Raw genomic sequence first — 57,671 nt, forward strand, 5'->3', positions numbered from 1 at the left:
GGCCACAAGCTATTGCTGGGAATGTTCTCACTGACCCATTTTCTGTTCTACCCTTTACTTTTTGCAAGTCTCTTCTATGAGCCACTGCGTATGTATACGCTGGGCATCCTGGGAGGTAAGCTGTTGCTGCAATCCATCATCTCCTTTATGGCCATGCGCAAGCTGGATGAGGCAGACCTTTTCAAGTTCAGCCTGTTCATGGATTTCTTCATGCTTTTCTATTATATCATCCTGACTCCTGCCCTGCTGTTCAAGTCGAAAAACAGGTGGTAGTTCAAGATTAAAGATATACCAGCGGCTGTCTCAAAAGGGGCAGCCGTTTTTTATTGGCGCATTCCTCTTTACATTTGCACCAATTTACAGACCATCACTACATCATGGATATCGTACTCAAATACTTCTCAGACTTTACGGATACACAATTGGAGCAATTGAAAGCGTTGGCAGGTTTATATCAGGAATGGAATGAAAAGATCAATGTGATCTCCCGTAAAGACATCGATGCGTTGTACGAAAAACATGTGCTGCACTCCCTCAGTATTGCCGCCGTTGCCGACTTTCCCGCAGGAATGCAAATACTCGACCTGGGTACGGGCGGCGGTTTCCCTGGTATTCCCCTGGCTATCTTCTTTCCCGAAGTGAAGTTCCACCTGGTGGATTCCATCGGTAAAAAGATCAAGGTTGTGCAGGGCGTATCGGAAGCGCTGGGTCTGAAAAATGTCACCTCAGCCCATACCCGTGTGGAAGATATTAAAGACCGGAAGTTCGACATTGTGGTTTCCCGTGCGGTAGCTCCCTTAAAGGACCTATGGCGCTGGAGTAAGCCGGTTTTGAAGAAAGCCCCTGCACATGAGCAGCAACCGGGCCTGATCTGCCTGAAAGGAGGCGATCTTACCGAGGAAATAGCGGAAAGCGGTGTACGCCCCCGACTGACAAATATCTATAAACTGTTCCCGGAAGAATTTTTCCAGGAAAAACACATCGTTGTAGTAAATAAATAACTGGAAATCAACCTCTCTCTTAAAATAAACCCGGAAATATTATAAAAACTTCGTAAACTGTAAAATATCCATTCTGTTTTTTCGTCTCCCTTAGTAAGATGAAAGAATTGCTCCTTAAAAAAACGCCTCTGGCTATGGCTGCAGAACAAAATGAGCGCATCCAGGAAACGGTGCGACAGGAGCGCAAACGCTTACTCCATTTTATCCGGAAACGGGTGAATAATGTAGCTGACGCGGAAGATATATTACAGGACGTTTTTTTCCAGTTTACAGAATATTCCCGCCTGGGTAGTCAGATTGACTCTATTACTGCCTGGCTGTTCACTGTAACCCGTAATAAGATCACCGACTGGTTCCGCAAAAAACGTGAATCCACCTTCAGCGAACATACCCGTGAGCAGGATGGAGAAGAGACCCTGTTCCTTTCAGAAATGATAGCTGACCCGGGTGCGCTTAGTGATGCGCCCATGACCCGTAAAGTAATAGCCGAGTCTATTATGGAAGCTATTGATGAATTGCCCGAGGACCAGCGCATGGTGTTTCTGCAACATGAAATAGAAGGCAAGTCCTTTAAGGAGATGGCTGCTGAAACAGGTATATCCGTCAATACCTTATTGTCCAGAAAAAGATATGCAGTGCTGTACCTGCGTGAACGGCTGGCGGAACTGTACAAAGAACTTTTAAAAGATTAAAAAGATTATATATGAAACGTCGTACTCCGAAGATTGTGCATGTGTTCAAGTTCATCGTACTTGGTGCCCTCTTCTTTTGTTTCATTGGCTTCGCCGTACAATTTCTCTGGAACTGGCTGATACCGGAGCTTTTCCACGGTCCGCTCATCACCTTCTGGCAGGCCATTGGTCTTTGCCTGCTCGGTAAACTGATATTCGGATGGCATGGTAACGGCGGCGGTGCCTGGGGTATGCGCGCCAAACAACAATGGCGCAGGAAAATGATGGAGAAAATGGAGAATATGTCAGAAGAAGAAAGAGATAAACTGCGCGAGAAATTACGCCGCTGTGGCATGCCTAACCGCTGGGGAAACGAAGGCTTTTACAATGAACCAAAAGATCAACAGAAAACAGAAACGAATCTATAATGCAAAGCTTAGCTGTAAACTACTTAACACCATTTGCCATGATAGGTATATTCAAAACCAATATAGCTACAAAAGAAGACAGGCAAAATATACTGCAGGCTATCCGTAACAGATTTGAAGTAGGTCATTGCCATGTTGACCTGGAAGACTGCGATAAAGTATTACGCATTACGGAAATGAAAGTGCAGGAAGATGATGTGATCGCATTTGTGAAGAAGCAGGGGTTTGACTGTGATGTGCTCGAATAACACGCTTGTTTTTTAGATAGATAGACTATTGTCATAGAAAGGCTGTTCTGAAAGGAACGGCCTTTTTTATGGGAGAACAGATAAGGAAGGCATAAACGCTCTTTTCTTCAGATGATCTATCTCATGGAGCATTGCATCCACGTGATCTAACCCATACAATAAGGCCCCCGCGTCGATGGCCATCCAGTTAAATAAGTCGAGAATAAGCCGGTAATGTTGCCTCGCGTAGGTTGTATCGCATACGGGTAAGCCGTTGGAAAAACAAATTGGCTCGTGATGAGCGATTCTGTTTCTAATGCCGTTTATCTTTTCCAGTTCTCCGAAAACAAAAGTATTATCGTAATGATATCCATGAATACTTTTAGGCTTGTTAGGAATGATCTTTAATAATGTGCGGCCAAATGCTGTATACTGGTGCCGGGCAAACAGATACCGCCAAAAACCAAACTTCATCCTGGCTATTAATGCAGGATGACTATAACCTGCCCCCAGCTCGGCAACAGCATCATTAATCATAAGGGGAGTTTTACCGCATTTTGGATTGTTCAATACCCCTCCAATTGTTGCGGCATCCCGCAGCCAGTCATTTCCCCAACTAACTTTGTAATGTTTATCAACAGCATTTCGTAACGCAACTTCAAAACAAGAAATAATTGTAAACACTTCCTGTGAAACCTGGAGATTCAGGCGATATAATTTCATTGCCTTGCGGGTATCTGCTCCCATTGCAGTAACATACCTTGTTAACCGGTCATTAGACATTATTGCCTCAAAACCTTTGTATCTCATCGGTATAACCTTTAAATTTTATTTTGTCAGCTAATAAACTATTGTTAACTTAGATGCATGGTTCCCAGTTGCTCCCTGGCTTTTAGCTAAACTTCTGGGTTTTTTTTTGCCCCTACCTGATCGACCACCTTTTACAAAGACAATCTGCTTATCATCTTTCTCTTTAAAACTCCATCCAGTATTAACACCAGACATTCCTGAGCAATCAAGTTTTGTTTCTGCATCCAATACTCTTAGGGATACCAGCAACTCTTTTCTTTCCATAATTATCGCTTATTGCTTACAGACGGGCTATCCATTTTCATGCAGCAGCTAAAAAGGTTAACTACATATAGGATAGGAAAAATGCACGCTCTTATTCTCTCACAATGGACTCAGTTTTTCAGCTTGCAACAATACGTAAATCTCTCTAACGGCTTAGTTAATACGAGGTTAAAAAAAAACAGGCTGCCTTCTTTCAAAAGCAACCTGTTCTCAGCTGAAATTATTTATCTGTTATCTCTTCATTACATTATTACGCCTGTCCTGATCCGCCATTCTTTCGCTCGGATCGATTTCGATCTCTGCAATCTCACTCAGCGGTATATTCACTTCGACATCATACGTCCTGTTAGTCCATGGCCAGTAGTCATGCACTACACGAGGTACAGTACTGTTTTCATCAGGTTTGGCGCCAAACATCAGCGACATCGGTATGTAATGCATTACCTTCTTACCATCTTTGGCTGTGATCAGCAGATCGATGGGCATAGGCATATTATCGATGCGCTGCAGCCTTACGATTGTCTTACCACTGTTCTCAAATGCACTGTCAATACCATAATCAATATGCTTGGTAGTATATACAAAGTATTGTTTGTACCAATCCAGTTGCAAACCACTTTCTTTCTCCATCACGCGGATGAAATCATTCACATTAGGATGTTTGAAACGCCATTCCCAATAGTACCTTAAAAGACCTCTGTCACGCGTGGAAGCACCGATGATATAACCCAGCTGTTCCAGGAATACAGCGCCTTTTGAATAGGCGGACTGGCTGTAACCGAAGTTGCTGTTATAGTGATCGGAGTGTGTGCTCAAAGGTTCTTCATAACCACTTCTCACCAGTGAAAAATAACCATTGTATGCACTTGTCTGCGGAGAAGGCGTTTTCAGAGAATCCAGTGTGTGATACACAACATTGTTTTCTGCGAAAGTAGTGAACCCTTCATCCATCCATGGATAGAGGCTTTCGTTAGTGCCCAGCATGCCCTGGTACCAGGTATGCATCCATTCGTGTGCAGCCAGACCGTATAAGCCTTCTAACTTTCCATTACCCATGATCAGCGTTGCCATCGGATACTCCATACCGCCGTCTCCTCCCTGGATGAAGGAATAGCTTTTGTAAGGATAAGGACCATAATGCGCTTTGATGTACTTGTATGCATCAGGTATCATTTTGGCTAACTGCGGCCAGGTATTTCTGGTGATATCATTCTCGATGTAGAAGAAGTGCGCCGTAAAGCCATCTACCTGCTGCGTAATGTGTTTATAGTCAGGATCAGCCGCCCACACGAAGTCGTGCACATTAGGCGCTACAAAATGCCAGGTGAGTTTATTACCTGCCGGACGTAATACTTTGCTGCCGGCCATTTCATATCCATATCCGATCTGGTTGGGATTCTGCAGATATCCGGTAGCTGCTACAACAAACTTTTTATCGATCGCGATCTTCACATCAAAGTCACCCCATACGCCATAGAATTCGCGTGCGATATAAGGCGTAGGATGCCATCCTTCATAGTCATATTCGCACATCTTAGGATACCACTGCGCCATGGAGTAATCCACACCTTCAGCGTTGTTACGGCCGCTGCGACGGATCTGAACAGGTACCTGCGCTTCAAACTCCATATCGAATGTAGTAGTGGTATGCGGCAGGATCGGCTTGGCTAAAGGCACTTCGAGGATAGTACCGATAACATTATATTGCTGACTAACGCCATCTCTTTTCAGGGAGAGTATCTTCTGATAACCGATCTGGTCAGGTTGTAGTTTGGAAATGCGGTCTGTCACGCGGCCATCCCAGTCACGTCTTTCGTTACCATTCTTGTCCCTGTATAACACAGTTTGTCCCAGTTCGCGGCTGCGAACGTCCATCATACTATTAGGCTGAAATGCGTTCCAGTAAAGATGATAGAATACTTTAAAAAGTGTGTCCGGCGAGTTGTTGGTGTATTGCAGTTTCTGTTTGCCGCTAAAGCGGTGAGCAGCAACATCCATATCGATGTCCATCACATACTTTACCCTTTGCTGCCAGCGGTCAGGCTGAGCCTGTACGCTTTGCCAACCGGCAATGAGCAGGCATGCCAGCAGGCATTTCATTACTCTCGTTTGCGTCATCCTTAAGTTCTTATTTGCGTTAAATTGAGTTACGTTGGTCTGAGATTACGTTAATCTAAGTTTATTATCGATAGGAATTCACATGAAATTGACAAGCGGGTCTTATGATTTACCTTCGACAACCAGGACTATTTCTCCCTTCACCCCTTTTTCATTAAAATAATCATGTACCTCCTGTAAGGTCCCTCTTTTATTTTCTTCAAACATTTTAGTGAGTTCCCTGCTAACGCAGCACTGACGGTCTGGTCCGAAATATTCAATCAGGTCGGCCAGCGTTCTGACCAGCCGCTGAGGAGACTCGTAAAACACCAGTGTACGCTCATCCGTAGCCAGCTGGGTAAACAATGTATGACGTCCCTTTTTTAAGGGTGGAAATCCTTCGAAAGAAAAACGGTTCATCGGGATACCGCTGTTGACCAGCGCCGGCACGAAGGCCGTAGCGCCTGGCAGGCATTCTACGGGCACGCCTGCGCGGGTACATTCACGTACGAGGAGAAAGCCCGGATCGGAAACGCCCGGTGTACCTGCATCTGTGATGAGGGCCATGGTCTTGCCGGCCTGGAGCTGCTGTACCAGGTGTTGCAGTACTTTATGTTCGTTATGCTGATGGTAGGGGGTGATGGGCTTATTGATGTTGTAATGCTTCAATAATATCCCTGAGGTGCGGGTATCTTCCGCCAGCACCAGGTCCGCTTCTTCCAGTACTTTGACTGCGCGGTAGGTGATATCGGCCAGATTGCCTATAGGAGAAGGAACAAGATATAACTTCATACAATTGCGGATTACAAATTACGAATTACGAACGACATGCAGCGACGATCATAGATGCTATAGGCTCATTCGTAATTCGACATTCGTAATCCGTAATTGCTGATTTTTTACTGGATGCTTACTTCAAAAGATTCCATTACCTGGTTAGCCAGCAGTTTCTGACAGGCCACTTCAGCCAGTTGTTTAGCTTCTTCTTTGGTAGCAGCATCTATCTGCAAGGTGATATGTTTGCCAATCCTTACGTCGTGTACATTGTTGATGCCCAGGTTCTTTAAACCACTCATTACCGCCTTACCCTGAGGGTCCAGTAATTCTTTCAGCGGCATCACATTAATATGTGCAGTAAACGTCATTTTTAAAAATTTTGACGCAAACCTAAGATTTAAATCGCAAAAAACAACTACTTAACGGCATTACCGGTAGAAGGTTTTGACACAATAGACAGCAGAACATAGCACACAAACACAAAAGGCACTGTAGCAAATTTCAGCACAGGAATACCTGCTACCGACAGTGCCACCAGCACTAAACGGGCCCAGTTAGGCTTGAGCTGCAGGCTTTTAAACTTCAGGCTAAGCATCGGTATTTCCGCTACCATCAGGTAACATAAGAGAGCTATGATAGTATACAGCACCCATATATTCTGCAGCCAGTGGGCCAGGTTGAACGGGTTGTACAATATGATCAGCGGAAAGGATGCTACCAGCAATCCTACGGCCGGTGTGGGTATACCGATAAAATTCTCTGACTGCCTGGTATCCAGGTTGAACTTGGCCAGCCTGTAGGCGGCAAAGCAGGGCACCAGCAGTGCAGGCGCCAGGTTTATATAAGAGACGTCAAATACATCGGGCATACGCATATAAGCACTGCGCAAGAGGCGGAACAACATCAGGCCCGGTACCAGGCCAAAGCTGATCACGTCTGCCAGGGAATCGAGCTCACGGCCGAAAGGCGATTGCAATTTGAGCCACCTGGCCGCCAGTCCGTCAGTAAAATCAAATAAAGCGGCCAGCACTACCATGGCAGATGCCCAGTACACCGGCTCCGGGTTGGTGATAGTATACTCTACGCCGTTGAATTCCGCAATATACTGCGGCGCATGCAGGATATAAATAACGGCCAGGGCGCCGCAAAAAAGGTTGCTGAGCGTAAGGATGTTAGGTAGTTGCTTCATTTGTATTCAAGCCGATCGCCTATGGAAATTGTATCCATAGACGATCGCACATTTTTAGCATTAAATATTTAGTAAATATATACACTATTTCTTCATCAACGACTCTATCTCCTCAGCAGTGATCGGAATATTCTTCATGAGATCCACATTGCCGCCCGCTGTCAGCCATACATTGTTCTCGATGCGGATACCCATTTTTTCTTCCTCAATATAAATACCGGGTTCTATTGTCATCACGGAATTTTCAGGAATAGGCTGGAAGAAGGATGGTCCCAAGTCATGCACTCCTATTCCAAGGTGGTGCGAAATACCGTGATACAGGTACTTGCGGTATGCCGGCGATTCAGGATCCTGGTTCTTAATGTCTCCCTCTTTCAGCAGACCGAGCTTCACAAACTCTTTTCCTGCCTCCACACCTACCATGTCATGGTATTTTGCGATGGTCAGTCCCGGCCTAAGGATAGATTTCGCATAGTTATGCAGATGCAGGCAGGCATCGTATACCTCCCGCTGACGGGCAGTGAACTTACCATTTACCGGCACGGTGCGGGTAAGGTCAGCATTGTAGCCGCCATAGGCAGCTCCGAAGTCCATGAGGATCAGTTCCCCGTCTTTACATTCCTGGTTGTTGAATATATAATGGAGGATCCGTGCACGGTCGCCGCTGGCGATAATAGAGCCATATGCCTCCCCGTCTGCCCTGTTACGCAGAAATTCATGCAGGATCTCGGCATGGATCTCATGTTCCCATACACCGGGACGGATGAACTGTAACAAACGGCGGAAGGTCTTTTCGGTAATATCTATAGCCTGTTGGATCACCTTCACCTCTTCTGCGGACTTGATGGCACGCAGTTTCTTGAATATTACAGCAGCGCGCAGGTAATTGTGCAAGGGATAGCGGCTGCGCAATTCGTCCGCGTAGCGGTAATCCCTTACCGGTACCAGGCTGGACTTACGGTTATTTTCGTTTGTATTCAGATATATATTGGTGGCATCATGGATCCAGGGCTGGAGTAAGCCATCCAGGGCGTCCAGCCATACTACCGTAGAGATACCGGAAACGGCGAAGGCCTCATCTTTCCTTAACCGGTGGCCGTCCCACTTTTCCTTTAACTCGTTAGGACGTACCAGTACCAGCACTTCCCTGTATTTCGGGTCCGGATTGTCGGGGTACAATATAACCATCGTATCCTCCTGCTCTATACCGGTCAGCCAATACAGATCCGCATTCTGCTGGAACTTATGAAGTGCGTCCCCGTTGGTGGGCAACTCATCGTTGGAATTGATGATAGCGATAGACTGGGGCTGCATTTCTGCAATAAAGCGCTGGCGATTCTTTATGAAGATCTGAGAGTCTAATGGTAAATTTTTCATATTCTTTTTTTACGGTGGTGTATGTAAATGCGCGTCAAACCTACTGAAATTTCACAATAAGCACTACCCTCTCCGGTAGTCTCCCTTCCAATATTATTATGAGGACGCCTGTTTTATGCTATGCAGGAACATAAAGCGTACTTCTTGGTCAGGATAAAATTAAAGCTGTGGAATTCAGGCGGAGACAGAAATAAATATCGGATAACATTTACCTGACTGTAATATAATGAAATATACCCTTATACGATGTAAGATTAAGCGTATAGCAACCCCTTAATTCTTTACCATTTCCTATAAAACAGCCAGATCCATTTTAGATATTTATCAAACAAATATCCATTTAGCAGTTACAATTTCTAAATTTATGCAAATCTGCAGCCTTTAATTTGACAATATCAAAAAAAGCATAGATTTGCTTACTACACCAAAACAATCTTACTATGCAAGTCAGCAGTGTAAGGAATCCTGTTGCCGACCTATTAGAGCTAGGTATACGGCAAACGAACCATATTTATTATCAACTGGAGCCAGCAGAACTGATTGCACAAACAGTAGCTTCAGGACAAGGGACAATCACCAGCAGCGGCGCACTTGCCGTTAATACCGGTCAATTTACCGGCCGGTCTCCCAAGGACAAATTTATTGTGAAGGATGAGCTTACAGCTACTACCGTTAACTGGAATGACTTCAACATTCCGGTTAGCCCGGGTAGTTTTGATAAGCTGTACGACAAGATCACCCGTTACTTTACAGGTAAGGATGTATGGGTAAGGGATGGTTATGCCTGCGCCGATCCGGCTTATCGTGTGAACATTAAAGTGATCACCGAAACGCCATGGGCGAACCTGTTTGCCTATAACATGTTCCTGCGCCCTGCCGAAGAGGAACTGGATTATATGCAGCCGGAATGGACCGTGATCCAGGCGCCGGGCTTCCTGGCAGATCCTGCTACAGACGGCACCCGCCAGGGAAACTTCGCCATGGTCAATTTCACAAGGAAAATGATCATCATCGGCGGAACAGCTTACACGGGCGAGATCAAAAAAGGCATTTTCACCATCCTCAATTACATCCTCCCACACGATCATGGTGTATTGAGCATGCACTGTTCTGCCAACCAGGGAGAAAGAGGCGATACCGCTATTTTCTTCGGATTGAGTGGTACCGGTAAAACCACGCTCAGTGCAGATCCGGACCGTAAGCTGATCGGTGACGATGAACATGGATGGGCTGCAGACAACATCTTCAACTTTGAAGGCGGCTGTTATGCCAAGTGTATAGACCTGAGTGAAGAAAAGGAACCCCAGATCTACCACGCCATCCGCGAAGGTGCACTGCTGGAGAATACCATCTGCCATCCGGGTACCACACACGTGAACTATGCGGATAAATGCATCACGGAAAACACCCGTGTGTCCTATCCATTACATTATATCGATAATGCCCTGATACCATCTATCGGCGGCATTCCGGAAAATATCTTCTTCCTGACCTGCGATGCATACGGCATATTACCACCTATCTCGCGGCTAACGCCGGAGCAGGCCATGTACCAGTTCCTATCTGGTTATACCGCCAGGGTGGCCGGTACAGAAACCGGTATTACCGAACCTACAACTACTTTCAGCACCTGTTTTGGTGCTCCTTTCCTACCCCTGCATCCTGTTAAGTATGCCTCCATGCTCGGTGAGAAACTGCGCCGTCATAAAGCAAAAGTATGGCTGGTCAATACCGGCTGGACGGGAGGCGCATATGGCACCGGTCAACGTATCAAATTGTCCTACACCCGTGCTATGGTCGCTGCAGCCCTGAAAGGACAACTGGATAAGCTGGCCTACAAGGATCATCCTGTCTTCGGCTTCTCCATTCCTGAATCATGCCCGGGCGTACCTGCAGAATTGCTGGACCCAAGTAATACCTGGGCCGACAAGGAAGCATACGATAAGCAGGCTAATGCGCTGGGACATAAGTTCGTACACAACTTTGAAAAATATGCCGATGAGGCAACCCCGGAAATTTTGTCTGCATCTCCAAGAATTTAGCTATATTGGCAATTCTTACCCTGCCTTTAAAATTTCCACTACTATTACAAGTTCACTGATGTACAGGCTGTGTCTGTCGCAAAACAAGTGACCTATTCATTATATTCATAATTGATGACAGGGAACTTGTTTTGCGGAACTTGAAAGGAAAACCTACCTTTGCGCATGCAAATTTTAGACGGTAAACTTGTTTCAGCGGCTGTTAAAGCCCAATTGGCAGATAAGGTAACTGAATTGAAAGCGTTGGGCGAAAAAGTCCCCCACCTGGCAGCCATCCTGGTTGGCAATAATCCAGCCAGCGAAACTTATGTGGCATCTAAGGTGAAGTCCTGCGCCGAAATCGGTTTTCACTCTACTCTTTTACGCTTCGATGCGAAGATCTCTGAAAAGCATTTACTGGACAATATCACACTGCTGAATGAAAACGCAGATATTGACGGTATACTTGTACAACTTCCTCTTCCAAAACATATCAACGAAGAACTGGTGATCAACACCATTGATCCCAGCAAGGATGTGGATGGCTTCCATCCCATGAACGTCGGTAAAATGGTGGCAGGACTGCCTACTTATATTCCCGCAACTCCTTACGGCATTATGCTGATGCTGGAACACTACAATATCCCTACAAAAGGGAAACATGCGGTAGTGATCGGACGCAGCCACATCGTAGGTACGCCGATGAGCATCCTGCTGAGCCGTAACGCCAATCCGGGCAACTGCACCGTGACACTCACCCACTCACAGACAGCAAACCTGAAAGAGATCTGTCTCCAGGCAGATATCATCGTGGCAGCCATCGGTCGCCCGAACTTCGTTACTGCTGACATGGTGAAGGAAGGTGCTGTCGTGATCGACGTAGGTATCAACCGTATTGAAGATGCCAGCAAAAAGAGCGGTTTCAGACTGGTAGGCGATGTGGATTACAACGCTGTAGCACCTAAAACCAGCTTCATCACGCCGGTACCGGGCGGTGTAGGTCCTATGACCATCGCAGCATTGCTGAAAAACACCTACCACGCTTCTCTGGGTCAGAAAGTAAACATGAACTAAGAATATCCTGTAAAACGCTTAACACTTTGTACGCCCCGCGGCGTGTAAAGCGTTAAGCGTTCTGCATTTCCGGGGACTGATCCGTCAGTGATTCTCCCCATTTACGTACCTTTGCAAAATGTCAACAACTACAGCCGATATCGCAACATCTCTTCAGCTCCCTGTAATGGAACGTTTCTACACCCTCCAGGGTGAAGGTAACTACCAGGGGCAGGCCGCGTATTTTATACGCCTGGGCGGATGTGACGTAGGCTGCCACTGGTGTGACGTAAAAGACAGCTGGGACGCTTCCCGCCACCCGCTGATCGCTATCAGCGAACTTGTACAGGACGCAGCTGTACATCCCGGCCGTATTGCCGTGATTACAGGTGGAGAACCCCTCATGCATAACCTGGATGCACTGACAGACGCCCTGCACCAGGAAGGCTTCCGTACCCATATGGAAACTTCCGGCTCCTCTCCTTTAAGTGGACACTGGGACTGGATCACACTATCCCCAAAGAAATTCAAGGCGCCTCTCCCGGAGATCTGTGGCGTAGCCCATGAACTCAAAGTGGTGATATTCAACAAAACTGATTTTGCCTGGGCAGAAAAATATGCTGCACTGGCAGGCCCTCACTGCAAGCTCTACCTGCAGCCGGAATGGGACCGTGCAGCCCAGATCACTCCCCTGATCATCGACTACATCAAAGAAAATCCCAAATGGCAGCTCTCGCTGCAGGTGCATAAGTACATCAATGTACCTTAAAACCTTTACCCTACATCACTTTAACGCCTTACATTTGTGCTTTTTTTCATATATTGGCGGCCTAGCCAATCTAAAAAGTTATGAAGAGAGTCTTTCTATTGATGAGCAGTTGCTTCCTGTTATGTCTGGAACTGAGCGCCCAGGTCATAACCTATGAGAACGCGAAGAAAAAAGCACAGAAAACTTTTGACGATGCTCAGATGGCAGTAAGGGAATACCGTATGACGGATGCTATTGACCTGCTGAAAGATGCTGTAAGACAGGAACCCGGATTTACAGACGCCTACGGGCAGATGGTCATCACGTACGCGGAAATGAAACAATATAAGGAAGCCATCATCAATTACGAAACGCTGAAAAGGCTTGACAGTCCATCCACCAGACCCGCAATGCTGTCTTACGCGAAAGCACTGGCAGGTGAAGGACGCTTCAGCGAAGCACTGGCCAATGTTAATCTGTACATTCAGACCAACAAAACCAGAAGCGCCAGAGCGGAAGCACTTCAGAAAGCTTACACATTCGCATCAAAAGCCGCGGCCAAACCGGTGCCTTTCAAACCACGCAACATGGGCGACAGCATCAATACCAAGGATCCGGAATATTTCCCGTCCCTGACTATCGATGGCCATACCCTGGTTTTCACCCGTCGCGTGAACAGCAAGAATGAAGACTTTTACGTGTCTGAAAAGGACGATAGCCTCGGCTGGATGCCGGCCTATGGCTTCGGTTCGCCGGTAAACACTGCTAACAACGAAGGTGCACAGAATATCTCCCAGGATGGGAATATGCTGGTGTTCACCGGTTGCGACTTCCCCGGAGGAAGAGGTAGTTGCGATATCTATTACACTATCAGAACGGAAGAAGGCCTGTGGGTAGAACCGATGAACATGGGCTCTCCTATCAACACACGCGACTGGGACTCACAACCCAGCCTTTCGGCAGACAGGCAGACATTGTACTTTGCCCGTGAGACTGCGGATGCAGGTTCAGAGATCTTCATGAGTAAATTACAGCCCAACGGTAAATGGGGCTTTCCGGAGCGACTGGATTCGAACATCAACACCCCCGGACGCGAAACCACTCCTTTCATACATCCCGATAACCAGACCTTATATTTCGCATCCAACGGACATCCGGGTTTTGGTGATATGGATATCTTCTTCTCCCGCCGTCAGCCTGACGGTAGCTGGGGACCAGCAGTTAACCTCGGCTATCCGATCAACACTGTTGACGAAGACGCCAGCCTGATAGTTGCTGCAGATGGTAAAACTGCTTATTTCGCATCAGACAGATCTGACAGCCGCGGACAACTGGATATCTATAGCTTTGAGCTGTACCCGGAAGCACGTCCGCAGCGAACACTCTTTGTGAGAGGTTATGTGTATGACGCCAAAACCAAACGTCGCCTTGTAGGTAATGTGGAACTCACGGACCTGGAAACAGGAAGGACAGCCGCTGTTGTACGCACGGATAAAATAGGCAATTACCTGATACCATTGCCAACAGGTAAAGACTATGCCTTTAACGTGAACCGTAAAGGTTACCTGTTCTATTCTGATAATTTCTCTCTGAAGAATAAGACAGACGATTCCATGTTCGTCAGGGATATTCCTCTCGTGCCGCTGGATACAAGTGCCGTAATGGTGTTGTACAACATCTTCTTCGATACCAGACAATTCAACCTTAAACCCGGTTCTGAAATTGAGTTGAACAGGCTTGTAGGATTGATGCAGGAGAACTCAACTCTGATCGTAGAGATCAGCGGACACACAGACAATATCGGTAACGACAAAGACAATATGATCCTGTCTGAACGCCGTGCGCAGGCGGTAGTGAAATACCTTGTGGATAAAGGCATTCCGGCTGAAAGATTGCAGGCGAAAGGTTACGGAGAAACGCTACCTGTAGCGGATAATAGTACTCCGGGCGGAAGGGCCGCAAACAGAAGAACGGAATTCAAGATATTGAAGCTGTAGTTGCAGGGCTATACGTAAAATAAAAACAGGAATAACGCTGTTCATTCAATGCGTTATTCCTGTTTTTTTTGTGGATGATATGCGGCGGGCCGTGTATTTGTAGCCCGGGGGCACAATTAAACGTCACCTCATTTATAATCTTTCATCTGCGCTCTCAGCAACGAATCCATTTCCGCCGGCCGACGCTTGTAATCATACTGAAACATTGCCGGCAGCCAATCTCCGTACATTGGATTGGGCAATACAATAAACCGCTTTCCAAAATCAGCTGCGGATTGTTGTGTAACCTGTTCACGCTTTTCGACAGGTTGTTTGTCGAAGATCGCTGCAAAATCGCTCAGGTTATCGCCCATCAGCAAGATGATGTGATGTGTCTGTGCTACTTGCTGGCGGCGGCTTTCCTTGCCTGAAGTAGTTGTCTTCAGGAACAGATGTTCATTGTCAGCATCAGGGAAATGCCAGCGTTGCAGGTTCTCTAACGTTGACGCACGTTCTGCTTCCGAGCGGTTGGTAATGTAAAAAACACGTACACCTTTCGATGCCGCATATTGCAGAAAGGACAATGCACCAGGCACTGTATCTGCAGCGGCTTTTGCGGTCCATTCCATCCATGTTTTCTCTGCATAACCTTCACCTCTCAAAGCGGTATGCACTGTATAGGGACTGTTATCCAGCACAGTTTCATCGATGTCTGTGACAATTGCTGGCGGTAGTGTGGATGACTGTGCGAGGCTTTCATCCAATCTTACTCTCGCAATGTTATAAGCCTGGAAACACAGGGCTTTGTATTCTGCTGCTTTCTGCTGCCAGAGGGCGGCCCAGGCCGGACCATAAGGTTGCAGAATAGTGGATGATGGCGCCTGTGAAACAGGCGGCTGCGTGGTCTTACAGGCACTCATTCCTGCAAGCAATGCACATGTGAGTAAAATATTTTTGTATTGCATGGGAGTAAACAGAAGAAGTTTTAACTTAGATATGTTAACCGCAAAAATACGCAATTATGCAGGAGGAATTACGCCACCAGATTGCTCTTACACAAATTCCACAAATAGGAGATGTTGTCGCCAAAAAGTTACTTGCACATTTCCGTTCAGCCAGTGCAGTTTTTGAAGCCAGTAAATATGAACTGGAGCACATTCCCGATATCGGCGCTGTAAGGGCCGCTGCCATCCTGGAATTTTGCGATTACGACCAGGTAGACCGGGAGATGGAATACATCGCGCAAAACGATATACAGCCTGTCTTTTATACCAGCGCTCAGTATCCACAACGGCTGAAGCATTGTGCAGACAGTCCTGTGATGTTGTATTATAAGGGCAATGCAGATCTCAATGCCGGCAGGATAGTCAGTATTGTAGGCACACGTGCACCAGGCGATTATGGCAAAGCAATATGTGCGAAGCTGGTGGAAGACCTGGCTGCACATAACGTCATAGTGGTGAGTGGCATGGCCTACGGCATAGACATTATAGCCCATAGACAGGCGCTGCTACATGGTATTCCCACCGTTGGCGTACTGGCACATGGATTGGACCGCATCTATCCGCCACAGCATAAAGGCACTGCTACGGCAATGCTCGGAAACGGCGGACTGCTCACTGAATTCCTCAGTAATACCCAGCCCGACAAACAGCATTTCCCAATGCGCAACCGTATCGTGGCCGGTATTGCCGACGCTACTATCGTAGTGGAAAGCGGTCTGAAAGGAGGCTCTCTCATCACTGCAGATATAGCCAACAGCTACAACAAAGATGTCTTTGCTGTTCCCGGCCGCATCGGTGATCCACATGCCGCCGGCTGTAACGAATTGATCAGAACGAACCGGGCCATGCTGATCACCAGTGCAGCTGATCTGTTGCAGGCGATGGGATGGGACCAGCATCAGGCGCCTAAAGTGCAACCAGATCCTCAGCTGGGATTGTTTGTAACGCTGGACGAAGAAGAGCGACATATCCTGACGCTTTTCACCGGAAATGATGAGAAACACATCGACCAGCTCCGCCGGGAAAGTTATTTACCTGGTAGCCAGGTTGCCTCTCTGGTGTTGAAACTGGAGATGCAGCATGTATTGAAAGGGTTGCCGGGGCAGAAATATCAGGTGATAAATTAGGGGGAGATGTGTATGGTCGGACGCCTGTATTTCGGGTTGCGCCTGTTCCTCCCCCGGGGGCGTTTGGATGACGCCGCATTTCCGGGTTACGCTTGTTCCTCCCCCGGGTTGAAACCCGGCGCTACAAACACAGCACTCCTAAAGGAGTGCTATTTCATGACGGACGCCTGTGTTCCCGGTTGCTGGCATTTCCAGGAGCTGCGTTTGTTCTTGCCCTGTTTCTGTTGCTCGTTCTCTCCGTCTTCTCTGCTTATTCTCTCCTTGGTCTCTCCTTGTTTCTCTCAAGGTAGTTTTTGATATTACAGGGTAGCAATTGTTGGGGGAAGTGATTTCTGACGGCATTTATCGGTTAATCAACCGATTCTCTCAAGATTATCGGCTATTGGACCGATATTCTGAATTATCGGCTAATCAACCGATATTTTAAAATATCGTCTAAATAACCGATATTCATAGTATGACGAGCATTATTACAGGCGACATTATCAACTCACGGGGTCAAAACGACCCGGGTATCTGGCTGCATCCTCTAAAAGAACTGCTGGGAGAATGGGGGAAATCCCCAAAAACCTGGGAGATATTCAGAGGAGATAGCTTCCAGCTGGAGGTCAGCAAACCGTGGAAGGCATTGCTGGCAGCTATCCGTATAAAAGCCTGCATTAAGTCAATAGAAAAGCTGGATGTCAGGATAGGCATCGGTATTGGCGAAAAAAATTATAGTGCGCCCCATATTACCGAATCAAACGGACCGGTTTTTGTTTATTCGGGAGAAACGTTTGAAGAATTAAAGAAGCAAAAACAGCGTTTAAGTATTAAAACTCCCTGGCCGGAACTGGATACGCAGCTGAACCTGATGTTCCGGCTGGCAGCTGTTGCGCTGGACAAATGGACGCCGGCAACAGCACAACTTGTGGCCATATCTATTGCGAACCGTGAACTTTCACAGAAAGAACTGGGGGATCAGATCGGACGTACACAATCTACTATCAGTGAGGGGCAAAAAAGGGCCCATTATGAGGAAGTGATGGCATTAGAGCACTACTACCGAAAATGTATTAAAGAATGTATTTCAAAAACACATACATGATATGATACTCTTTCTGCAACTATTTTTAGCACATATCCTGGGTGATTTCTTTCTGCAGAACAACAAATGGGTTACCAACAAAGAATCGCTGAAATGGCGTTCGCCATACCTTTATATACACGCGCTCATTCATTTCTGGCTCATATTACTGGTGACATGGAATTTTGATAACTGGAAGATCGCTTTCGTGATCATGCTCACCCACCTGCTCATAGATGGCGTAAAACTGGAATATCAACAGCCTGCATATCAGCGGGCATGGTTTTTCGGAGATCAGCTGGCACACCTCATAGTAATAGGTTTCGTCTGGGCATTTCACGAAAAAATAACCTGGCAGTATACAGACATCATCACTGTTAAAGGCCTTATTATATGTATTGCTATCCTGTTTGTGCTGAAACCCGCATCTATTATTACAAAAAACACAATATCCCGCTGGACGCCCAACGGCAATCCGAGTCAGCATATATCAGCAATAGAATCATTGAAGGACGCCGGTGAATGGATCGGATTCCTGGAACGCCTGATGATATTGACTTTTATATTGATGGGCAAATGGGAAGGTGTAGGTTTCCTGCTGGCCGCTAAATCCGTCTTCAGATTCGGAGATCTGAAAGAACCGAAAGAGACCAAACTGACTGAATATGTGGTGATAGGCACATTCCTGAGCTTCTTTATTGCGATCATGACAGGGCTGCTGAGCAGCCATTTACTAACAGTGTTAAAGTAAACTTCACATCAGCCGTTTCATCAACATTTTTCTATTTGCCTAAATAGGCGTACATTTGCGTGCAATTATTTAATAACTGACAAATAGTTGCAACATGCCTGCCGGAAAATCAAAACCGAAATTTGTAGAGGACGGACTTACTTTTGACGACGTACTTCTGGTTCCCGCCTACTCTGAGGTACTACCCAGAGACGTAAACATCTCAACGCAACTTACCAAAAACATACGCCTTAACATACCAATGGTGTCTGCTGCCATGGATACTGTTACTGAAGCTAACCTGGCCATTTCACTGGCTCGTCAGGGAGGCATTGGTATTCTGCATAAAAATATGAGCATTGAAAAACAGGCAGAACTGGTTAGAAAAGTAAAGCGCAGTGAAAACGGCCTGATACTCGACCCGGTTACCCTGCATGCCAATGCTACTATCGGAGAAGCACTCCGCCTGATGAAAGAAAACAGCATCGGTGGTATTCCAATCGTAGATGATGCCAGTAAACTGGTAGGTATCCTTACCAATCGTGACCTGCGTTTCGAAAGAAACCACAAACGCCTGGTAAGTGAAGTAATGACCTCTCAGAACCTGATCACTGCACCTGAAGGAACTGATCTGAAAAAAGCAGAAAAGATCCTCCAGCAGAATAAGATAGAGAAACTGCCTGTAGTTGCTAAAAATGGTAAACTGGTAGGCCTCATCACTTACAGAGACATCCTGCAGGTATCCAGCTATCCAAACGCTGTAAAAGACGCTTATGGCCGTCTGCTGGTAGGTGCTGCTCTTGGTATCACTCCTGATGTACTGGATAGAGCACAGGCACTGATCAATGTAGGTGTGGATGTAGTTTGTCTTGATAGTTCACACGGTCACTCCATCGCTGTTATAAACAGTCTCAAGAAACTCAAGAAAGCATTCCCTAAACTCGAAGTGATAGCTGGTAACGTAGCTACCGGCGAAGGTGCACTGGCACTGGCTAATGCAGGTGCTGACGCTGTAAAAGTTGGTGTAGGACCTGGTTCTATCTGTACTACCCGTGTAGTAACAGGCGCTGGTTTCCCTCAGCTCTCTGCTGTCATGCTGGCCGCCGAAGCACTGAAGAAAACAGGTGTACCGGTGATCGCTGACGGTGGTATCCGTTACACAGGCGACATGGTAAAAGCACTGGCTGCAGGTGCATCCAGCATCATGGCCGGTTCCATCTTTGCAGGTGTGGAAGAAAGCCCCGGAGAAACAATCATCTACGAAGGCCGTAAATTCAAATCCTACCGTGGAATGGGTTCACTGGAAGCAATGGTAGAAGGTAGCAAGGACCGCTATTTCCAGGAAGAAGATGATATCAAAAAGCTGGTACCGGAAGGTATCGTAGGTCGCGTACCTTACAAGGGTATGCTGTCTGAAGTGATCCAGCAATTCGTTGGTGGTCTGCGTGCAGGTATGGGCCTCACCGGTTCCAAAGATGTAAAGGCACTGCAAGCAGCTCAGTTCATCAAGATATCTCCTGCTACTGTGAAGGAAAATCACCCGCACGACGTAGTGATCACAAAAGAAGCACCGAACTACAGCAGATAATCTCTGCTACGGTCTGCTAAACAAAACTGACCGAAGTAGCTGATGATACACAACATACAGTTGAACAATAACTGATGCCTGATCATCACTGCTCAACATAATTAATAAAAGCCTCCTGCATAGAGCCAGGAGGCTTTTTTATTATTATTTAATAATTTATTTCCTATACTACTTTTATATTCGCTCTTTCTCGTCCGGTAAGCCGGGCGAACAGAGAAATCATATTACGGTTATCTGCATGCCGTAGATAACCGTTTACAAAATCAATTGACTATGAACCGCTGGTTACCCATACTACTAAGCCTTGCCGGTGCATTGCTGTTATGGGCCGCATGGCCAACCTCTCCCCTTACCTTGCTGATATTTATTGCGTTTATTCCGCTGCTGCGGATAACAGACCTTGTAACACACCGCGCTAAGTACTTCGGCTGTATCTTCCTGACGCTGTTCCTCTGGAATGTGGCCACCACCTGGTGGGTGGGCAATACCACCGTACCCCTCAGCGGCGTGGCTGCTAACCTGATCAATACGCTGCTGATGAGCATCCCCCTGTTGGGATATCATCGCACAAAAGCACGGGTAGGGCAAACAGCCGGTTATTTTGCACTGATAGTATATTGGTTGACGTTTGAATACATCCACCTCAACTGGGAATTCAGCTGGCCCTGGCTCAGCCTGGGTAATGTGTTTGCCATGCATCCGGGATGGGTGCAGTGGTATGAATATACCGGCGTAAGCGGTGGTACGCTGTGGGTGCTGCTTTGTAATATCCTCATCTATCACACCTGGCTGCAGCGCAGGCAGTACCCTGTACCGCTGGGTACTTTTCTGTGGAAAACAGGCTGGCAACCTGCCGTCGCTATTGTGATCCCGTTTCTACTCAGTTCGCTGGTACAGTATAGTTTCGAAGCGCCTAAAGGCCCTACTGCCCGGGTGGTGATCGTACAGCCTAATATTGACCCTTACGACAAATTTGCTGAAGAGAATGAGCGGATGCAGCTGGATAAACTACTGGCTTTATCTGCGCAGAAAACCGATAATACCACGGCATATATTATATGGCCGGAAACTGCGTTATTTACACATGGCGTGTGGGAAAATAAACTGACCTATGAGGACGAAACGGAGCAGATCAGGCAGTTCCTGAGACGTTACCCCAAGGCAACGCTGGTGAGTGGCGCAACCACCCTGAAACGCTATGATGTGATTGACGAAACGCCTAAAATGGCCCGCAGTACGGAAGACGGGACGCTCAGGTATGACGCATTCAATTCGGCTATCCAGCTGGATACCTCCTACGGCGTACAGATCTATCATAAATCCAAACTGGTGCCCGGCGTGGAAATCATACCCTATGTGCGTTATCTCGCCTTTATGAAAGAACTGGCCCTGGATCTGGGTGGCATCACAGGAGGATATGGACATACTCCAGGCGTTGAACTGCTGGAAAATAATCGCACACACATTAAAGTATTGCCCACTATTTGCTATGAATCTGTGTACGGTGAGTTTGTGGCAGAACATGTAAGAAGAGGCGCCAACCTGCTGTTTGTTATTACCAACGACGGCTGGTGGGGCAATACAGAAGGCCATCGCCAGCATGCACAATACGCCCGCCTGAGAGCTATCGAAACCCGGCGCTGGGTAGCCCGCAGCGCCAACACTGGTATTTCCTGTATCATAGACCCGATGGGCAGGATGCAGCAGCCATTACCATACTGGAAAGAAGGAGTTATTGTCGGAAATGTAACACCGGGCGATACATTTACGTTCTACGTGAGGTTTGGGGATCTTATATCCAAAGCAGCTGTTGCGTTCTGTATAATAATGATATTGTATAGTTTCTATCTGAAGTTCAGATTTTCAGTACCCAATTCCTGATTAAAAAATTATTTCACGTGTCCACTAAACCTTCGACCCAAAATAGCGATCTAAAGAATAAACCAGCAGTGCTGCTGATACATGGTTTCTCCGAGAACAACCAGATATGGCAGCAACAACTGGCAGCCTTGAGCGAACAATTCTATGTAATAGCGCCTGACCTTCCCGGTACAGGCAATACGCCGGCAACAGACACGCTGAGCATGGAAAGCATGGCTGAATATGTGCAGGATCTTTTAAAAGCGGAAGGCATCTCCAAAGCAGTAGTGATAGGTCATTCCATGGGCGGCTACGTAGCCCTGGCGCTGGCAGAAAAATATCCCGCCCTCGTACAGGGACTGGGGTTGTTCCATTCTACCGCCGCGCCGGACAACGAAGAAAAAAAAGAAGCCCGGCGGAAATCTATCAATATGATTGAGCAATATGGCAATGAGGCTTTTGTGAAACAGACAATGCCTAATATGTTCAGTCCCGCCTATAAAAAACAACATCCTGAACAAATAGAGTCGTATATTCAAATGTGTTTGCAATGCCCGCAGTCATCCCAGGTAGCTTATTACGAAGCAATGATGCAACGCCCTGACCGTACAGCAGTGCTATCATCTATCTCCGTACCTGTTTTGTTTGTGATAGGCAAAGACGATAATGCCGTACCCATGCAGAATGTGCTGCCGCAGGTATCCCTGCCCCGCATCAGCAGTATCTATATATTTGAAGACACCGGACATATGGGAATGTGGGAAGTGCCGGAAGCCAGCACACAACTATTGGAACAGTTTATTCTTTTTTGCCAACAATATTGAACGTGAAAAGAACCCTTATACTGCTAATTATTCTTACCCTTGGATACGCTACACAAGCCTCCCACATCATCGGAGGAGAAATGTCGTATAAATACATCAGCCGCAATGGCAACAACCTGACCTACCAGGTAACATTGAAGCTATTCCGTATTTGTGAGAGGGGGGATAATATAGCAGAATTACCGGAGGCTGTTTACTTTTCTCTTTTCAGTAAGGTAGACAATGGCGCATACGGCACCCCAATAGAAGTACCGCGCGCCAGTAAAGAAGTAAGGCAGCTGGGACAGGTAGATCCCTGCATCGTCAATCGCCCTGATATCTGTTTCCAGATAGGTACATATGTGCAGAATATCACCGTTCCTGTCAGCCCAATGGGATATACCGTCTCGTTCCAGAGCTGCTGCCGCGATAATACCATTGAAAATCTCATCGACACAAGAGACCCGAACAACGAACAAAACAGGCCCGGAAACGGCGCTACCTATTTCACGGAACTACCAGGTGAAGATGGTCAGCTGACCAACTCCAGCCCCACTTTTAAGAAAGATGAGGCAGTACTGGTATGTGCCAATAAACAATTCACTTACGACTTTTCTGCAACCGATAGCGACAGCGACCAGCTCGTATATTCCTTCTGTGATGCTTATGGTGGCGGACAAACCACTCCTCAGGGCAGTTTACCACCTCCAGCCGTTGCCCCGCCTTACGGAACGGTTCCTTATAAAAGCCCCTACTCGGGCGGCAGTCCGCTGGGGGCCGGAGCTACCATAGATCCGAACACCGGCATTATTTCCGGTATTGCACCCGGTCCCGGAAAATATGTACTGACGGTCTGCGCCTACGAATACCGGAACGGCGTACTGCTGGGCATTCATCGAAAAGACTTCCATGTGCATGTGACCACCTGTGTAAAGGCGGTCGTCGCCTCTATGCCGGACAAGTATAACGATTGCTCTGGCTACACGATTACCTTTATTAACAACAGTACAGAAGGGAAACCCTATTTTTGGGAATTTGGAGATGGGGATACGCTGCATACGACGAGCAGTGACCCGATACAGCATACCTACGCCCGGGAAGGTACTTATAAAGTTAAATTGTGGGTGGACAAAAGCAGTAACTGTGGCGACACTGCAACAGCGATGGCCTATGTATATCCGCTGTTGCGGCCTAATGTCAACTTCGCCGGACTTTGTAGCAATACTACCACTACTTTCACCAACACTTCCACCACCTCCAGTGCTACCGACAATATCAATTATTACCGTTGGGACTTTGGCGTAGCAGGTTCCGACGCCGACACCTCATTGGAGAAAAGTCCGCGCTTCCAATACCCCGGGCCGGGCAATTACCAGGTGGTACTGCAGATGAAAACAGAACGGGGATGTGAACGTTTTGATACCTCAGATCTTGTTATATATGACAAACCGCCGCTGGCCACTACGCCAGATACGCTACTTTGTTACCTCAACTCCATTCAGCTGCATGCGGAAAGCGTTGTGGACGGGAATGTGGTAAATGGAACATATACATGGGCGCCTTCATATAATATCAATAACGCGAATACAGCCGATCCAACAATATTTCCAAGGCTTGATACGGCCTATACTGTCACCTTTACGGACGGAACAGGTTGTGTCAACAGCAAACGGGTTGCCATTGACGTGAGAACCGAACTGGTGGTGACAGCGATGGCTGACAGTGTTGTATGTACAGGTGATGAAGTGAACATCCGCGCGATCGCCGACGGCAATTATCCGCTTACCTGGTTCGATTCCACTAATACTGTGGTAGGTACCGGTACTGTTGTACCCCTTGTTCCTCCTGGCCCTTCTGCAACATACAGGGTACGGGGAGACCTGGGCGATTGCTTTGATGAAGACAGAGTGACGTTGAAAGTAGTAGACCCGCCAGTAGCTTATGCCGGTGAAGATACTACCATCTGTTATGGCGAACAATTGACACTGAGGGCATCGGGAGGCTCGAACTATCAGTGGACGCCTACCACCACACTGACTTCTCCGCAGAGTGCTACTACCCTTGCCCGTCCAACAGACTCCACTGCATATGTCGTTACTGTGACCGACGTATTGGGTTGTCCGAAACCCATTTCCGACACCGTACTGGTCAATGTAATACCTCCGGTGCCAGCTTTTGCCGGCAACGATACCATTGCCATACTGAACCAACCTTTCCAGCTGAATGCTTCCGGTGGCGTTACTTATGTATGGACACCTGTAGATGGCCTGGATAATCCAAATGTCTACAATCCGATCACTACCATCAATCGTGATATTACCTATACCGTCACCGTCTATACGGAAGAGGGTTGCTCCGGCAGGGACGATATCAAGATCCGTTTTATGGCCGGTCCCGACATCTACGTGCCCACCGGATTCTCACCTAACGGCGACGGGCAAAACGATATTTTCCGTCCACTGCCCGTAGGTATGGTACAGATGGACTTCTTCCGCGTGTTTGACCGCTGGGGGAAGCTTATGTATAGTACCAGCAAGTATTTGCAGGGATGGAACGGTTATTTCAACGGATCGCCGGCAGCAGTAGGCACCTACGTTTGGGTGGTGCAAGGCAAAAATATAAACAACGAAACAGTAATAAGAAAAGGTACAGTAACACTTGTCAGATAGAAATTACTTCATTTAATGACATACTATCAACTGTAACGAACTACTGTACAGGTACTTCGAAAGCCGCGTGTATACTGGAAAAAATGATTTTATTAACGGTGGATTTTTTTGTAAATTCCTATACGAAAGTCATTTTACAGTCACGCGCCCCTTTTGATGTACAGATTCCTTATTCTGGCTATTTGCTGCACCTTTGTCCACGTTAGAGCAGATGCTTACCATATAATTGGCGGCGAAATTTACTATGCGTACCTCGGCCCCGGAGCGGAAGGATTGTTGAAGTACGAGATCGTCCTTAAATTATACCGGGATGCTGATTTCACCTGTGGTCCCATCCAGGGATGTCTCGATCATTTTGAGAATCCAGTTCCTGTCAATATATATAACGCCAGCGGTATTCGCGTCATGAACGCAAGGCAGCTTTATATCAGCGAAACGAAATCGCTGCGCGATACACTTAAAAATCCCTGCCTTGCTCCCCGTACGCAGAACCTGGAGGTAGCCTATTACCGCGACACGGTGGAACTGCCGCCCAGCTATGGAGGATATTACGTCACGTATCAGCGCTGCTGCCGCGGGGAAAAGCTGACCAACATTTATGATTCAGAACATGAAGGGTCTACCTTTTATGCCACCATTCCGGGATCTGAAAAACGACCTACCAATAGCAGCGTACATTTTAAACACGACGGTGCGATCGTCATCTGTAACAGTCTACCTTTTACCTTTGACTATTCCGCCTTCGATCCTGATGGGGACAGCCTTACCTACACCCTCTGTAGTGCGCTTACCGGCGGCTCTACGCGCAGTGAGGGCGTAGCTGCCAATCCGCCGCCCTACAATTCTACCGTCAACTACGTAACGCCTTATTCGGGCGCCAATCCCATGGGCGGCTCGCCACAGATATCCATCGATAATCAGGGCATGCTCAGAGGTACGCCCAACCGTGAAGGCAAGTTCGTGATCTCTGTTTGTGTAAGCGAATACGACCGGCACACCAAGGTATTGCTGGGCACCCACCATAAAGACCTGTTGCTGACAGTCTTTAATTGTAAGACCAATATCCAGGCAGGCTTTCCTTCTGTGCTGATGAATTGTGTAGCCAGCCCGGAACTGAGTGTGACCATCCCTAACTATAGCAATGCAGGTTTCACCTCCAGTTATTACTGGGATTTTGGAGATGGCACAGATACTATCACTTTCGACAAAACTGTCTTCAGTCACCTGTACCCCGATACCGGCATTTACGAGCTTAAACTGGTCGTAAACCGGGGCCTTTCATGTACAGACAGTACAACAGGCTTTGTACACAATTATCCAGGCTTAAACGCTGATTTTACCGTGGAAGGTCTTTGTCGCGGAGAACCGATCCGCTTCAATGATGTTTCTACGTATACCTATGGCAAAATTACCAGCAGGCGCTGGGACATTGGTATACCCGACGCGGCACAGCCTACCAGTGCTGTCAGCACTCAACTCAATTACATCTACCACGATGGCGGCAACTATACCGTCACACTTTCCCTGCTTACTGACCGGTCGTGCAGTGCTACGGTTTCCAAGGAGGTGATCGTTTACGAGGTCAATCCTTTTGCCGGCAACGATACCATCCTTGCCAAAGGGCAGCCCCTGCAACTGAATGCTACCGGCGGCGATTTCTATGCCTGGTCGCCCCCGAACGGTTTGAACAACATCAACATTGCGAACCCGGTCGCCAGCGGCAATGAGGATATCACCTATCTGCTGAAGGTCACCAATTCACAGGGATGTTTCGGGTATGATTCCATCAATGTAAAGTATTACTTCGGTCCGGAAATATATGTCCCCACTGCCTTCAGTCCCAATGGCGACGGACAGAACGATCGCTTCCGCTTTATACCGGTGGGCATCACGGAATACGAATACTTCCGCATCTTCAATCGCTGGGGACAGGAAATTTACTCTTCCACCGACTTCCGCAAAGGCTGGGACGGTACTATCAAAGGCATGCCTGCACCAGTGGACACCTACATCTGGATACTGGCCGGAAAAGATTTAACCGGTAAAAGTATTTTAAAGAAAGGCACTGTAACTTTGGTGAAATAAAATCGGATTATGGCAATAGTTTTAATTACCGGAGCTACCTCTGGCTTCGGTGAGGCGTGCGCAAAGAAGTTCGCAGCGAATGGTTATGATTTAATTATCACCGGCAGAAGACAGGAAAGACTAACAGCACTACAGGAACAGCTGCAACAGGAACATAAGATTGCCGTACTTCCCCTTTGTTTTGACGTAAGAGATCAGCAGGCAGTGAATACCGTATTGGGCAATATACCTGACAATTGGAAAGCTGTCAGCATCCTTGTCAATAACGCCGGCCTGGCGCTTGGCATGAGCAGCATTGAAGATGGCGATGTGTCTGACTGGGACACCATGATCGATACCAATGTAAAAGGATTGCTTTATGTGTCCAGAGTGGTGATCCCCTGGCTGAAGGCACAGAGAAAAGGACATGTCATTAACCTGGGCTCTACTGCCGCCAAACAGGTGTATGCCAAAGGACATGTATACTGCGCTACAAAAGCTGCTGTGGATTCTATCTCGCAAGGTATGCGTATTGACCTGCTTCCCTATCGTATCAAAGTAACTGCGGTACATCCCGGTGCAGCAGCTACCGAGTTTTCAGAAGTGCGTTTTAAGGGTGATAAGGAGAAGGCCGATAGCATCTACAAAGGCTTCCAGCCGCTCACAGGTGAGGATGTGGCAGATACCATCTATTATTGCGCTACCCTGCCCCCACATGTATGCATCAACGATCTGGTAATGACCTGCGTACAACAGGCCAATGCCTACTATTTCGATAAAGAATAAAAATTACTCATATAACACTTAGATGTTATTTCGAATGCTACATTTTGTACTTATATTTGAAACAATTAACGTATATGAGGGGCTATGTGTGATGTAAGCAATTGAGGGGAGCTGCTTTATACCTCCACGCGGAGGTGACCTAACTAACTATTTAACGTTTTGATGATGCCGACTATCTATCCTAAAAAACCATATCCCTATGCTTACATTTGCAACACTGTATTTGTTGCGCCTTTACTATCCCAGGTGGAAAGCAGAATGGCGCTTCTACTCCGACAGATCTAAAAGGAATAACTACGGTCGCTGGGCAACTCGCCAGGATTGGGCCGGAGCTTTTAGTTACTGAGAAATGAATCTAATCCCGCCGGTGTAAGCCGGCGGGATTTTTTTATGTGGTCGTTATTCGCGATTTATTAAGGCCTCCCCATGTTTCATAGCTTTGTCATTCGCTAAAGTATAGTCATCACGGTTACTATTACCAAAGGATTCATCATATCTACCTTGGCTTTTTCACATATATTTTAAATCAAAAGCATACTTATAACTAATCTTAGCTTTAGCACCTATATTCTCTTTCCATGCAAGTTCTTCATGACTTATTTCAATGATCTCTTTAGTTTGCTTCTTACCCAACGCCAACTTAACTGCCTTCAACGTTTCCAGTTCTTCTTTAGAAAATAGACGGGGTTGAAAATTTCTTCCTTCTCTTGGCAAGAATTCTTCTCCATATCTTCCTTCTTGAAATTCGTGATAACATATAGTCACATCCTCATTCTGTGCCACGTACTCAAAGATACTATTGAAGTTGTTTGGAACAGGTCCCATTGGAATCGCATAGTACTCCGCCCCACTGATACTGTAGGCGGTTTTCTTATAATGATAAAAATCAGAATAAAAAAGAAGCTTATTCAATTGGGTTTTCCAGGGCTTAACTTCAGAAGCAAAGAATACTATCATTTCTGTAAGACGCCTTAAACTTGGCTTTCTATATCCGGTATAAACACTTACTTTATCAGTATGGTCTCCCGACATCAGGTATTGAGGCAGACCATTATAATGAAAATCACTCTGTTCATTTAATAACCTGTCAATTGTTGTATTTACCTCCAGCAGTGTTTTATCATCCAGAACGTTGATAGAGGTATTGACAAGTTTCCTAAATTCTGCCGGATCTTCTGCCAGCTGAATTAGTCTAGCATTTGATATGTTAGGTATTTCGCCATTTTCGTATTGTCTGTACATATTGATACCAAACCCTAATACTTCAGCCATTTTAGTCTGAGTTAACCCGTACTTATCCCTTATTTCCTTTATCTGGTCAGGAAAAGGAAGATTATACTTTTCGCGATATTGATTATATACCTGGTTTAAATTTAAGTTTTCCAGCTCCTCGTCAGTTAACTCTTCTCCACTTTCCTGGTCCCAATAAAAGTGATAAAGAATGGAGAAAGATTCCTTACGGAAATCTATTATCTCGGCGCGTGAACACCGTGCCATTTCTTTTCCTGTATATGGACTTTTCATAAATAATTAGTTAAATGGATATTGCATAGGATACTCCGATTCATGGAATGATAGACAAACAACTGCTGTACCATCCAATCCAATCGAAAATTTTATATATAACTCCGTTCCTCTGAAATCATAGCCAAACACGGCTACAACTCGATCTGGATATTTTTCGTCAGGCTCAGGCCCACAATAATAATCTGTTGGAGCCAGATCTTTAATAATTTCTATTTGCATTGCTACTGTGATCCCTAGATCAGCTAAACTCTGCATGTTTTTCGTTGAGCGATTATTAAACCAGATCCTGTTGGTAGCGATGATCTTTTTGATGTCCTTCAAAAGAGCAGTTGCATCCTCTACCGTTCTGACTGGCTGCATAGAGCTGTCTAGCATGTACATGTCTAATTCTTTTTAAGTTTTGGTGGCGTGACATTAGTATCTCTTTTAAGGATTTAATAAAACTAATCGTTACAAAGGTAGGAATAAAAAACAACGTTAACGTTGTTTTAATGATTTTTTTTTAGCTTCGAAGCCACCATATAAATTATTAAAAATCAACAAATAAAACACATTAACAGAGGATATTAATCGGCATTTACCTACCTCTCACACAACGGATTCATTTAGCTCTCATTGAATAAATTGTTCCGGTTGTGGCACATGAAAGGGGCTGGCCGAAAAGTAAAAAACACTTTTAGGCCAGCCCCTTTTTATTTGATTCCTACTCATTCAACACCTTACACCTTACCTGCTGCAACTCCCCTTCCCGCTGCGTATACGCCACCAGCACAGTATGATCATCCAATCCCTTTATCACCGGATAGCACGCATAAACAGAATCGGGCGTCAATACGCCCGTATCCAGCACCTTCCCTGCTCCATCCCTTACCTGGAAACCTACGCGGCTGTTAAAGGTATTTTTCACCTTTACCGGTTCATCCCACACCAGCATGATCTTATTGTCAGCCAATGCTGTGATCTGCGGATGTTTGGCCAGGGGGAAAGAACTGACTTTCTGTTTATGAGTGTAGGTCTGTCCGTTATCTGCAGACTGGCAATAATAGACACCTTCTCCTCCGCCCATCGTGAACCAGGTAAAATGCATGCCTTCTTTGTTCTTCACCATGGCCGGCCCGGTATGCGGACAACCTCTCACTACCCAGTTATCGGCACTGATCCTGTTCATGGTCGAAAAAGAGGCGCCTCTGTCAGTGGACACCATATGCACCATGTCACGGATAGAATCATTGATAATATCCCTGAAAGCGATATGAATACCACCATCTCCATCCGTATAAAGATCTGTTCTGCAACATTGACAAACTGTTTCTGCCAATGGTCTTTCCTGTTTAAAACCTCCATGGCCGGCAGTAACAGCAAAATAGAGAGAAGAACCTTCCGCATCAATGTCCTTCCTGTTATCCAGCCAGATAGCGGCTGCTTCCCCATCAGGCAGTAACGCAATATCAAAATACCGCTGATCATAACTACCGGTATCTGTTACCAATGCCTGTGCTGGTAACCAGCTTTTCCCGCCGTTCAGGGAACGCGTATAAAATACTCTTCCCGCATATTTATTACGCGCATCGTTCTGCTCTACGCCATAGATAGCGATGATCTCTCCATCCGGCTTGAATACCATCTTAGGCATATTCTCTGCGTGCGGCAATATGCCATTAGCTGTAGGTACGCGTTGCGGTACAGAAAATGTATTGCCTCCGTCTGCAGACACTGCATAATACAAAGTGCCTGTATCTGCCCCCGGTGGCGCTTCCACCCAGCTGATCACCGTTTTACCATCTGTAGTAGTGGTCAGGTAAGGACACGAGGCGTCCTGCGCCGCATGTGACAGTACCTGTATTTTCTCCTTCCTGTTGTTACATGCAACCGTGCATATAGCCAGTAATATCATCCATTGTCTGATTCCCATCGCAATTAGTTTTTACCATTAAATGTATAAGCAACACCTATGTTGAAAGTACGTTTCGGCCCTGGTCTGTAAGAAGTGCTGTAAGCCGTTTTTTCTGCAGTAGTAGCATAGATCACATCCGCAGCATTGCGACAGTTCAGCCAGCATTCAAACTGCTTCCAGTTGTATCCGGTACGGAAATTCAGCAGATCATAACCTCCATAGTAGCGTGTGTTCTGCGGATCCATATAATAACGGCTTACATGCTGCCACTCTCCTCCCAGCCGGAAACCGTTCAGGAAAGCGGGTTTCCAGGTGATCTCTGTATTGGTGATCACTTTAGGTGCACCACTCATCTGGTTATCATCATAACTCACACCTTTTTCCACATACTCATTGAAAAAGTGTTCTGCATATTGTCCGCTGCAACGGATCCACAATGAACGTATGGGTGTATAACGCACATTCCATTCTATACCCCGGTGCATAGTACGGCCTGTGTTACGGTTCTCGTAAGAGTTATCATCCAGTTTCACACTGATGATCTCATTTCTGCCCTGCATATTGTATACACCTATATCCACATATCCCTTATCATTCGCAAAACCAAACCAGCCGCCAGCTTCATAGTTGCGATAAGTAGCAGGTTCCAGCACCGGTACTTTCACGCCTCTGTACAGTTCTGAGATATTAGGCGGAGCAAAGCCCACACTATAGTTGGCATACATGCCGCGGTTTTTTCCGAAGTCGTATGTCAATCCGACTTTTGGTGTAAGCGCATTGAAGTTGTTACGTTCATCGGGCGCACCTGTGAAAGCAGAAGGTGTAAGGTGATTGTCAAAATCATAATCCATCCTGTCGTAACGGATAGCTGCAACGAGTTTTACGCCGCGTAGCAATTCCATGTCAAACTGCGCATAGGCAGCTGTATTCAGCAAACCCACATTGTAGTCTGTCAGCAAAGAATCTTTCTTTGTATAACCTGTATAGTAACCTGCAGCATCGCGGGTAATATCTATAAACTCTGAGTAATAAGCTGCAGGACTATAATCAGCGCTCACACCTGCAATTAAAGATGCGTGCTGCCAGGGGAATTGCTTCTTATGTTGTATGATCAATCCATAACTGTTAAAGCTGTCATCGTTGATCTCTCCTGCAGCTTTCAGTGGATTTTGTAAGTTGTTTTTAATGGCATAAAATGGATTCTGTCCTATGCTGTTATTACGGAAGAATGCAGTTACCGTAGTTCTGTCTGTTGCACTCCAGGTATGTTCTAAGGTGCTCCTGTAGCGGAATGCATTCACCTTACGATAAGAGAATGTCTGAAAATTGCGGTAATCTTTTCCATAAAAATGAGCGCTGTCCAATCCTCCTACCTGGTCGGTATAATAGTCGGTCAGTGTAGCAGCGTTGATCCATTTCGTGCGTTCATTGATCTGATAATCTGCCCGCAATGTAAAAGCCAGTTTGTGAAAATCGCTGTGATCCATATAACCATTCCGCTGATCCGCATAATAACCACCGAAGGTGATACCAACTTTATTAAATGTACCGGATGCACTGAAATCAGTACGTTTATATCCCCGGTCACTGATCTCTGCCTGTATCCTGGCAGTAGGTTTCAGTGATGGTGCTGCGGTGATAAAATTCACGGCCCCTCCTACTGCTTCACTTCCATATAAGGAAGAGGCAGGCCCTCTCACTACTTCAATATTGCGCAATGCCGCCATATTGATCTCGATCAGTGCATTGTGGTTAAAGTCGCCGATAGTACGAATGGGAATGCCGTCTTCCAGATAAAGAAAGAGGCTCTTATAACCGATAGGTTGCCGGATAGCCATGGTATGCTGTTCATTACCCAGGTCTACCATGTATACACCGCTCACCTTGTTCAACAGCTGCTCCAGGGAGCTTGCTTTGGTGTCCCTCATCTCTTGTGTGGAAATGGTGCTGATAGCAACCGGTGCATCTGTACGGGATTGTTTGTCCCTGCTGGTGGTCACTATTATTTCATTCAGGCTGGCGATGTCGGGCATCAGTGAAACAATAAAGGGCTGTTGTGTGTTTACTGCCATCTTTTGTGACTTATATCCTATGAAGGATACTTTGATGGAATCGTTCTCTTTATTGCCCTGTAGCGTAAAACGTCCTGCGGCATCTGTCTGGCAGCCTTTGTCTGCGTGTAACAACTGGACGCTTACACCTGGCAATACTTCTCCTGTCTGCGCGTCAATCACGCGGCCCTGCATCTGCGCACGTGACTGTACAAAAAACAATACTCCTGTTATTATCAGTAATAAATATTTCATTGGTTCGATAAGTTCAACTGCCGCAATAGGGCGTGCAACGGCATGACAGGTGATGTACATCACTGCCGGTACAATTGCCATCACGGGCAATAGTGGTCAATAAGTAAATAGATGGAATGACTGATCAATGAGACAGACTACAGCGGTATGCTGCGTCATCGCTCATAAATGCATCACAATAAATGTGCTGTAATTGTATTGCTGACCTTTACACCTGGGGTGGGTGAAAGAAAGAGAATAAAGGAGTATGCAGTTCAGGATCCTGATAATAAACGATGAGTTTTGAGGAAGGGGCAATCGGGGAAAAATCAAATTCCTGCAGCGCATCTACGAAAGAGACTTCGTACTTTTCCTTGCCTGTAGTACCATTCTGCTGCTGCTGTTCATCCTGCCGCAGCTTCTTTCTGAGATAACACTTACCGTTACAATGCATGTCGGGCTTGTCCCTGTTTTCGCACAATACACGTGCAATGTATGCCTGATCGATCTTATACTTCACCATAATCACTACCTGGCTGAAGTTTTGCAACAGCAGCCCCAGGAATACCGATATGACGAAGAAATACCTCATTTGCTGCAAAAATAGGTCAAGGCTTACCCAATTTCAAATGATTTATGTCATGTTCGCGGAGATATAGGTTAGCATCGTCCCATGTGAGTTAGTTCAAAGTTGCATATGACTAGCATTAACTTCCGATAATCCTCCGATTTGATCGGAAGATTATCGGAAGTTAATCCTGGTCATATGCTGGTTACATCCTGGTCATGTGCTGGATACATCCTGCAAATATCTAATACAGAGCACCCGGATATGCTTTTATGTCTTGTGGAACCGGGGATGTTTTTGCCGCTTTTTCCTCGCTTTGATACCGCTTTGATACCGCTCATCCTACGTTGATCCTACGTTCATGAACGTAGGATCAACGTAGGATGAGCGGTATCAAAGCGGTATCTGTACGATCCTGAAATAGGTTTACACTTAAAAAGTGTAAAACATGCAAAATTCAATCAATCACGGACGTAAAGGGCGTCCCTGAACACAATTCCAGATGAAAAGCGGTACCAAAACGGAACCAAATACAGAAACATACAAATATTTCACAACGTATAAGTGGTCATTTTCTGCTGTTTCAGGAACCCACATTTCGGCGTTTCGTACCCACGTTTTTGCGTTTCATGCACATGCTTTTGCAGTTGGTGGACATTGTCCCAAATGACGAAGATAATCTCCCTAATATTGCATCAGCACAGCCATCAACCGGCTTTCGCAAGGGGTATAAAAAACAGAGAGGGGCGCCTCTGTTTGAGACACCCCTCTGTGAAAAATGATATTGAAAGTGCTGTTATTGTGCCAGCATAAACCGCAATGTCAATCCGCCTCTGGTATTGGTGATCGGATAAGCGGTGGAAATAACCGGTATGGTTTGCCTGCGGTCGTAGAAGAAGCGCAGGTTCAGACGGTTGTTCAACACATAGTCGATGGACGGCGATATACCAATCACTTTCTGTCCGCTGGTCGGGATCACCAGGTCTGCATCCAGCCTGTTGTTTACCGTCTTATCGTCACGGAAGCTCATATCCAGCCTGAAGTTCATGTCGTTCTGCACCTTCTTGCCGTCTTTAGGCTGCCCCAGGAATGCGAAGGTCACGTTGCGCAAACGGTAGCTGCCTCCGAGGGTTAGCTCAGTAGAACGGAGCTCTGTCAGCTGGTAGTCGATCAGACTGAGACTCAGTGAACGGCTCTTCTTGAACTCCATACGCAGGTTGAGGCTGTTGGTGAAGGTCACATCTATACCCAGCAATGGCGCGAACTGTTCGGTCATCGTGATGTTTGGTATCAGGAAGTATGGAATATAGTTGCCGGATACCGTGTCCACAAATCCCGGATAACCTGCCAGGCGAGGGTCTTCATACAACAACGCAGAGTTGTAAGAGCTCATGCTCAGGGTACCCACATATGCATGTGTGAGCGACACGTTGGTAAAGATGTTCTTGAACGGTTCCAGTTTGGTCAATCCATTATACGCTACACGCCAGTTTGGACGCGGTATATAATTACTGAAAGGATTGCTGCGCACATTGGATAAACCGGCGTTCTTCAGCAGACCGATCTTCTCAGGATCCTTGCCGGTATACGCGGCCAGGAATGCCGGCACCAGTACATCCTGTGCATAACGGCCATAACCATAACGGTAAGTCGGGTCTTTCGGATTGTTGACAGGCACACCGGGATCGTTGTTGTAAGGGTTGAGCGCGCCCAGGCGGTTGGAAATCGTCTGACGGTAACGCTCAAAATCCTTGAAGGTCTGGGTGGTACCTGATTCTGCATCAATACCGCCAAACATGGTTTTGATAGCCATATAAGTGATCTCAAAGCCACCTGCATCATAAGGGCTCAGGTGCTGGAAACCGGAATCAGACAGGTTCTTAAACAACTCCGTATGAGTCTTGGTAAATGACTTGGTCATACTGAGATCGATCCGGAGGTCGTTTGCTGGTTCCAGTTGTGCCTGTATCTGCCAGCGTTGTGTGAATTGTTGCTGGAACTGGATGTTGAAGGTCGTATCAGGTGTGATAAGGCCTTTCTTCGCAAAGTCGTCCAGCCATGCCTTATCGGGTTGTTTACCGAACACAAATGGCACACCCGGCGCCCAGCTGGCCCAGTTCATACCCAGTACTTTGGTACTGTCTATATAACCCGGTAAGCGGGTACCGCCGTTTTCTGAATAGTCTATATTGATACGTTTCAGTGACAGCAGAGGTTTCATCACCGCTTTCAGGATAGGCGATATTTCCGGTGTAACATCCTGCTTGGACGGTTGTTTTTTATTCTGCTGATTGCCTGCCGTACCTGGTCTGTTATTATTGTTCGGTTGCGGCTTCTTCTTCTGTTGCGTACCGGTGATAGCGCGGAGGAAAGGCGATCGGCTATACAGGTCTGAGAACTTGAATTCAGCCAGCAGTGTTTTCTGATTGGAGTTCTCAATTGCATTACCCAGATACTTTGCCAGCAGGGAAGCGCCGGTCCAGCGGTAGTCTGTCGAATACCCCACGGCTATGCTCGTCCAGCTCAGTAAAGGTATCTTGGTGGTAGGCAGTGTATAAGTAATGTTGGCCGTATGGTAGTAATTGGTGGTCCGGCCCAGTTTGAAGAAATTGTTCCATAAGCTGTCTTTCTTCTCCTTGGTGTCCAGGCGCCCCTTTGGCTCGTCAATACGGGCGTTGTTCACCGCATTGAAGTCAATACTGAGGCTCTTCGACAGATCCCATTTCAGGCCATAATACCTGTCGAAGGTGAAGTACTTGTTATAAGTCTCCGGTAGTTTATAAGTACCATCTCCACCAACGTTACGGATACGGGTAGCGCCGAACTGGCGGCTGATATCTACCCGGAAGCTGATGAGCGATGGTATATAGTTAAAGTTAAAGTCGCGGATCAGGTCCAGCCATGGTGTTTTCGCCTTGATCAATTTCTTGAACGGTGTAATAAACTTGCTTTGACCGGTGAAAGTATATCCCAGGCCGCCACGGTGTTTCGTCAGTTCATCACTTTCAATGATCGGGTTATGACTGGTGGTTTGTGTATAAGAATAGCTGATATCAAAGTTCTCAATATCCCAGAGGCGGTTCCGCTTCCTGTTCAGGTTCATGCGGCGCACGTTAGTGAAGTTGAGACTCTTGATAGCAGTGAAGTCTTCTGCAGCTTTACGGATGGAATCACGTTCGTAATCACTGCGTGCCATTCTTAACTTATCCTTCAGTTTGATGTCAAGGTCGTACGGATCATATTCCGGCCTGCTGACAGCCCTGGAATAACCGGCATAAACCGGAATGGAGAGACTGGCCTTTTTCGGCAGCAGTTTACCCAGATCCAGGTTGGCGGCTGCATCGTACTGCAGGTAGTTGTCACGGAAACGTTCGTTCACACGCTGGTCAAGGTTACCAAAACCAGCAGTGTGCATGTTACCAGACACGCTGATAGTACCCAGATCTGCCAATTGCATATCTACGCGGCCCATACCGGCATAACCGCCTTTTTCATCCAGACCGGAAAGGCGTAATTCGTTGAACCATACCTCACCGCATTTAGGCAGACCATCATCTTTAGGGTTGTTCACACCTAACATGATACTTCTTACATCACCCAGGTTCGGATTACCCATTACGCTCAGGTAGTTGCCTTTTTCATCCTGCTCGACATAAGGTCTTAAAGGAGAGCAGGTATCACACTGGTTACGCTTCTGTTTCAACTGGGTCAGTTTGCTCATCAGGAGATCCATATCGTTGATCTCCGGCCAGATGTCGTAAGCAGTATGAGAGCCTCCCCAGTTTGTAACCTTCAGTGGTATCTGGTATTCGTAGTAGTTTTCCACAAAGTCGCTACCCATACGGATGATGGCACGCAGGTCGCCGTCTTTCAGACCGTTAGGATCTTCAGATGCTTCAGCATGCAGGTACATCTGGATATGCTTGTACTGGCGCAGGTCCATGTTCAGGTTCTTTGACACGCCGCGGGTATCTCCGTCCTCCAGTTTGCACACCTGGATGGACATGGCCTGTTCGTTCAGCTGCAATACAGTACTATTGGTGCTCACAGTGTTCTGACGCACAACTCCCGGAGGCAGCGTATATGGGATAGGCTTGCGGGAGGAGTTTTCTTCGATATTTACAGCAGAAGTATTGAAAGTAGTTGTTTCGTCGTTCGGAACAGGATCGCCCGGTTGGAGTTTATAGTCGTACTGACGCCATTGGTTACGCACCAGTTGCAGTTTAGCGAAACGTACCACCACTGTATCCTTGAATCCTGTCAGGAACATACGCATGAAACGGATGGATTTGAAGTCGGGTATGCTGCCGATTTTGGCGCCAAAACTACTGATCGGCACCTTGAACTGGTACCAGTTTTCAATTGTCTTAGTACCGTTTGCCAGTGTTACTTCTGCCGGTATCTTGTCCACGATATAGTTGGTACCAACCGCCATATTCGGACGGAGGTTTACACGATACTGGAAGTATTCCTCTGTTTCATTCAGCGTGTTATCCCTGTTCAGGTCTTCCGATTCAGGAATATTGGTAGCTGCGGAGGAGTAGGTGGTATTTTGCGACACCGGCGAGTTGCCTTCCGGATTGCTGAATAATTTATAGCGTTCCAGGATCGAAGTATTGGTATAATCCCTGTAGTGCCGGTAGTTATCATTGGATGGGTCTCCCAATGCCTGCCTGTAAATATTGGAATTCGGACCAAAGTTTCTCTGCAGTTCATCGAGATAGGACTTACGGTAGGCCCCCTCGTCACCCGTCTGCAAACCATCATAACCCACATCCTGGTAACGGCGGATCTCCGGATCATTGTCAAATGCCTGGGTGATCTGCTGCTGGAATTTCGGAATGCGGCCCCAGACAGAGGAATCTGTTTTATTCAGCTCCGTGGTCGGGTTAGGCAATCCGTTCTCGAAGAACTTACGGGAATCTTTCAGGATGTCTTCCGATACGTTACCGAGGTTGAAATACAACTGACCGCCGGTGCTGTTCGGATTTTTAATAAAGGGATCCTGGATCCAGAATTCGATAAACTCGACGTTCTGTGTCTGGAAGTCACTGTTGTCGATGGCACGCATGATACCGCCCCATGCCTTTTCAGGGTGTGTCAGGTGACCATCAGCGTCAACACTATCTCTACTGGTAATAAAGTTATACGGACCTCTTTCCTTCGGATAATAAGCCAGGTCAAGTGTACTTAACTGGCTCTGACCAAAGTCGGTGGAACGGTTGGCAAATACCTCTTTCTGATATACCAGGCGGACACGCGGGTCAGATTGATCGTCAGTGCTGATACCGTCGGGTAATGCAGGCGATTTAGGGATCTGCAGGGTAGGCTCAATAATATACCAAGCCAGTCTGGCCCTGTCATGACCGTAGGCAAGATCATTCGGTTTATCTGCATTGGGGAACAGCAGGTTGTTGGCGCTGTCAACTGCATCTTTTGGTGTAGACGCAAGTGCCCAGGCAGTAGCCGGGAACTTCAGGTCATAGCCACTCTGCGAGCCTTCGAAATCGTCGATAAACACCTGTCCCTGACCGGTACCTGCAGCGTTTACCAGTTTGCTGTGACCGGGGAACAACTTGGCCACCTCGCCGGTGAACATGATATTGGAAGGCGTATTGCTCTGGTAATTAGGCAGTTTGTTCAGGAAGCGGGTCAACCCTTTCCACTCGGAGTTATAGTTCACGTCAAAGCCTACCACGGTATTCTTGATAGGGTCTTCGCCATAGTTCACTTTCTGGTAATAAGGACGTTCACTCATTCTGGCAATGGTAGATCCCAGTGTCAGGTTGTCGTTGACCACATAGTCGAAGCGGGTACCGAAGTAGTTCCTCACCTGGGTGCCAAAGGCGGCATTGTTCTCAAACTGCACATTGATGGCCACCCCCGAGTTCAGGATACCTGCGTTGATGATCTTGATACGGCCCAGGTTATAGTCGATAATGAAGTCTACATTCTCACGCAGTTGCTGTCCGCCGGCAGTTACCGTTACGGAGCCGGGCGGGATATTATAGCCGCCCAACTGGATCTCGGATGAGTTGGCGGACTTATAGGATCCTTTCAGGACATAGCGGTTCAACTGTGGGAACTGCTGCGCCACCACTTTAATGGAGTCGTACAGCACCTTATACAGGTACTGTCGTTCCAGGGCGGCATTACCACCGAAGGCTTTTCTTATACCCTGGGAGAAGGGTTCCAGTTGCGGGAACATAATACGTCCCGTCTGGGAATTGATGGTATACCCTTCTACGTAGTCAAACACACCGTCGGGCTGCGGGTCATTCTGGTTGTTCAGCCTGTCCAGGTTGAGGATGGTGATGAGCGGAGCCCCCTCCCAGACACCCTGGGCATCCGGCAGGTAACGTTTGTCGCTCGGTGCACGGCTGTCGGTACCCGGGTCTTTATAGTAAACATCCAGTCTGAAGTCAGCCCTGTTGATCTGGTAGGCGCCTGTGGAATAGATGTTTTTCATCATCAGGTCCCAGATGGGCAGATTCGGACGTGCGGAAGTAGCTTTCAGCAATTTCAGGAACAGGATACGCTGGTTGGCGCTGTTATTCTGATCTGGCGGAATGTCCTGGGAGAATTCACCCACTGTATACACACGGCCATTATAAGTGTACTGGTATGCAACGGCCAAAACTTCATCCGCCTGCAATTGCTGATTGAGCGAGATGAAGCCTAACTGCCTGTTGAGGGTATATTCCGTGGAGTCCAGTTTTCGGGCGAAAGTCTTTTCGTATTGCTGGACCGGTTCGATGTTCAGTGCCCGTAAGCGGCTGACCACCGTTCCGGTATAACGGCTTGCCGGATCTGAAATGATCGTGGAGTAGAGGGTATTGGCCCTGTTGTCGGTAAGCCTGGAACTGTTTTGTATCTGATAAGTGTCGTTGAACGGGTCGTATTCACCAAGGTCCATCAAACCGACGATATCTCTTGCATTGGTGGTGGCCCCTGTTTTGTTGGTTACCCATACCTCTATCCTGTTCACATATGCCAGCGACTGGATGATGGGCAGGTTGGCCACAGCGTTGTTGAATGTATCGCGGAAGAACTGGCCGAGCAGGAAGTGTCGGTTGTCTTCGTATTCATCTGCCTTCAGGGTGAAGTCCTGTACCTGGGTACCGCCTTTGATCAGCAGGTTCTGTTTCTGTGATTTCTGGTTGGACAGTACGGAGGTAACCGTAAGACGACCGAACTGCAGCTGGGTTTTGATACCAAACAGGGACTGTACTCCGGATATCAGCGAACTGCGCAGGGGGAAACTTACGTTACCGGCTTCGATCTTCTTGATGATCTCATCGTCGTAGCCGGTATATTCCAGTTTGATCTGGTTTTCAAAGTCAAATGTAGACTGAGTATTGAAGTTGGTGATCAGTTTTAGTTTGTCCCCTATCTTACCGGTCAGGTTCATATTGATATTCATATCAAAAGCGAAACCTCCCGTTTTACGGGCCTGTTCTGTGAGCACGGGGTTTTTAATGTTCTGGCCTTCATAACCAAAGGTGAGTTCAAGGCTACCCTGGGGCTTGATATCCACCTTATTACCACCGAATATCCTGTCAAACAGCTTGCTGCCTCTATACAATTCGGGTCCGTCCCCTTTCTGGTTCAGAGATCCGAGGGTGCTGGCTCTTTTCTTCCAATAGTCCTCTTCACTTTTAGCCGACTGGAGTTTATAAAATTCATCAAAGCTGAGATAGGTCGGATTGCGGTAGTAGTGGTCGCCAATCTTTTCTGTTACTGTATATTGCTTAGTGACGGGATCATAATCAACAGTACGGGATAAACCTGCAGGATCTTTTAAGTCTATCTGATTCTTGACAGGATCTGTAATACTGGTACCGTAACGGTCTTTGATCGGAAACTTCAGCGTATCCTTTTTAACGGTATCTAACGCCGCGGTTGTGATGATGTTTGGTTGCCAGTATCTGTTAGTATAGTTGTTAGAATAACCCGAACGATTCCTTGCGGCAGTATCAAAAATAAACAAAGAAACAACTCCTATTACTGCAATAGCACCATAATATGTCTTTCTTGACAAGAGAAATAGGTTTTTATAGAGGTCAGGGTAATAAATAATTTATAGACCTTTCAGCGACTTTTTAATAAGCGCTTCGAGGTCTTGCAATAGTGGTTCAGCTTTTAGCACTTTATTAATTGCCTGTTCTGCCACGTTTCTGGCAATTCCTAAGGTGACTAATGCATTTAACGCGTCTTCCTGAATTGTATTGTTTGGTGTTAGAGATATTTGGTGACCGGCATCCTTATGTTTACTGATTTTGTCTTTCAGCTCCAGAATTACCCGTTTTGCCGTTTTAGCGCCGATCCCTTTTATACTTTCGAGCATTTTTTCGTTCTCCATGGCTATAGCCCGTTGAATATCTTCTGGTTGCAGGGAAGATAACATCATCCGGGCGGTATTGGCGCCTATTCCGGAGACGCCTATGAGTAAGAGGAACATATGGCGTTCCGCTTCGTCAAAAAAGCCATAAAGTGTATGTGCATCCTCCTTGATATGCAGATAGGTCAGCAATTTGCAATTTTCCAGTCCCTGTATGCGGGAGTAGGTATTAAGACTGATCTGCACTTCGTATCCAACCCCTTGAACATCAATGTATACCAAAGCAGGGGATTTATAGGACAGTTTTCCGTTGAGGTAAGCAATCATACAGGAAGATAAATGTTTCTATTGTTCGGCAAACCTAGTAAAAATTTAGCAAGAACGGGGCAGTAAGTAACCTTATACTTACATTTACAAATTCTTATGTATTTTTACGCCTCGTTTAAAACATCTATTTTATTAATATGAACAAAATAACGGCCGCTATTACAGCGGTAGGTGGTTATGTACCTGACTACGTGCTCACTAATAAAGAACTGGAAACACTGGTAGATACAACAGACGAATGGATCATTACCCGTACGGGGATCACAGAAAGAAGGATACTGAAGGGAGAGCGTAAGGGGACTTCTGAGTTATGTGTACCAGTAGCGCAGGAAATATGCCGTAAAAGAGGGATCAGCCCGGAAGAGATCGACCTGCTGATCGTGGCCACTGTTACGCCAGACATGGTGTTTCCGGCTACCGCCAACATCGTAACTGATAAAATAGGTGCTAAAAACGCCTTCGGCTTTGATATCAGTGCCGCCTGTTCCGGTTTCCTGTATGCACTGGACACAGGTGCGCGTTTCATTGAAAGCGGACGCTATAAGAAAGTAATGGTGATCGGGGCTGACAAAATGAGCTCTATCATTGACTATACTGACCGTACTACCTGCATCATCTTTGGCGATGGCGGCGCAGGCGTATTACTGGAACCTAATACTGAAGGGCTGGGCGTAATCGACAGCATCCTGAAAAGCGATGGTCATGGCCGTGAGTACCTGCACATGAAAGCCGGTGGCTCTGCACAGCCTGCCAGCATTGAGAGTGTAACCAACAGGGAGCACTATGTATACCAGGAAGGCAAAATGGTGTTCAAGTATGCCGTAGCCAACATGGCGGATGCAGCACACGACATCATGCAGCGTAACAACCTGACAGCAGATGATATAGCATGGCTGGTGCCTCACCAGGCCAATAAGCGTATCATCGACGCTACCGCTTCCCGTATGGGTCTGCCGGAAGAAAAAGTAATGATGAACATTCAGCGATATGGCAATACTACCGCAGGTACTTTGCCACTTTGCCTATGGGATTACGAAAAGCAACTGAAGAAAGGTGACAACCTGGTGCTGGCTGCCTTTGGCGGTGGATTTACCTGGGGTGCCAGCTATCTGAAGTGGGCATACGATCCAAAATAATTAAACGGTCAGGAATTAGGGTTTGAGCATGCAATTTCCACCTGTCAGGGTGGTATGTTACAGTGAATAACGCTGGTCAGGCAACATTGAACTGAAAACAGGCAAGCCAACTCTTAATTCCTGACCTAATTAAACGAAGGCAAACTATACCCCAGCCTCAGTTGCACTCCCTGTACCTCTGCACTGATATGCCCTCCCATTTTGTCCATGAAGTCCTTACAGATCACCAGCGTTACAGACATATCATCCCCTCTTCTGTATTCAAACAAATGAGCCGCCATTTGCGGCGTAAATGAGCTTACCGTAAACGTGATGTGCACCTTCACAAGTTCTTCCTGTACAGCGTGTACCGCTATTAGGCCCTCTCCTGCTGACAGCTTTATTGCACAATGCAGCAGGCTGCGGTTAATGAAGAGCAACATCTCCTGATCGCCCGCCAGGTAAAGGCCTGATGGAATATCCAGCTTTATCCGATGCTGGTCGGTATGAGGCATAGCCTGTTCAAAAAGAAGTAAGAGGTCGCAGGGAGCGGGATTATATACAAAGCCTGACAGCTGGGATTTTATCCAGCGCAGGATATTATCAAAAATAACCAGTGTTTTGCGGGAAGACACAACGGCTTCGTCAATGATCTGCTGCATGGATGCCTGATCCATATCCTTGTTCCTGAACATGGCAGACACCCGGATGATGTCATTCAACGGCTCCCGGAAATCGCGCGCCAGGATGGCGATCAGCTTATTCTTAAAATCATCATGGATGTTAAGTTGCTGGTTCTTTTCTGAAATGGCGTCGTTCATTTCCTGCAGTAAGCGTTCCTGCCGGCGCAATCCTTTGTAAGACCTGTAGCGGGCGTAGGTAAAGCCTCCTACCAGCAGCAATACACCCACCATAAACGCGATCAGTTGCTGACGGCTCTTTCGCTTCATATTGGCCTTGTTGATCTTTTGTTCCTGCACCCTGTTGCTCAGTTCCCACTCGTTCAGCTCCTGCTCTTTCAGGAAATAATCCAGGTAGTTCATGTAATTGCTGGATTTCAGTTCCAGCCGCTTTCTCACCAGTTGCCACAGTGCCCGGCCGTAATATGCCTTTTTTGCTTCGTTGTTGCTGTTGGCATAATGCCGGTACAGACTGGCAACCGTAGGCAGCATCATATTCAGATATCCTGAGCGGCTGCCTATGGCAAAAGCCCGTTCCTTAGCGGGTATTGCATCGGCGGGATAACCGTTCTGCCTATATGTGTCAATATGGTCCAGCATATCAATGGCCACTACCACCAGACCTTCCTTCAGCGCCTTATCCGCCAACTCATTGATCTTCTGTACTGCCCTTGCCCCTTCCCCGTCTTTCATCCATTCATCGGCGTCCAATGCCTGTATATAGTAGGTCTCTCTGCTGCCAGGGTACCTGCGGATAATTTCTTTAGACTTTCCCAGTGCCCATCTTACAGAATCCTGGCGGGTACTGTCCTGTTCAAAACGCAGGGCATAATTGATCAGCACCAGGCTGTAAATAGAATCCTGCGTCAGCGTCTTTCCCAGCTCCATTGCCTGGTAGAGGTACTGGTTGGACTCTGGTTTCATCCCATCCATGTCATGGAACACACTGAGATTCATCAGCAGCTGGCAGATATTGGGTTGGTCTTCCAGCTCACGATAGAGTAGCAGGGATTTGAAGCCGTATTCAATAGCCTGTTTGGTATTGGCTTTCAGCGCATAGAAGATGCTCAGGTTATTCAGGGCGCCGGCCAGGCCTTTTTTGTCGCCATGACGGGTAGCTATATCACGGGCTTTTACACCATACCAGAAGCAGCTGTCGGTATTACTCAGGTGATATTGCATGCCCAGCTGATTCAATACATCTGTATAACCGGTACTATCGCGCTGCCGTAACAGATCGGCCCGTAGCTGACGGATCACATTGTCCTGGGCAAACGACGGCCTTCCGGCCATCAGACCGGCAACTATCAGGAGTATGATATGTGTCCATGTTCTTTTCACTGTTCCTGAATTGTGCCTTCTTTTACAAGCGGCAAAGTATACGAGAACGTACTGCCATTCCCGGGGTTATTGATAGCCTGAATAGTGCCGCCCATCTTATCCATAAAGTCTTTGCAGATAATAAGCGCCAGCCCGGCGCCCCCATTTGTCCTGCCCCGGTCTTTTTCCCTGTTGCGATATTCAAACAGGTACTGCAACACAGCTGGATCTACACCTCTTCCTTCATCGCTGAAAGAAATAGTGCCCTTATCACCCTCCACAACAGCGGTAATATGCAGCGTACCTTGTGCGGGACTGAATTTCACGGCATTGTGTAACAGGTTCCGGTGTACGAACTGCAGCATCTCCCTGTCGGCCAGCAGTTGCAGATCGTCTGAAACGTCGAGGCGTATAGTTAATGCTTTCTCCTTACAATTATCCTTCAGGATCTCCAATGCCTCCCGGATCATATCAGCTGGCCGGCAAACCACCGGAGCATACACGAAACCGCTCAGCTGTGACCTGATCCAGCGCAGGATGCTGTCAAAAACATGCAGCGTATGCTGGGACTTGGTTTCCAGCTTCCGGAACAGGGATATCGCTTCATCATATTCCAGTGACTGGTCCTTTAGCAGATCGGTGATGTCTATGATGTGATTCAGCGGCACCCGGAAGTCGTGCGCGATGAGGGAGATCAGTTTATTCTTAAAATCATCGTTGGTACGCAACAGTGCATTCTTTTCACTGATTTCGCGGTTCTTCTGCCCCAGCTGGATAGCATTCCGGCGGGAGCGCCGGTGGGAACGGTTTACATCCACCAGCAACAATACTGTCAATATCAACAATATGGTCAGAAAGATGATCACCGCGTACCTGCCACGGATCTCCATCGCCTTTTTATCCAATAGCTGCTGCTGATAATCATGTTGCAACTGCAAGGCACGCAGCTTTTTCTCCTGCATGTAATAGTCTATGTAATCCAGTTCTCCCTGCGTTTTACTTTGTTCCTCCTTTTCCACTATATCCAGCATAACGGAGCCATAGAAACTGGCAGAATCGCTCATATTGTGGTTATCGTACCAGGCATAGAGTTTGGCAACCACCGGCAAAGCCAGTTCCCGGAACCCTCCTTCCAGGGCCAGGCGCACCATTTGCCGCTGAAAGATCAGCGAGTCAGCATGATGGCTGCGGGCTTTGTAGGAAGCCAGGTGAGACGAGCCATACATGGCATGATATACATATCCTTTCCGCTCAGCGTCGGCCACCAGGGCCGTGAGCTTAGCCACGCCTTCTGCTTCGGCGGTTTTACTGTAAATCAGCTCCTGGGCCTGCAGCATGCCGGTATAGAACAGCAACCGTTCATCTCCCATCCTTACTGCCCTCTGACGGGCAATAGCCAATGCCCGGTTAGCCCGTTTCCTGTCTACGAAATCACTGCTTCGGCCGGCGCGGAGGTTACTGACATACATGAAATAATAATTGGCCCGCAACACCATGAGGAGGCTATCATTTTTCAGGCGCTTGCTGATATCCAGGGCCCGTTTCATGTACGCACCGGCTTCGTCATATTGTTTTTCAAACTGGTAATATACCCCCAGATGCATAGAGGTCTGGCAGATACCGGCGCTGTCTTCCAGCTCCTTATACAGGTTCAGGGCATCGAGATAAAAACGGAAAGAAAGATAGCTGTTGTCGCGATAGGTATAATAGCTTCCCAGTCCGCGGTAGGCGGCCGCCTCCCCGCTCGCATATCCCAGTCGCTGGGCCACTTCCCGTGCTTTGCAGAGATAAAGAAAACAAGTATCCAGCTGACGGTGCTGGAACTGGCCGGCCAGCTGGTTCATCAGATCTACATACCGGGTGCTGTCTGTAGTCAGGGTGTCGGCCTGCAGCCGGGAGATAACTCCTTTCTGGGCAAATACTGCTCCCTGGCGCAAAAAGCTCCCGGAAATGACTATCATGAGGTAGATGAGTACGTTCTTATTACGGAATTTGCACAATAATAAACAGATGTAGTGTAATGATTTCGCCTCTTTTCTCCTACAAGATACTGTTATATCTCGAACACCAGCCCCCTCCTTTTTAATTCTTCATATTTCTGTTTATCGAACCGGTACAGATGTGCTCCTTTCTTTGAGGTTGTTTTATCCTTTTCGTCGAGTTTCTCCAATATGTTCATGGACAGTATCTTCTTACGGAAGTTGCGCTTATCCAGCTCATGCTGGAAAATCTCTTCATAGAGGCTGCGTAACTGGGAAAGGGTAAACTTTTCGGGCAGCAGTTCAAAGCCAATAGGGTGAAAATGAGCATTATCTCTCAATTTCTTCAGCGCGTCGGCTATCATCTGGCGGTGGTCGAAGATGAGGTTAGGGATCTGATGCAGTTCCAGCCAATGTGCGCTGTATTGCTGGGTGGGATTATGTTCATGTTCCCTGATGCGGATCAGGGCATAATACGCCATGGATATTACACGGGCACCGGTATCACGGCCTACGTCTCCGTAACAGGCCAGTTGATCCATGTAGATGTTTTCCAATCCCGTAGTTTGTTTTAATACCCGCGCGGCAGCTTCGTCCACACTCTCATCTTTCTGGAGAAAACCACCCATCAAAGACCATTCGCCCTGCATGGGATCTACCTTCCGTTGCATGATCAGCAACTTCAGTTTACTGTTTTCGAACCCAAAAATAATACAATCTACTGCTACCAGGTGTTGCGGTACATTAGCATAAAATGACTGTGCACTCATTGAAATATTATTGTCTGCCTTGTGCTGACCAGCTGCAAAGATGCTACTATTTTCTGCTTCTTGCGAACTCGCTGTAATCAGTAACGGGAATTTTAGTAATACCGGCCTGCCGTAACATAGTTACCAGCTGACCGCGATGAAACGTTGCATGATTAAATACCTGCATCAGTATTTCTATAACGGTTGATTTACAATATTGTTTCCGGGTATCGTAATAAGCCACCACATGTTGCAGTCTGACAGGCTGTACCTGTTTTACCCAGTCGGCCAGCAACTGGGACTGCTGCTGCCAGCGGGTACACGCTTCGTCAAACGTGCCTTCGAAACCGGTAGAGGGCCGGACAGCCTGTTCGACCAGGTGTAAACGCTGGTACCACAAGCTTTCGACGTCCCACATATGGTATGCCGTCTTGCGTAAACTTCCGAAGCTGCTGCCTGTTTCCTGGTCCAGCTGTGTATCCGGCAACTTTTTCAATACGTCCGCCACCCTATTGTTAGCCCAAAGGTTATAAGCTGCATAGCTGAGCAGGATATCCTTCATGGATATAATTTTAGTTACTATCTTCACCAAAATACCAAAAATTATGGCACCTGCCAGCAAGTGCAGGTAAATAATCCTGAAGGAACATGGAAAAAATTACTATTAGGGACGTACGAAAAGAAGATTGTCCAAGAATCATGGAGCTGATACAGGAGCTGGCGGAATATGAAAAGGCACCTGAGGCAGTAACTGTAACACTTGAAGAGTTTCAAGACGCAGGCTTCGGTAAGAACCCTGTCTGGAAAGCATTTGCGGCTGTCCATACGGAAGATGGGAAAGAAACAATTGTCGGTTTTGCGCTTTATTATATCCGTTATTCTACCTGGAAAGGATGCAGAATGTACCTGGAAGATCTGATCGTGACCGAAAGCTTCAGAGGCAGGCGTATAGGCAATATGTTGTTTGAAAGATTATTCGAGGAAGTAAGGGAAAAAAAGCTGAAAGGTATTAACTGGCAGGTACTGGAATGGAATGAACCTGCTATCAACTTCTATAAGAAACTAAACGCCAACTTCGACCCGGAGTGGTGGAATGCCAGCATCGACTTTTAAATATAGAGAGGGATCAGGAGTTAGTTCTGATCCCTCTTTCAAATTAGCTGATCCCGTTCACCACGGCATCTTTCTGTATCTTCGCGATCAGTCCCTGCAATACCTTGCCAGGACCAACTTCTGTAAATGTAGTTGCACCATCTGCTACCATAGCCTGTACGGACTGTGTCCAGCGTACCGCACCAGTCAGCTGATCGATCAGGTTTTGTTTGATCTCAGCCGGACTGCTGATAGCTTTCGCCACCACGTTCTGATATACCGGGCAGGACGGTGTGCTGAAAGTTGTTTTCTCAATAGCTGCTTTCAGCTCTTCTTTGGCAGGGGCCATCAACGGGGAGTGGAATGCACCACCTACAGGCAGTACCAGGGCTCTTTTGGCACCAGCTGCTTTCATTCTTTCACACGCTACGTCAATACCTTTGATGGAACCGGAAATCACCAGCTGACCAGGGCAGTTGAAGTTAGCAGGCACCACTACCTCTCCTGTTTCTGCGCTTACAGCAGCACAGATCTCTTCCACTTTCGCATCATCCAGTGCCAGTACAGCCGCCATTGTTGAAGGCTGCAGCTCGCAGGCTTTCTGCATAGCTGTAGCACGTATGAATACCAGGCGCAATGCGTCTTCAAATGTCAGAGCGCCATTGGCCACCAGGGCTGAAAATTCACCCAGGGAATGTCCGGCTACCATGTCCGGCTTTGCCGCAGGCTCTGCACACAGGAAGGCGATCACGCTATGCAGGAATACTGCCGGTTGCGTTACTTTAGTCTGTTTCAGGTCTTCTTCGGTACCGGAAAACATAATGTCTGATATACGGAAGCCCAAAATTTCGTTGGCTTTCTCGAAAAGCTCTTTTGCTTTAGGATTGCTGTCGTACAGATTCTTGCCCATACCCGGGAACTGAGAACCCTGTCCTGGAAAAACGTAAGCGTGTTTCATCTGATTTGGTTTACGCTACCTGACACATGCATTAATATTTCTGCATATATCTTGGTAACTGGATTGCAAATATTCATACTCTTTATGATATATCAAAATCCCTCCCAAAAAAGAGGGATTATAGCTGCGGTTGTTTAAATTGCATTGACCTTAACTCCATGTAGCATTTCGATCCGTTCAGTAGAACACAGGTAATTCTTTAACAGGGATTAAAATACGTACTACAATGATAACAGGAAATGATTACACCATAATTTCAAATAAAGAGTTCAATGAATTCTTCCCGGCTTTTATTAATGACCTCAAAACGAAGGATGCACACCTCATTGTGGAAGAAGTGGAGGTGGTAGAAGATGAGGTGTATGAGTATGTGCTGGCAAAAGACAAAAAAGCATACCAGGAATACCAGGAAAACGGGTATGCCGTACATGAACGGGGTGAAGGTTGCTTTGTAATACTTGCCAGAAGGGTACACAGGCTGGAATACAATGTTGAGATCACGACGAAGATAGAAGATGATGTAGAAGAGGCGATCGATCCTTATTCTTCCGTGCTGATATTAAGGGATACCTGGAGTTATACACTGGTGCTGCCGGCGGTGATTGAGGATAGTGATTATTGTCAGCGTGTGTATGATATAGCGGTGAATGTGTTGAGGTGAAAAAAAAACCGCCTGGCATACACCAGACGGTTCGTATCTCTTCATTGAACTTATTTCGTAATCAAACGCATAAACTCATTCCTCGTTCTGCCATCTTCAAATTGTCCTGAAAATGCAGACGTCGTTGTTACTGAGTTTTGCTTCTGCACACCACGCATCATCATACACAGATGCTGCGCTTCTATCACCACTCCTACTCCCAGCGGCTGCAGTGTTTCCTGGATGGCATCCAGGATCTGATGGGTCATGCGCTCCTGCACCTGTAGTCTGCGTGCATACACATCCACCACGCGGGCCAGTTTACTCAGACCAGTGATATACCCATTAGGAATATAGGCAATATGCGCCTTCCCGAAGAACGGTAACATATGGTGCTCGCACAGCGAATACAACTCAATATCCTTTACGATCACCATTTCACTATATGCTTCTGTAAACCTGGCACCTTCAAGGATGGCCTTTGCATCCATCTGGTAGCCTTCAGTGAGGAATTGCATTGCCTTGGCCACACGTTCCGGCGTCTTCATTAATCCTTCTCTCTCCGCGTCTTCTCCCAATAACTCGATACTGCTCTTGTAATGATGAATAAGCTCATTCGTTATCTTTTCATCATACGTTTCTATCTTATTGTAAGCCATTACTATAATTAACTTAGTCTAATAATCGGCAATCCTGAATATCCATGGTATGGGATATGTCATCGCTTATTTACCACCAAAGTATTCTACATAGATACGAGGTGTCTCATACAGCTTAATACAATGTAATTCCACCCCCGCAGGCAGGTGAGGCGTCAGCTGATCCCAGATGCCTATAGCGAGATTTTCAGCGGAGGTAAATATGCCGGCCATGAAATCAACATCCACATTCAGATTCCTGTGGTCGACCTTTTCCACGATATAATCCTTGATAAGTACGCCGAGTGTCTTGGCATTGAATACAAATCCGGTTTCCGGATCAGGCGTTCCCTTCACAGTGACGTGTAACTCGTAATTATGACCGTGCCAGTTTTCGTTAGCACATTTACCGAACACTTCCTCGTTCTTTTCCTTACTCCAAGCGGGATTGGATAACTTATGCGCCGCATTGAAGTTCTCCACACGCGTTAAATAGATCATTATGTACTCTATATTTTCCGCAAAAATACAATAATTCGATCAGAACCGATCGTTACACAAAAACCAAAAGCGCCTACCTTTGCACCATGAAAATATTGGTTACCGCAGCTACTACCTTTGAAATCCAGCCTTTTATGGACCATCTGGCCAGCAGGAACTACCGGAATTGCCAGGTAACCACCCTGATAGGCGGCATCGGCATGATGCACACCGCTTACCAACTGGGCAGGCAATTTGCCTCATCTCGTCCGGATTTTGCCATTCAGGCCGGTATTGCCGGCTGTTTTGACCATTCCTGGGAAATGGGGAAAGTAGTGATCGTTGATAAAGAACAATTAGGCGACCTGGGCGTTGAAGACGACCAGGCTTATAAAGACCTGTTTGATATACAGTTATGGCAGCCGGATCAGCCTCCGTTTACTAACAGGCAGCTTATCAATCCGCTGACAGACCTTCCTCACCTGCCCGGACTCCCAACTGCTTCAGGTGTAACCATCAATACCGTCAGCGGTAGCGAGCGCACCCGTCAGCTACTGGTCGACAAGTATAATCCGGAAGTCGAAAGTATGGAAGGCGCGGCTTTTCATTACGCCTGCCTGCTGGAAAAAATTCCCTTTCTGCAACTACGGAGTATCTCCAATTATGTAGAAGTAAGAGATAAGAGCAAATGGAAGATCCAGCTGGCTATTAAAGAATTGAATGATGCATTGATTAAATATTTTGAACGATGGAACTAACATTAGGATTCTCACCATGCCCGAATGATACATTCATTTTTGATGCGATGGTGAATAACAAGATCGATACAAAGGGCCTCACATTCAAGACACAGCTTGAAGATGTTGAAACACTGAACAAGTGGGCCATGCAGGGCAAACTGGCTGTCACCAAACTCAGTTTCGGGGTATACCAGAAAGTGAAAGACCAGTACGAACTACTCAACAGTGGCAGCGCTTTGGGCAGAGGTTGCGGACCATTGCTCATCGCTAAAAAAGATATCCCGCAGGAAAAGATCAAAGATTGTAAGATAGCTATCCCCGGAGAAAATACAACAGCTAACTTACTCTTCTCTATTGCTTTTCCGGAAGCAAAACAAAAAGAGGTAATGCTTTTCTCGGATATCGAAAATGCAGTGCTGGACGGCCGTGTTGATGCGGGCGTGATCATTCATGAGAACAGGTTCACTTATCAGCAGAAAGGTCTTGTAAAAATTATTGATCTTGGTGAATACTGGGAAAGCACTACCGGCAGCCCTATTCCCTTAGGTGGCATCTTTATCCGTAAAGATATTCCTGATCATATCAAACAACAGGTAGATCAACTGATACATGACAGTCTGCAATATTCCTATAAACATTATCCTGCATTATCATCCTATGTAACTGATCATGCACAGGAAATGGATGAAACAGTGATGCGTCAGCACATTGATCTGTATGTAAATGATTTCAGTCTTGGCCTTGGAGAAGCAGGTAAAGCTGCGGTTGACAGACTGATGTCTGTGTATGCATAAACATTAACAGTATACAATAAAAACAGCCCACAAATGATTAGCAAATCGTCTGTGGGCTGTTTATGTCTTAATGGTTGTATTACTTCCGCACTTCTTTTATTTACGATGACCTAAGAAGCTAATGCGGCTTTATAGACTTCCAATACTCTTTTACGTGCCTGCTCATGTACAACCATGGGCTGTACGTAAGTCAGCTCTTCAAATTCGGGCACCCATTTTCTGATGTATTCGAATGAAGGATCAAAACGTTGTGTTTGCAACGTTGGATTGAACACCCTGAAATAAGGTGCTGCATCGCAGCCGCAACCTGCCGCCCATTGCCAGTTACCATTGTTTGCTGCCAGATCATAATCGAGCAATTTCTTAGCGAAATAAGCTTCTCCCCAACGCCAGTCTATCAACAGATGTTTCGTAAGAAAGCTTGCAGTGATCATACGTACGCGGTTATGCATAAAACCTGTTGCATTTAATTCGCGCATGCCTGCATCTACAATAGGATAACCCGTCTGTCCGTCGCACCATTGCTGGAATTCTCTTTCATTATTCCGCCATTGTATGTTGTCGTATTCACGACGGAAAGAGTGCCCGACAACATGTGGAAAATGCCATAGGATCATCTGGAAGAAATCACGCCATATCAGTTCACCGAGAAATGTCTCGTTCAGCTGATTAGCGCGGTCAGCCAATTCACGTATGCTTATCGTGCCGAAACGCAGATGCAGTCCAATGTGTGTCGTACCTTCAACACCAGGCAGGTCCCGGGTTTTATCATAGTTCTTTATCACACTGTCCTTTACTCTCATAGAGGGAAATCCCCTGTCTCCTGCAACGAATCCGATAGCACGCAGGCTGGGGACCTTTTTCACTTTCTGCTTAAAGAAATTGCCGAAATATTTTTCTGTAGGATATGCTTGTAAAGAATAATCATTCAATAATGTTTTCCATTTTTTGCTATACGGTGTAAACACCGTATATGGTTCTCCGTTATCTTTCAAAATTTCATCACGATCAAAGATAACCTGATCCTTGTACTGATGAAAGCCAATACCTTTTTCCTTCAGCCGCTTTGCAATATCTGTGTCCCGCTTTACTGCGTAAGGCTCATAGTCGATGTTGGTGAACACTTCCTGCACATCATACTGTGTGGTCCAGTATTCAAATGCTTCCTGCGGAGTGCCGTAATAAACATCCAGCGTACTCCCCAGTTTACTGAGCTTTACCTGCAGATCATTCAATGTGTCATGAATGAAAGTGACGCGTCTGTCACGTTTGTCTTCAAGATCATTCAGAATGTTTGTGTCGAACACAAAGACAGGTACAACGGGATTTGTTGATTTCAAAGCGTGGTACAATGCTGCATGGTCAAGCAGACGTAAGTCACGTCGCAACCAGCATAAGTTTATGTTTGGAGGCATAAGAGTGGTTAGTTTTGCATTCTCAAATAAACAATCGCAGGTACAAGATAAACCGGATAAAACAAAGAAAGTTCCACTAAAAATATGTCACTGCCGTGCAGGTTCAGTATATAATACTAAATAAAGTGATCGCATATTTTTATCTATAATCCTTCGTGGATGAGCTCATGTAGAATAACCGCAGTGGCATTTCCATAACTGCTATCGCGGAATGAACCTACCCAGCGGATGCCGGTAACGGCATTGGTAAGAAATATTTCATCTGCTGTTTCAAGATCAGCCACTGTTATAGGTTTCTCTGTAACTGTGAAAGGCATGTCCATACGTAACAGGTTCTTACGCATTACACCGCATACTCCTCCTTCGGACAAAGGAGGCGTGACGATCTCGCGGCCATGCACTATAAAAAGATTGGCGATAGTGGTATCGGCCACTCTTCCGCAGGGATTCAGCAACACTGCTTCATTAATGCGGTGTTGTTTTGCATACATGGCAGCCATCACATAAGGCAGGCAATTATTGGACTTTATATAAGAATATTTGTCGCTCGCCTTTCTCACATCAGGGAAAATATCCAGCCTCAGCCCGGTTTCATTTAACTCCAGTATGTTCTTGTTCAATTCCCAGCTCTGGATAATAAAATTCGGCAGATTATTTATCGGGTCGTACAAGCCTCCATCTGACCTGAAAACGGTCAGTCTTACCCTGGCCAGCCTGTCATGACCATTCCGGCTGCAAAGCTCTGTCACAAGCCTTGTAAAATATGCTTTTGTAAACTGTTGGGGGACATCAAAATGAAGGAGGTTCATGCTGGACATCAACCGCTCAAAATGCAGGTCTGCCAATAAGATCCGCCCCTGGTACACCCGCATGGTTTCAAAACAACCATCTCCGTAACGGAAGGAACGGTTATCGGCCGTTAATATAGGCTCGGACGCCGTAATAAACTTACCATTATAACATAAAGAACCCGATTGCACTTCGAACACTTTAACTTTTGATTGGACTGTTAAGTTACGGAAAATTAATGGGGTAAAAATGGGTAGCGGTTACCCGGCCTGACGCCGGATAACCGTCTTTTTTACATAGGACAGGGGTTCTTCCCGGCTTGAGGCAGGGATGGACACCTGTAATAAACTGACAACCCAATATTGGAAACTGCTGATGATACGGAAACCTCTGGCGATGCTACGCACAAACCCAGACACGGGCATGCAATCCGCTAAGTGTGACACAGTATTCTTTCATAATTCAAAAAAAAAGTATAAGATAAATAGGACACTTCGAACAATCACATGACAGGAACTTAAATTCCAACATATACCATTCGGTACCTGTAATCATTCAGTATTCTTCTCCATTCAGGATAGATACGTACGTGGTCTTAATTTCATAGTGTTGCTTGATTCTCTGAACGTTTCACGACAATTTTCACAATGCGCTTTACATTGTACGATTTAAAGTTTTGGTTCTCCCCTCAGGGAATATTGACTTCTCTTATCGGATCTTGATTCGAATGCTGTTCACATATATTACTGTTGCGTGATTACCAACAGTAATTTGATACAGCAAAGATGCTGATTTTGTTTTATTCTACAATAGCAAGTTAAGGGTATTGCAAATATGAGGGATAATACTTATGAAAAAATAAAAAATTAGGAATTGAGAATTTAACACGAAGAGCTATCGCGGCATTTCAATTCCTAATCCAGGCACTTAATTCAGCTTCATTTCAGGTATATCTCCGCTGACTACCAGCCGCCCTGCTGTCTTAGCTACGATCTCGTCCACAC

48 protein-coding genes (2 of these 48 only partly in view) are annotated in these 57,671 nt (G+C 46.6%); 23 read left to right on the plus strand and 25 right to left on the minus strand.

Annotation, left to right across the window (positions count from 1 at the left end; translation table 11 throughout):
* From L3C95_RS13475 to L3C95_RS13495, 5 genes are all read left to right on the plus strand, one after another.
* Positions 1-273 carry the end of a glycosyltransferase gene (locus L3C95_RS13475; RefSeq protein ID WP_236388380.1) on the plus strand. 861 nt of this gene lie to the left of the window's left edge, so the window shows 273 of its 1,134 coding nt (coding positions 862-1,134); the start codon falls outside the window, past its left edge; the stop codon is at positions 271-273.
* A 104-nt stretch (positions 274-377) separates the two neighbouring features.
* Complete coding sequence (gene rsmG / locus L3C95_RS13480) at positions 378-1,001, plus strand: 16S rRNA (guanine(527)-N(7))-methyltransferase RsmG (RefSeq protein WP_236388385.1); 624 nt, start codon at positions 378-380, stop codon at positions 999-1,001.
* Positions 1,002-1,135: 134 nt separating this feature from the next.
* Positions 1,136-1,693: an RNA polymerase sigma factor gene (locus L3C95_RS13485; protein WP_236388388.1), complete on the plus strand. Its 558-nt coding sequence runs from the start codon at positions 1,136-1,138 to the stop codon at positions 1,691-1,693.
* An 11-nt stretch (positions 1,694-1,704) separates the two neighbouring features.
* Positions 1,705-2,100 carry a hypothetical protein gene (locus L3C95_RS13490; RefSeq protein WP_236388389.1) on the plus strand — a complete coding sequence of 132 codons (396 nt, stop codon included), beginning with the start codon at positions 1,705-1,707 and terminating at the stop codon, positions 2,098-2,100.
* A gap of 38 nt (positions 2,101-2,138) precedes the next feature.
* Entirely contained in the window at positions 2,139-2,348 is a 210-nt protein-coding gene (locus tag L3C95_RS13495; RefSeq protein WP_149693853.1) for a hypothetical protein, read from the plus strand.
* Positions 2,349-2,414: 66 nt separating this feature from the next.
* Here L3C95_RS13495 and L3C95_RS13500 read toward each other — a convergent pair whose 3' ends face one another.
* The 7 genes from L3C95_RS13500 to L3C95_RS13530 all read right to left on the minus strand — a co-directional run bounded on the left by L3C95_RS13500 (position 2,415) and on the right by L3C95_RS13530 (position 8,841).
* On the minus strand, positions 2,415-3,137 hold the full coding sequence (locus L3C95_RS13500) for an Abi family protein (RefSeq protein ID WP_236388391.1): 723 nt from the start codon (positions 3,135-3,137) through the stop codon (positions 2,415-2,417).
* Between the two features lie 30 nt (positions 3,138-3,167).
* A complete protein-coding gene (locus L3C95_RS13505; protein WP_236388393.1) occupies positions 3,168-3,401 on the minus strand; it encodes a hypothetical protein in 234 nt (77 codons plus the stop codon).
* 231 nt (positions 3,402-3,632) lie between these two features.
* Positions 3,633-5,519 carry a M1 family metallopeptidase gene (locus L3C95_RS13510; RefSeq protein ID WP_236388397.1) on the minus strand — a complete coding sequence of 629 codons (1,887 nt, stop codon included), beginning with the start codon at positions 5,517-5,519 and terminating at the stop codon, positions 3,633-3,635.
* A 102-nt stretch (positions 5,520-5,621) separates the two neighbouring features.
* Positions 5,622-6,290, minus strand: a complete 669-nt coding sequence (gene rsmI / locus L3C95_RS13515) for a 16S rRNA (cytidine(1402)-2'-O)-methyltransferase (protein WP_236388400.1) — start codon at positions 6,288-6,290, stop codon at positions 5,622-5,624.
* A gap of 107 nt (positions 6,291-6,397) precedes the next feature.
* A complete protein-coding gene (gene purS / locus L3C95_RS13520; protein WP_089828235.1) occupies positions 6,398-6,643 on the minus strand; it encodes a phosphoribosylformylglycinamidine synthase subunit PurS in 246 nt (81 codons plus the stop codon).
* 47 nt (positions 6,644-6,690) lie between these two features.
* Positions 6,691-7,464 carry a CDP-alcohol phosphatidyltransferase family protein gene (locus tag L3C95_RS13525; protein WP_236388404.1) on the minus strand — a complete coding sequence of 258 codons (774 nt, stop codon included), beginning with the start codon at positions 7,462-7,464 and terminating at the stop codon, positions 6,691-6,693.
* A gap of 84 nt (positions 7,465-7,548) precedes the next feature.
* Positions 7,549-8,841, minus strand: coding sequence for an aminopeptidase P N-terminal domain-containing protein (locus L3C95_RS13530; protein WP_236388408.1), 1,293 nt, complete (start codon positions 8,839-8,841; stop codon positions 7,549-7,551).
* 440 nt (positions 8,842-9,281) lie between these two features.
* Here L3C95_RS13530 and pckA point away from each other — a divergent pair, with 440 nt between their 5' ends.
* The 4 genes from pckA to L3C95_RS13550 all read left to right on the plus strand — a co-directional run bounded on the left by pckA (position 9,282) and on the right by L3C95_RS13550 (position 14,660).
* The gene (gene pckA, locus L3C95_RS13535) at positions 9,282-10,883 is read left to right on the plus strand and encodes a phosphoenolpyruvate carboxykinase (ATP) (RefSeq protein ID WP_236388409.1); all 1,602 of its coding nucleotides are present in this window, start codon (positions 9,282-9,284) and stop codon (positions 10,881-10,883) included.
* 165 nt (positions 10,884-11,048) lie between these two features.
* Complete coding sequence (gene folD, locus L3C95_RS13540; protein WP_110056204.1) at positions 11,049-11,936, plus strand: bifunctional methylenetetrahydrofolate dehydrogenase/methenyltetrahydrofolate cyclohydrolase FolD; 888 nt, start codon at positions 11,049-11,051, stop codon at positions 11,934-11,936.
* Between the two features lie 118 nt (positions 11,937-12,054).
* Positions 12,055-12,684, plus strand: a complete 630-nt coding sequence (locus L3C95_RS13545) for a 7-carboxy-7-deazaguanine synthase QueE (protein ID WP_236388411.1) — start codon at positions 12,055-12,057, stop codon at positions 12,682-12,684.
* 80 nt (positions 12,685-12,764) lie between these two features.
* Positions 12,765-14,660 (plus strand): OmpA family protein, encoded by a 1,896-nt coding sequence (locus tag L3C95_RS13550; protein ID WP_236388413.1) that lies wholly within the window; start codon positions 12,765-12,767, stop codon positions 14,658-14,660.
* Positions 14,661-14,788: 128 nt separating this feature from the next.
* On the opposite strand, the gene L3C95_RS13555 is transcribed toward L3C95_RS13550, so the two are convergent.
* Complete coding sequence (locus L3C95_RS13555) at positions 14,789-15,604, minus strand: 5'-nucleotidase, lipoprotein e(P4) family (protein WP_236388414.1); 816 nt, start codon at positions 15,602-15,604, stop codon at positions 14,789-14,791.
* 56 nt (positions 15,605-15,660) lie between these two features.
* On the opposite strand from L3C95_RS13555, the gene dprA reads away from it, so the two are divergent.
* From dprA to L3C95_RS13600, 9 genes are all read left to right on the plus strand, one after another.
* Entirely contained in the window at positions 15,661-16,770 is a 1,110-nt protein-coding gene (gene dprA, locus L3C95_RS13560; protein WP_236388417.1) for a DNA-processing protein DprA, read from the plus strand.
* A 457-nt stretch (positions 16,771-17,227) separates the two neighbouring features.
* Positions 17,228-17,857, plus strand: coding sequence for a SatD family protein (locus tag L3C95_RS13565; RefSeq protein ID WP_236388418.1), 630 nt, complete (start codon positions 17,228-17,230; stop codon positions 17,855-17,857).
* Between the two features lies 1 nt (position 17,858).
* Entirely contained in the window at positions 17,859-18,587 is a 729-nt protein-coding gene (locus L3C95_RS13570) for a DUF3307 domain-containing protein (RefSeq protein ID WP_236388419.1), read from the plus strand.
* A 94-nt stretch (positions 18,588-18,681) separates the two neighbouring features.
* Positions 18,682-20,154 carry an IMP dehydrogenase gene (guaB, locus tag L3C95_RS13575; protein ID WP_236388420.1) on the plus strand — a complete coding sequence of 491 codons (1,473 nt, stop codon included), beginning with the start codon at positions 18,682-18,684 and terminating at the stop codon, positions 20,152-20,154.
* 273 nt (positions 20,155-20,427) lie between these two features.
* Complete coding sequence (gene lnt, locus L3C95_RS13580; RefSeq protein ID WP_236388421.1) at positions 20,428-22,035, plus strand: apolipoprotein N-acyltransferase; 1,608 nt, start codon at positions 20,428-20,430, stop codon at positions 22,033-22,035.
* A 17-nt stretch (positions 22,036-22,052) separates the two neighbouring features.
* Positions 22,053-22,838: an alpha/beta fold hydrolase gene (locus L3C95_RS13585; protein ID WP_236388422.1), complete on the plus strand. Its 786-nt coding sequence runs from the start codon at positions 22,053-22,055 to the stop codon at positions 22,836-22,838.
* A gap of 2 nt (positions 22,839-22,840) precedes the next feature.
* Positions 22,841-25,486: a PKD domain-containing protein gene (locus L3C95_RS35110; protein ID WP_236388424.1), complete on the plus strand. Its 2,646-nt coding sequence runs from the start codon at positions 22,841-22,843 to the stop codon at positions 25,484-25,486.
* Positions 25,487-25,642: 156 nt separating this feature from the next.
* Positions 25,643-27,571, plus strand: coding sequence for a gliding motility-associated C-terminal domain-containing protein (locus L3C95_RS13595; protein ID WP_236388425.1), 1,929 nt, complete (start codon positions 25,643-25,645; stop codon positions 27,569-27,571).
* Positions 27,572-27,580: 9 nt separating this feature from the next.
* Entirely contained in the window at positions 27,581-28,336 is a 756-nt protein-coding gene (locus L3C95_RS13600; protein ID WP_236388427.1) for an SDR family NAD(P)-dependent oxidoreductase, read from the plus strand.
* A gap of 510 nt (positions 28,337-28,846) precedes the next feature.
* Here L3C95_RS13600 and L3C95_RS13605 read toward each other — a convergent pair.
* The 7 genes from L3C95_RS13605 to ruvA all read right to left on the minus strand — a co-directional run bounded on the left by L3C95_RS13605 (position 28,847) and on the right by ruvA (position 43,278).
* Entirely contained in the window at positions 28,847-29,860 is a 1,014-nt protein-coding gene (locus tag L3C95_RS13605; protein ID WP_236388429.1) for a type II toxin-antitoxin system antitoxin SocA domain-containing protein, read from the minus strand.
* Between the two features lie 6 nt (positions 29,861-29,866).
* On the minus strand, positions 29,867-30,244 hold the full coding sequence (locus L3C95_RS13610; RefSeq protein WP_236388430.1) for a type II toxin-antitoxin system MqsR family toxin: 378 nt from the start codon (positions 30,242-30,244) through the stop codon (positions 29,867-29,869).
* Between the two features lie 322 nt (positions 30,245-30,566).
* Positions 30,567-31,775: a sialidase family protein gene (locus L3C95_RS13615; RefSeq protein WP_236388432.1), complete on the minus strand. Its 1,209-nt coding sequence runs from the start codon at positions 31,773-31,775 to the stop codon at positions 30,567-30,569.
* A gap of 5 nt (positions 31,776-31,780) precedes the next feature.
* On the minus strand, positions 31,781-34,063 hold the full coding sequence (locus L3C95_RS13620) for a TonB-dependent receptor (protein ID WP_236388434.1): 2,283 nt from the start codon (positions 34,061-34,063) through the stop codon (positions 31,781-31,783).
* A gap of 208 nt (positions 34,064-34,271) precedes the next feature.
* The gene (locus L3C95_RS13625) at positions 34,272-34,634 is read right to left on the minus strand and encodes a hypothetical protein (RefSeq protein ID WP_236388435.1); all 363 of its coding nucleotides are present in this window, start codon (positions 34,632-34,634) and stop codon (positions 34,272-34,274) included.
* Positions 34,635-35,406: 772 nt separating this feature from the next.
* On the minus strand, positions 35,407-42,651 hold the full coding sequence (sprA, locus tag L3C95_RS13630; protein ID WP_236388436.1) for a cell surface protein SprA: 7,245 nt from the start codon (positions 42,649-42,651) through the stop codon (positions 35,407-35,409).
* A 39-nt stretch (positions 42,652-42,690) separates the two neighbouring features.
* Positions 42,691-43,278 (minus strand): Holliday junction branch migration protein RuvA, encoded by a 588-nt coding sequence (gene ruvA / locus L3C95_RS13635; RefSeq protein ID WP_236388445.1) that lies wholly within the window; start codon positions 43,276-43,278, stop codon positions 42,691-42,693.
* Between the two features lie 137 nt (positions 43,279-43,415).
* On the opposite strand from ruvA, the gene L3C95_RS13640 reads away from it, so the two are divergent.
* On the plus strand, positions 43,416-44,414 hold the full coding sequence (locus L3C95_RS13640; protein WP_236388447.1) for a beta-ketoacyl-ACP synthase III: 999 nt from the start codon (positions 43,416-43,418) through the stop codon (positions 44,412-44,414).
* Between the two features lie 125 nt (positions 44,415-44,539).
* On the opposite strand, the gene L3C95_RS13645 is transcribed toward L3C95_RS13640, so the two are convergent.
* From L3C95_RS13645 to L3C95_RS13660, 4 genes are all read right to left on the minus strand, one after another.
* Positions 44,540-46,414: a sensor histidine kinase gene (locus L3C95_RS13645; RefSeq protein ID WP_236388448.1), complete on the minus strand. Its 1,875-nt coding sequence runs from the start codon at positions 46,412-46,414 to the stop codon at positions 44,540-44,542.
* Entirely contained in the window at positions 46,411-48,354 is a 1,944-nt protein-coding gene (locus L3C95_RS13650) for a tetratricopeptide repeat-containing sensor histidine kinase (RefSeq protein WP_236388454.1), read from the minus strand. Before L3C95_RS13650 ends, L3C95_RS13645 begins: the two co-directional genes overlap by 4 nt.
* A gap of 92 nt (positions 48,355-48,446) precedes the next feature.
* Positions 48,447-49,142, minus strand: coding sequence for an NUDIX hydrolase (locus L3C95_RS13655; RefSeq protein ID WP_236388456.1), 696 nt, complete (start codon positions 49,140-49,142; stop codon positions 48,447-48,449).
* A 46-nt stretch (positions 49,143-49,188) separates the two neighbouring features.
* The gene (locus L3C95_RS13660; protein WP_236388457.1) at positions 49,189-49,683 is read right to left on the minus strand and encodes a DinB family protein; all 495 of its coding nucleotides are present in this window, start codon (positions 49,681-49,683) and stop codon (positions 49,189-49,191) included.
* 86 nt (positions 49,684-49,769) lie between these two features.
* Here L3C95_RS13660 and L3C95_RS13665 point away from each other — a divergent pair, with 86 nt between their 5' ends.
* On the plus strand, positions 49,770-50,234 hold the full coding sequence (locus L3C95_RS13665; protein ID WP_236388459.1) for a GNAT family N-acetyltransferase: 465 nt from the start codon (positions 49,770-49,772) through the stop codon (positions 50,232-50,234).
* Positions 50,235-50,277: 43 nt separating this feature from the next.
* On the opposite strand, the gene fabD is transcribed toward L3C95_RS13665, so the two are convergent.
* Positions 50,278-51,171 (minus strand): ACP S-malonyltransferase, encoded by an 894-nt coding sequence (gene fabD, locus L3C95_RS13670; protein WP_236388461.1) that lies wholly within the window; start codon positions 51,169-51,171, stop codon positions 50,278-50,280.
* Between the two features lie 226 nt (positions 51,172-51,397).
* On the opposite strand from fabD, the gene L3C95_RS13675 reads away from it, so the two are divergent.
* The gene (locus L3C95_RS13675; protein ID WP_236388464.1) at positions 51,398-51,832 is read left to right on the plus strand and encodes a hypothetical protein; all 435 of its coding nucleotides are present in this window, start codon (positions 51,398-51,400) and stop codon (positions 51,830-51,832) included.
* Between the two features lie 50 nt (positions 51,833-51,882).
* On the opposite strand, the gene folE is transcribed toward L3C95_RS13675, so the two are convergent.
* Together folE and L3C95_RS13685 are read right to left on the minus strand one after the other, a co-directional pair.
* A complete protein-coding gene (gene folE, locus L3C95_RS13680) occupies positions 51,883-52,470 on the minus strand; it encodes a GTP cyclohydrolase I FolE (protein WP_236388465.1) in 588 nt (195 codons plus the stop codon).
* A 66-nt stretch (positions 52,471-52,536) separates the two neighbouring features.
* The gene (locus L3C95_RS13685) at positions 52,537-52,950 is read right to left on the minus strand and encodes a 6-pyruvoyl trahydropterin synthase family protein (RefSeq protein WP_149693479.1); all 414 of its coding nucleotides are present in this window, start codon (positions 52,948-52,950) and stop codon (positions 52,537-52,539) included.
* Between the two features lie 86 nt (positions 52,951-53,036).
* Between L3C95_RS13685 and mqnB the strand changes: the two genes are divergently transcribed.
* Together mqnB and L3C95_RS13695 are read left to right on the plus strand one after the other, a co-directional pair.
* Positions 53,037-53,687: a futalosine hydrolase gene (gene mqnB, locus L3C95_RS13690; RefSeq protein ID WP_236388466.1), complete on the plus strand. Its 651-nt coding sequence runs from the start codon at positions 53,037-53,039 to the stop codon at positions 53,685-53,687.
* Positions 53,678-54,463, plus strand: a complete 786-nt coding sequence (locus tag L3C95_RS13695; protein WP_236388467.1) for a 1,4-dihydroxy-6-naphthoate synthase — start codon at positions 53,678-53,680, stop codon at positions 54,461-54,463. The genes mqnB and L3C95_RS13695 overlap by 10 nt, the downstream gene beginning before the upstream one ends.
* A 110-nt stretch (positions 54,464-54,573) precedes the next feature.
* On the opposite strand, the gene L3C95_RS13700 is transcribed toward L3C95_RS13695, so the two are convergent.
* From L3C95_RS13700 to L3C95_RS13710, 3 genes are all read right to left on the minus strand, one after another.
* Positions 54,574-55,851, minus strand: a complete 1,278-nt coding sequence (locus L3C95_RS13700) for a cryptochrome/photolyase family protein (protein WP_236388468.1) — start codon at positions 55,849-55,851, stop codon at positions 54,574-54,576.
* A gap of 170 nt (positions 55,852-56,021) precedes the next feature.
* Complete coding sequence (locus L3C95_RS13705; protein ID WP_236388469.1) at positions 56,022-56,867, minus strand: aminotransferase class IV; 846 nt, start codon at positions 56,865-56,867, stop codon at positions 56,022-56,024.
* Positions 56,868-57,594: 727 nt separating this feature from the next.
* Positions 57,595-57,671, minus strand: partial view of a 3-oxoacid CoA-transferase subunit B gene (locus tag L3C95_RS13710; RefSeq protein ID WP_236388470.1) — the 3' portion only. 583 nt of this gene lie beyond the right edge of the window; 77 of the gene's 660 nt are visible here — the last part of the coding sequence; the start codon falls outside the window, past its right edge; the stop codon is at positions 57,595-57,597.

The sequence above is a fragment of the Chitinophaga filiformis genome, from assembly GCF_021646545.1.
Lineage (GTDB): Bacteria > Bacteroidota > Bacteroidia > Chitinophagales > Chitinophagaceae > Chitinophaga > Chitinophaga filiformis_A.

Excerpts from the sequence above, each read along its gene's own strand:
- rsmG (WP_236388385.1), top strand. The coding sequence starts at position 378 with ATGGATATCGTACTCAAATACTTCTCAGACTTTACGGATACACAATTG.
- L3C95_RS13485 (WP_236388388.1), top strand. The coding sequence starts at position 1,136 with ATGGCTGCAGAACAAAATGAGCGCATCCAGGAAACGGTGCGACAGGAG.
- L3C95_RS13490 (WP_236388389.1), top strand. The coding sequence starts at position 1,705 with ATGAAACGTCGTACTCCGAAGATTGTGCATGTGTTCAAGTTCATCGTA.
- L3C95_RS13495 (WP_149693853.1), top strand. The coding sequence starts at position 2,139 with ATGATAGGTATATTCAAAACCAATATAGCTACAAAAGAAGACAGGCAA.
- L3C95_RS13500 (WP_236388391.1), bottom strand. The coding sequence starts at position 3,137 with ATGAGATACAAAGGTTTTGAGGCAATAATGTCTAATGACCGGTTAACA.
- L3C95_RS13505 (WP_236388393.1), bottom strand. The coding sequence starts at position 3,401 with ATGGAAAGAAAAGAGTTGCTGGTATCCCTAAGAGTATTGGATGCAGAA.
- L3C95_RS13510 (WP_236388397.1), bottom strand. The coding sequence starts at position 5,519 with ATGACGCAAACGAGAGTAATGAAATGCCTGCTGGCATGCCTGCTCATT.
- rsmI (WP_236388400.1), bottom strand. The coding sequence starts at position 6,290 with ATGAAGTTATATCTTGTTCCTTCTCCTATAGGCAATCTGGCCGATATC.
- purS (WP_089828235.1), bottom strand. The coding sequence starts at position 6,643 with ATGACGTTTACTGCACATATTAATGTGATGCCGCTGAAAGAATTACTG.
- L3C95_RS13525 (WP_236388404.1), bottom strand. The coding sequence starts at position 7,464 with ATGAAGCAACTACCTAACATCCTTACGCTCAGCAACCTTTTTTGCGGC.
- L3C95_RS13530 (WP_236388408.1), bottom strand. The coding sequence starts at position 8,841 with ATGAAAAATTTACCATTAGACTCTCAGATCTTCATAAAGAATCGCCAG.
- pckA (WP_236388409.1), top strand. The coding sequence starts at position 9,282 with ATGCAAGTCAGCAGTGTAAGGAATCCTGTTGCCGACCTATTAGAGCTA.
- folD (WP_110056204.1), top strand. The coding sequence starts at position 11,049 with ATGCAAATTTTAGACGGTAAACTTGTTTCAGCGGCTGTTAAAGCCCAA.
- L3C95_RS13545 (WP_236388411.1), top strand. The coding sequence starts at position 12,055 with ATGTCAACAACTACAGCCGATATCGCAACATCTCTTCAGCTCCCTGTA.
- L3C95_RS13550 (WP_236388413.1), top strand. The coding sequence starts at position 12,765 with ATGAAGAGAGTCTTTCTATTGATGAGCAGTTGCTTCCTGTTATGTCTG.
- L3C95_RS13555 (WP_236388414.1), bottom strand. The coding sequence starts at position 15,604 with ATGCAATACAAAAATATTTTACTCACATGTGCATTGCTTGCAGGAATG.
- dprA (WP_236388417.1), top strand. The coding sequence starts at position 15,661 with ATGCAGGAGGAATTACGCCACCAGATTGCTCTTACACAAATTCCACAA.
- L3C95_RS13565 (WP_236388418.1), top strand. The coding sequence starts at position 17,228 with ATGACGAGCATTATTACAGGCGACATTATCAACTCACGGGGTCAAAAC.
- L3C95_RS13570 (WP_236388419.1), top strand. The coding sequence starts at position 17,859 with ATGATACTCTTTCTGCAACTATTTTTAGCACATATCCTGGGTGATTTC.
- guaB (WP_236388420.1), top strand. The coding sequence starts at position 18,682 with ATGCCTGCCGGAAAATCAAAACCGAAATTTGTAGAGGACGGACTTACT.
- lnt (WP_236388421.1), top strand. The coding sequence starts at position 20,428 with ATGAACCGCTGGTTACCCATACTACTAAGCCTTGCCGGTGCATTGCTG.
- L3C95_RS13595 (WP_236388425.1), top strand. The coding sequence starts at position 25,643 with ATGTACAGATTCCTTATTCTGGCTATTTGCTGCACCTTTGTCCACGTT.
- L3C95_RS13600 (WP_236388427.1), top strand. The coding sequence starts at position 27,581 with ATGGCAATAGTTTTAATTACCGGAGCTACCTCTGGCTTCGGTGAGGCG.
- L3C95_RS13605 (WP_236388429.1), bottom strand. The coding sequence starts at position 29,860 with ATGAAAAGTCCATATACAGGAAAAGAAATGGCACGGTGTTCACGCGCC.
- L3C95_RS13610 (WP_236388430.1), bottom strand. The coding sequence starts at position 30,244 with ATGTACATGCTAGACAGCTCTATGCAGCCAGTCAGAACGGTAGAGGAT.
- L3C95_RS13615 (WP_236388432.1), bottom strand. The coding sequence starts at position 31,775 with ATGGGAATCAGACAATGGATGATATTACTGGCTATATGCACGGTTGCA.
- L3C95_RS13620 (WP_236388434.1), bottom strand. The coding sequence starts at position 34,063 with ATGAAATATTTATTACTGATAATAACAGGAGTATTGTTTTTTGTACAG.
- L3C95_RS13625 (WP_236388435.1), bottom strand. The coding sequence starts at position 34,634 with ATGAGGTATTTCTTCGTCATATCGGTATTCCTGGGGCTGCTGTTGCAA.
- ruvA (WP_236388445.1), bottom strand. The coding sequence starts at position 43,278 with ATGATTGCTTACCTCAACGGAAAACTGTCCTATAAATCCCCTGCTTTG.
- L3C95_RS13640 (WP_236388447.1), top strand. The coding sequence starts at position 43,416 with ATGAACAAAATAACGGCCGCTATTACAGCGGTAGGTGGTTATGTACCT.
- L3C95_RS13650 (WP_236388454.1), bottom strand. The coding sequence starts at position 48,354 with ATGATAGTCATTTCCGGGAGCTTTTTGCGCCAGGGAGCAGTATTTGCC.
- L3C95_RS13655 (WP_236388456.1), bottom strand. The coding sequence starts at position 49,142 with ATGAGTGCACAGTCATTTTATGCTAATGTACCGCAACACCTGGTAGCA.
- L3C95_RS13660 (WP_236388457.1), bottom strand. The coding sequence starts at position 49,683 with ATGAAGGATATCCTGCTCAGCTATGCAGCTTATAACCTTTGGGCTAAC.
- L3C95_RS13665 (WP_236388459.1), top strand. The coding sequence starts at position 49,770 with ATGGAAAAAATTACTATTAGGGACGTACGAAAAGAAGATTGTCCAAGA.
- fabD (WP_236388461.1), bottom strand. The coding sequence starts at position 51,171 with ATGAAACACGCTTACGTTTTTCCAGGACAGGGTTCTCAGTTCCCGGGT.
- L3C95_RS13675 (WP_236388464.1), top strand. The coding sequence starts at position 51,398 with ATGATAACAGGAAATGATTACACCATAATTTCAAATAAAGAGTTCAAT.
- folE (WP_236388465.1), bottom strand. The coding sequence starts at position 52,470 with ATGGCTTACAATAAGATAGAAACGTATGATGAAAAGATAACGAATGAG.
- L3C95_RS13685 (WP_149693479.1), bottom strand. The coding sequence starts at position 52,950 with ATGATCTATTTAACGCGTGTGGAGAACTTCAATGCGGCGCATAAGTTA.
- mqnB (WP_236388466.1), top strand. The coding sequence starts at position 53,037 with ATGAAAATATTGGTTACCGCAGCTACTACCTTTGAAATCCAGCCTTTT.
- L3C95_RS13695 (WP_236388467.1), top strand. The coding sequence starts at position 53,678 with ATGGAACTAACATTAGGATTCTCACCATGCCCGAATGATACATTCATT.